This is a genomic window from Desemzia sp. FAM 23988 (assembly GCF_045528365.1).
Classification (GTDB): Bacteria; Bacillota; Bacilli; order Lactobacillales; family Carnobacteriaceae; genus Desemzia.
Genome location: NZ_JBGQQS010000006.1, coordinates 57,672 through 115,342, shown reverse-complemented (window position 1 = coordinate 115,342; position 57,671 = coordinate 57,672). Strand labels below are relative to the sequence as shown.

Below are 57,671 nucleotides of genomic sequence, written 5' to 3'. Positions count from 1 at the left end.
AAAGCAGAAAAGAGGAATTTAAATGTTTGATCAGTTAGAAAGCGTTATTGGTCGCTACGAAGAACTGAATGAATTGTTAAGTGATCCGGAAGTCATTACGGACACCAAACGTTTTATGAAACTGTCTAAAGAAGAAGGTAGTATTCGCGAGACAGTTACGACTTATAAACGATATAAAGAGATTCAAGAAGAGATCAAAGAAACAGAAGAAATTCTTGGAGAAAAAATCGATGCTGAAATGGCAGAGATGGCTAAAGAAGAATTGTCCAGCTTAAAAGCAGAAAAAGAAGAGTATGAAGAAAAAATCAAAATCCTGATGTTGCCAAAAGATGAAAATGATGACAAGAATATTATCATGGAAATTCGTGGAGCAGCTGGAGGAGATGAAGCTCAATTATTTGCCGGAGACTTGTTTAACATGTATCAACGTTATGCTGAAGCACAAGGTTGGAAAACAGAAGTATTGAATGCCAACATTACAGGTATTGGCGGGTACAAAGAGATTACGTTTATGATCACAGGGACCAACGTATATTCAAAATTGAAATTTGAAAATGGAGCGCACCGTGTGCAACGTGTACCACAAACAGAATCTCAAGGACGAATCCACACGTCTACGGCTACTGTAGTTGTTATGCCGGAAGCGGAAGAAGTAGAGTTAGACATTGCTGATAACGATATTCGAACAGATATTTATCATGCCAGTGGTGCTGGTGGACAGCATGTTAATAAAACGGCCTCTGCAGTTCGGTTAACTCATATTCCAACTGGTATTGCTGTTGCGATGCAAGATGAACGTTCTCAAATCAAAAATAGAGAAAAAGCGATGAAAGTATTGCGAGCACGTGTTTACGATCAAGTACAAAGCGAAGCTCAAAGTGAGTATGATGCTGAACGTAAATTGGCTGTAGGAACAGGTGACCGTTCAGAACGAATCAGAACATACAATTTTCCGCAAAACCGCATCACTGATCACAGAATTGGGTTAACGATCCAAAAATTAGATCAAATTCTATCTGGTAAGTTAGATGAAGTAGTCGATGCTTTAGTTCTGTTCGACCAAACTTCAAAAATGGAGCAGATGAAGAATAATGAATACTAATTCAACGTATAGAGAAGTCCTGAAATGGGCTTCTTCTTTTTTAGAGAGCAGTGGAAAAGAAGGGATTGCGGCAGAACGTTTATTGATGGAGCGTCAGAATTGGACACGAACAAATTTTGTATTGCATTTGCACGAAGAGATGCCTTCTGATGTTAAACGTCAATTATTAGCAGATATTGCAGAGTATGGCGGAGGAAGACCTCTTCAACATATACTAGGTTATGAATGGTTTTATGGGTTAAAGTTTAAAGTTACGCACAATACGCTCATTCCTCGCCCTGAAACAGAAGAAATCGTTGACCGTTTTCTTCAGCAGACCAAGCAGAAAAGCTCTTTAAAAGTATTGGATATCGGAACAGGCACTGGAGCTATCGCCATAACGATAAAAAAAGAACGTCCTCAATATGAAGTCACAGCAACAGATCTATCAGCGAAAGCTCTAGCTGTAGCGAAAGAAAATGCAGAGACCAATAAAGTATCCGTTCGATTTAGAGAAGGGGATCTCACTCATCCTGTAGAATCTGAAAAGTTTGATGTTATTCTTTCAAATCCTCCTTATATTGGTGAGGATGAAAAAGACGTTATGGATCAAAGTGTGTTGGATTATGAGCCTCCGATGGCGTTATTTGCTGAGAATAAAGGTCTATTGATTTATCAGCGCTTAGCAACAGAATTGCCGCAACTGTTATTGCCAAATGGACAAATTTACTTAGAGATTGGTTACAAGCAAGGACAGAAAGTAAAAGAACTCTTTGAACAAGCTTTTCCGAATAGCCTTGTTCGAGTAGAAAAGGATTTGAGCGGACATGACCGTCTGTTGTTTGTACAAACTTAAAATTGGGTGATCGTTCAATAGAAAGAAGGAAATAATTGTGGAAACAAAACTTTTTCATCTATCAGAAATAAAGGAAGCAGCTGCATGGATTAAAAAAGGCGAATTGATTTCTTTTCCTACTGAGACAGTATATGGATTAGGAGCAGATGCTAAAAATGAACAAGCGGTACAAAAAGTGTATCAGGCAAAAGGACGTCCTAGTGATAATCCTTTAATCGTTCATATAGCTTCAAAAGAAGATGTCCAGAATTACGTGAAAGAAATCCCGGCAGTAGCAGAAACGTTAATGGATCAATTTTGGCCCGGACCATTGACACTTATCTTTAAAGTCAAAGAAAGTGTTTTTGCCAATACAGTTACTGCAGGTTTAGACAGTGTAGCGATCCGTATGCCAAATAATGAAGCAACGTTGGAGCTTATAAAAGAAGCGGACACACCCTTAGTGGGTCCCAGTGCAAACACATCTGGAAAACCGAGTCCAACAACTGCTATGCATGTGTATCATGATTTAAAGGGGAAAATTGCGGGGATTCTAGATGATGGAGAGACTGGTGTGGGCCTGGAATCAACCGTTTTAGACATTACAGATCCTGAAAATCCTACCATTCTTCGACCAGGCGGCATTTCAAAAACTGAATTAGAAGAAGTGATCGGTTTCGTCAGTGTAGATCAACATTTAGTTTCTAGTGAGGAAACGCCTAAAGCGCCAGGAATGAAATACAAACATTACTCTCCTAATGAGCCCGTCATAATTGTCGATGGCAGCCAACAACTATGGGAAAGTGCGATCAAGCACTACCAATCTCTTGGAGAAAAAGTTGGCTTAATGGCAAATGAGAGTATTGTAGCTGCTTTTTCAGACCCGACAATAGAAAGCTTTTCATTGGGGGAAGAAGGCAATATCCAAACCGCTTCACACAGAATGTATGCGGGGTTAAGACACTTTGAGAAGACAGAAGCTAGTATTATATTAGCTGAGCCTTATCCTGAAACAGGACTTGGAATAGCGTACATGAATCGGCTGAAAAAAGCAGCAGCTAATCAGTATTATAAGAATCATGTGTAAAAAACTTCTTTTCTATTGTAAGGATTCTCTGTTAATGAGCTTTTCTCATTCAAGCAGAGAGCACAAAAAAATAAAAACACTGCATTTATAGTATGCGGAAGCAGGAGTAAGAACACCTGCTTCCGTCTCATTTGAAGACGTTTACTAGCTTTTTTTATGTTTATTTTGTTTGGTTCTGCTTGACAGACAGGAGACAAAAATAGAAAATATGTAGAAGCAGAAAGCCGTTTAATAAAATCGGGTAGACGACTGTTGTGAAAATCAAAAAAAGATTGGTATAGAAATAAAGGATGTGGCTGATAATGGAAAATCATCAATGGGATAAAGAAATATTTGACGCAATTGAACAAGAAAAGCAGCGCCAAGAACAGAATATTGAATTGATTGCATCAGAAAATTTTGTTTCGCAAGCAGTATTGTCTGCACAAGGAAGCATTTTGACGAATAAGTATGCTGAAGGATATCCTGGTAAAAGGTATTATGGCGGCTGTGAGTACATAGATGTTATTGAAAATCTAGCAATCGAACGAGCAAAAAAATTATTTAATGCAGAGTATGCAAATGTTCAACCACATTCTGGTTCTAGTGCAAATATGGCTGCGTATAATGCTTTGTTGGAACCTGGAGATATTGTTTTAGGAATGGATTTGACCCATGGAGGTCACTTGACACATGGATCGCCTGTAAATTTCAGTGGAAAAACGTATCATTTTGTGCCATATGGCGTAGATCAAGAATCTGAACAAATTGATTATGATAAGGTAAGGGAATTAGCTGTTCAACACAAACCGAAATTAATTATTGCAGGAGCAAGTGCTTATCCACGAGCCATTGATTTTAAGAAATTCCGCGAAATAGCTGATGAAGTAGGCGCTTATTTTATGGTAGACATGGCTCATATTGCTGGCTTAGTCGCGACAGGAGTGCATCAGAATCCAGTTCCTTATGCGGATGTAGTTACGACGACTACCCATAAAACATTGCGTGGTCCACGTGGCGGAATGATATTAGCAAAAGAAAAATTTGCGAAGAAATTGAATAGTGCTATTTTTCCAGGAATTCAAGGTGGGCCATTAGAACACATCATTGCCGGTAAAGCTGTAGCTTTGAAAGAAGCTATGCAACCTGATTTTACAACATACGCACAACAAATAGTAGAAAATGCCCAAGCCATGGTGGAAGTGTTCAACCAATCAAAAGCACGTTTGATCAGTGGTGGGACAGATAATCATTTATTGTTGTTGGATGTGCGAGGCTTTGAGTTGAATGGCAAGAAAGCTGAAAAATTATTAGATGAAGTAGGGATAACCGTAAATAAAAACACTATTCCTTTTGAAGAACTGAGCCCTATGAAAACTAGTGGTATCAGAATTGGTACTCCGGCCATCACAACTCGTCATTTTGACGCAGCAGATTCTAAAAAAGTGGCAATATTAATTGTGGCAACATTGGAAGCTAAAGATGATAATGAAAAGCTGGATGAAATCAAGCTGGAAGTCAGACGTTTAACAACCGACAGACCCTTGTATGCGATAGATTGAGAATCCTTTTTTACTACTGATTTTACTCAGCAAGAAAAGAATAAGGGCTGTTTCTTTTTGATAAGGGCTTCTGGTTGTAATAAAAAAACACAACGAGTAAAATAATAGATGAGAATTTATTTATTTTTCTGATAAAAGATGAATATTCCAGTATAATCAATATGTTTGAATGAAAATTTCCAAGGGGGCAAAAAAATGGCAAAACTTGAAGTAATGGATCACCCATTAATCCAACATAAGTTAACTATTATTAGAGACAAAAATACAGGAACAAAGGTTTTTAGAGAAGTGGTTAACGAAATCGCCCGCTTAATGGCATATGAAGTATCAAGAGATATGCCGTTACAAGATGTTGAAATAGAAACACCTTTAGTTAAAAGTGTTCAAAAAGAAATTGCAGGAAAAAAAGTGGCCATTATTCCTATTTTACGTGCTGGTTTAGGCATGGTAGACGGCATGTTGGATTTAATCCCGGCAGCTAAAGTAGGTCACGTGGGAATGTATCGTGATCATGAAACTTTTGAACCCGTTGAGTATTTTGTGAAATTGCCTTCTGATATCAAAGAACGTCAATTATTTGTTGTAGACCCCATGTTAGCTACAGGTGGATCAGCTATTGCAGCTATTGATTCATTGAAAAAACGTGGCGGCTCGTCTATAAAATTTGTTTGTTTAGTTGCGGCACCAGAAGGGGTAAAAGCATTACAAGAAGCTCATCCTGATGTCGATATTTATACGGCTTCTTTAGATGAAAAATTAAACGAAGACGGATATATTTTACCAGGTCTGGGAGATGCAGGCGATCGGTTATTCGGCACTCTATAGGGTGTAAAAACCAAAAATTGATATTTATCAGTTTTTGGTTTTTCTTTATTTAAAAGTGTAAACGGTTCAAAAGTTTGTGAAAAGCAAGTGGTTGGTTGTTTAAAAACGTTTTTATACCAGTAGTTAAAACTATTTATTCTAATTTCACATAATTTCTTTGAAATTAATTTCGCTTGGTGGTATGATGTCAATTGTCTGATAAGAGAGACAAAAAACAGGTTTTTTTGTCCTGCATCAGAAAAAGTTTCTATTATAAAGATTGATTCTTGAGAAAGAAGGTGAAAGTATTGGAACATGAAACATTGACTAGTGAATTTCTGGGGTTAAGCTTTGATCTCACTACCACACTAGTAACAGTCGCAACATGCGTGATCGTTTTTTTGATTGTTTTTATTTGTACGCGCAACTTGCAACTTAAACCAACAGGTAAACAAAATTTTATAGAATGGGTCATCGATTTTGTAAGCAATATTGTGTCAACGTCGATTCCGGGAAAACGTGGAGACCGTTTTAAATTACTTGGATTTACATTGTTCTTATTTGTATTTGTCTCTAACATGTTAGGGTTGCCTTTAGTGTTAGTGATAGATGATATCCAGTGGTGGAAGAGTCCTACTGCCGACCCGATCGTAACGTTATCTTTGGCAATGATGGTGATTTTGTTGTCACATTTCTTCGGGGTTCAAGAACAAGGATTTAAAAACTATTTCTTAAATAGTTATATACGTCCGGTACCGTTCCTGTTGCCTATAAAACTCTTTGAAGAGTTTACAAATACATTGACCTTAGCTTTGCGTTTATATGGGAATATATTTGCTGGAGAAATTTTGATTGGTCTGATAGCTGGTTTAGCCAATAGTTTTGGAGCAGTAACTTGGATCGTAGGAGTGCCTCTTCAAATAGCATGGCAAGCCTTTTCTGTATTTATAGGAAGTATTCAAGCATTTGTCTTTACTACTTTAAGTATGGTGTACATTTCTCATAAAATAGGTCATGAAGAAACTGTCAAGCACGAAGAATATATAGAAGCAAAATAGTGTACGAAATATAAAAAATGAGTTATTACAAACAAGGAGGAAATTATAATGGGTTTAATCGGAGCAGCAATTGCAGTAGCAGGAGCAGCAATAGGAGCGGCACTTGGATCAAGTCGTGTCATTTCAAAAACAGTAGAGTCTATCGCACGTCAACCAGAAATGAAGGGTGAACTACAAACATTAATGTATATCGGTGTTGGTTTAGTAGAGGCGATTCCAATCATGGGCGTTGTTATTGCGTTTATCCTTGTATTTCAATAATAAGTGTATAGAAAAAAGTAACCATCTAAATAACTTTGATTGTCGAAGGAAGAGACGAAGCTTATGTAAATATTTGGGTAAAATGGGAGGAGCAACAAGGAATGTTCAACCAATTAGCTTTAGGCGCTGCTACTAGTGCGGGTAACACACTGGTAGTACTTATTTCTTTCTTAATTTTATTACTATTATTGAAGAAATTCGCATGGAAACCAGTTACTGAAATGATGGAAAAGCGTTCAGAAACGATAGCCAATGATTTGGATAATGCAAAAAATGCCAAAGATGAAGCTAGCCGCCTAGCAACGGAACAACAAAATAAATTAGCAGATATGCAAAAAGAATCAGCAATCATTATTGAACAAGCACAAACGAATGCAGCCAAAATCGAAAAAGACTTACTTGAAGAAACGAAACAGTCTATTGCTCAAATGAAAAAGCAAGCTAAAATGGACGTCGAGTTTGAGAGACAAAGAGCACTTGATGAAGCAAAAAGTGAAATTAGTCAATTATCTCTTCAAATAGCTGAAAAATTGATCGGAAAAGAAATTGATGGCCAAACCCATGCTCAATTAGTCGATGAATTTATCGAAAGGTTGGCTGATTCAAATGAAACTGAATAGGAATATGGATGATGGACAATTAGCACGAGCTTTTTATGAGGATGCTCGAGAAAAAGGACAATTGAATGTTGTTTTTGACAATATGATGGATGTTCGTCAGATTTTGCAGAATAACCCTGATTTAGGAGCGTTTTTTGATAATAAAGCTATTGAAAAAGCAAATAAAGAGCAGGTGATGCACGATCTTTTGCAGAACTTTACTGAATTAACAAAAAGTTTTGTCCACACTATCTATGATTATCAGATGATGAGTGGATTAAATCATATTGTGAATGAATTTGAAAAAGTTTATGACTACCATAATCGAACAGTAGTCGCAAAAGTAACCACTGCGATTCCTTTAACAGAAGAACAAAAACAACGTTTAACGGATGCTTTTGCTAAAAAAATGAGAGCAAAAAAAGTTATTTTCAATGAATTTGTGAAGCCTGAAATTTTGGGCGGCGTTATTATCGAAACGGAAGATCAAGTTATTGATGGCAGTGTGCGCTTCAATTTTGAAAAATTAAAAAAACAAATTCTTTGATCTAGAATGACTTTAAAGAGGTGAGAAGTAAATGGGCAAGAAAGCTGAAGAAATTAGTATGCTGATAAAAAATCAAATTGAAGGTTACAGCAATGAGTTGGTTATTGATGAAGTCGGAACAGTTAGTTATGTCGGAGACGGAATTGCTCGTGCGTTTGGGTTGAAAAACGTGATGTCAGGTGAACTTGTAGAATTTGCAAATGGTGTTTACGGAATGGCTCAAAACTTAGAAGTAGATGACGTAGGGATTATTATACTAGGTGCGTTTGACGGAATTCGTGAAGGCGATAAAGTAAAACGTACTGGCCGTATCATGGAAGTTCCAGTAGGGGAAGAACTTATTGGCCGTGTTGTCAATCCGCTAGGACAACCTGTTGACGGCCTTGGGGATATTCAAACTTCTCAAACCCGTGAAGTTGAAACAGAAGCTCCTGGAGTAATGCAGCGTCAATCCGTTAAAGAACCTTTACAAACAGGTATCAAAGCTATTGATGCCCTTGTTCCTATTGGAAGAGGCCAACGTGAATTGGTTATCGGTGACCGTAAAACAGGTAAAACCAGTTTAGCTATCGATACTATCTTAAATCAAAAAGGTAAAGACACTATTTGTATTTATGTAGCTATCGGTCAAAAAGAATCTACTGTACGGTCTCAAGTAGAAACGTTGAAACGTTATGGTGCTTTAGAATACACAATTATCGTAACAGCTAGTGCTTCGCAACCTGCACCTTTACTTTACATTGCGCCTTACTCAGGTTTAGCAATGGGTGAAGAGTTTATGTACAATGGAAAACACGTTTTGATCGTATTTGATGATTTAAGTAAACAAGCAGCGGCCTATCGAGAACTTTCTTTGCTGTTGCGTCGTCCGCCAGGTCGTGAAGCTTATCCTGGAGATGTCTTTTACTTGCACTCTCGTCTATTAGAAAGAGCAGCAAAACTAAGCGACGCTTTGGGTGGCGGTTCTATGACAGCTATTCCTTTCGTAGAAACACAAGCAGGAGATATTTCAGCTTATATTCCAACCAACGTAATCTCGATTACAGATGGACAGATTTTCTTGGAAAATGAATTGTTCTATTCTGGAGTAAGACCTGCTATAGCAGCTGGCTTATCGGTATCTCGTGTTGGGGGATCGGCTCAAATCAAAGCGATGAAAAAAGTCTCTGGTACTTTGCGTCTGGATTTAGCGAGCTATAGAGAATTAGAGTCTTTTACTCAATTCGGATCTGATTTAGATGCAGCTACGCAAGCAAAATTAAATCGTGGACAAAGAACAGTAGAAGTATTAAAACAAGATTTGCATAATCCAATTCCAGTTGAAAAACAAGTCATTATTTTTTATGCTTTGACACATGGATTCCTTGATTCAATTCCTGTACGTTCACTAAGAAGCTATGAAAAGCAATTGTATGTATTTTTGGATAATCAGCACAACGAAATCCTAACAGAAATACAAGAAACAAAAGATCTCCCTGCTGAAGAGGAATTAGATGCGGTCCTTTCAGAATTCAATACAGCGTTTAACGCAACTTATACTGACATCAATCGCTAAAAGAGGATCCTAAGTTAAGGCGGTGAATAAAAGTGGCAGAATCCTTACAAGATATTAAAAAACGTATTCAATCAACGAAGAAAACAAGCAATATCACCAAGGCTATGCAAATGGTCTCAGCAGCAAAGTTGGGTAAACAAGAACAGCTCAATAAGGGGTTTCAAGTTTATTCTTCTAAAGTTAGAGAAATGGTCGTTCACCTAGCACAAACGCAATTAGCGTTATTGGAGGATTCCGACCTTATTGGTACGAATTCTCCTTCGAACATTAATTTTCATGATATGTTGATTGAACGACCAGTTAAAAAAACAGGCTACATCATCATCAGCTCGGATACTGGTTTAGCTGGAGCTTACAACAGTTCAGTAATTAAAACGACGATCGATATGATCCAACGAGACCATCAGTCTCCCGATGAGTATATTTTTATGGCTATTGGTCGAACAGCTGCTGAATTCTTTAAAAATCGGGGCATGAATGTTGTTTATGAGTTAGACAACTTGAGTGATCAGCCCGCATTTGATGAAATACGAGCAGTGGCTCGTCAAATTGTAGAAATGTATAAAAATGAAGTCTTTGATGAGTTGTATCTTTGCTACAATCATCATGTAAATACGATTACATTCCAATACAGAGCCGAAAAAATATTGCCCTTAACAGACTTAGATGTTTCAGAAGCTGATAAATTAGAATTTGAACAAGATTATATTTATGAGCCTTCCAAGGAAGAAATATTAGATTTACTGTTGCCGCAATATGCTGAAAGTTTACTTTATGGGGCTATTTTAGATGCTAAAACAGCTGAGCATGCCGCGCGTATGACGGCCATGAAAGGTGCAACAGACAACGCGAAAAAAATTATCGATGACTTATCGATTAAATACAATCGTGCTAGACAAGCCGCTATAACTGAAGAAATTACCGAAATTATAGGCGGAACTGAAGGATTAAAATAAAAAATGAATTACACGGTAAGTGAATGGGAGGAAGAGGAATGAGTACTGGTCATATTGTGCAAGTAATTGGTCCGGTTGTCGATGTAGAATTCCCATTAAACGGAACTCTTCCTGAAATCAACTATGCTTTAGTAGTTGAAGCAGGAACCGATGAACAGTCAAGCAACAATTCGGGCTCTTCTCAAGAAGAAACAGTTATTCTAGAAGTTTCTTTGCAACTTGGGAATGGAGTAGTACGTACTATCGCAATGGAATCTACTGACGGATTACAAAGAGGAATGCGGGTGAAAAGTACTGGCAGCCCAATTTCTGTACCTGTTGGGGAAGAGACATTGGGCCGTATGTTCAATGTTCTAGGAGAACCAATTGATCAAAAAGAACCTTTTAGTGAAGATACTAGACGAGATCCAATTCACCGGACAGCTCCTTCTTTTAATGAATTAGAAGCCAGCACATCTATTTTGGAAACGGGGATCAAAGTTATTGATTTACTTGCGCCTTATTTAAAAGGTGGGAAAATTGGATTATTCGGTGGAGCTGGTGTTGGGAAAACAGTGTTGATCCAAGAATTGATTCACAATATCTCCGAAGAACACGGCGGAATTTCTGTTTTTGCTGGAGTAGGAGAACGAACACGTGAAGGAAATGATCTTTATTTTGAAATGATCGATTCTGGGGTTATCAAACGTACAGCTATGGTGTTTGGTCAAATGAATGAGCCGCCTGGTGCACGGATGCGGGTAGCTTTAACAGGTTTGACAATGGCAGAGTACTTTAGAGATGAAGCTGGTCAAGATGTTTTGCTCTTTATTGATAATATTTATCGATTTACACAAGCTGGTTCGGAAGTTTCTGCTTTGCTTGGCCGTATGCCTTCAGCTGTTGGTTATCAACCAACATTGGCAACTGAGATGGGACAATTGCAAGAACGGATCACTTCTACAACAAGAGGGTCGATTACTTCTATTCAAGCTATTTATGTGCCTGCGGATGATTATACTGACCCCGCCCCAGCAACAACTTTTGCCCACTTGGATGCTACAACAAACTTAGAACGTCGATTAACTGAACAAGGAATCTATCCGGCAGTTGATCCATTAGCGTCTTCATCAAGTGCTCTTTCTCCAGAAATTGTAGGGGAGGAACATTATGAGGTCGCCACAGAAGTCCAACATACGCTGCAACGCTACCAAGAATTGCAAGATATTATTGCTATTTTAGGTATGGATGAATTATCGGATCACGAAAAAATCGTTGTATCCAGAGCACGAAGAGTTCAATTGTTCTTGTCTCAAAACTTTCATGTAGCTGAAGCTTTTACAGGGTTACCTGGTTCTTATGTACCTGTAGCTGAAACAGTTAAAGGGTTTAAAGAAATTTTAGATGGACGTTATGATGATCTTCCAGAAGATGCTTTCCGAAATGTGGGAAGAATCGAAGAAGCAGTTAAAAAAGCAGAAAAAATGAAATACTAATCCACTAAAGCAAAAGCACTGATTGAGGGATTACTCTTAAATAAGTGCTTTTCAAGAGGAGGAATGACGAATGGCGGAATTACGTGTGCAAATAGTCGCGCCATCAGGAGTTATATATGATCACAGAGCTTCTATGGTAAGTGCTAGAGCAGTAGATGGAGACATCAGTATTTTACCTAACCATACTCCTATCATTGTTCCGTTAGCCATTCATGCTGTTCGTATAAAGCGAATATCCATTGATACAGAGGACTGGGTAGCTGTAAATGGCGGAGTACTGGAAGTTAGAAATAATATTTGCTCTATTGTAGCAGATAGTGCTGAAAGAGCCCGTGATATTGATATCGAGAGAGCCTTTGAAGAAAAACACCGTGCTGAAGAAAATATGCAACGTTTATCGGGGATTAAATCCAATCAAGATTATAAACGTGCTTCGATTTCTCTGCACAAAGCACTTAATCGGATCAATGTATCGAAAAATAAAAGATTGTAGCTAATCTCAAAAACGGCCAAAAAGGAAATCCTTTTTGGCCGTTTTTTTGCTTTTATGTAGTAAGATAGTTAGGGAAATGCAAATTACCTATATAGACGGGCAAAAGGAAAGAGAACAGACTAAATTTATTAGAATTTAATGTAAATGGATTAAAAAAATGCTATTGATAACGTTATCACAAACAAGTTTCATGTAAAAAGATTACAATTGTGTTACTATTTGTAAGAAGAGAGAGGTAGATGAGGAATGAACTTTATTGGTATTCAAGCAGCTGGCACATTAATATCCCATATATTTTTTATATTATTGACTTTTTGGGCACTGCAAGCTGTTCGTGTAGAAAAAATCATACGAAAGTATCATGTCAGTCAAGCAAAAGTACTTTATCTATTGGTTTCAATTGCTATTGGCTATTTAGTGAGTACATTTTTTATTGAATTTATTTTATCTTCGCAAAATTTACTCTTTCTTCTTGAATAATCAAGTCGTGATAACTTTATGACAAATGCTGATTTCAATTGTTTTCTACAATTTGCTTATGCTATAATGCACAAAGTTGTATGGATTTGTTTTAGTTCTAGAATTAATTTCTAGAGAAATCCGGAAAGCAACTCATATTCGGAGGGATATAAAAATGGAAAAAATTATTGTTCGAGGAGGCAAACGCCTCGAGGGTACTGTTAAGGTTGAAGGCGCAAAAAACGCTGTATTACCCATTTTAGCTGCTTCTATCTTAGCAAGTGAAGGCCAAACTAAATTAACCAATGTTCCTATCTTATCAGACATATTCACTTTAAACCAAGTATTGAGACACTTAAACTTAGAGGTTGATTTTAACCAAGATAAAAAAGAAATTAGCTTAGATGCTACAAAGGGATTGAATTTTGAAGCTCCTTTTGAGTACATGAGTAAAATGCGCGCTTCTATTGTCGTAATGGGGCCTTTATTAGCTCGTTTAGGGCACGCAAAGGTAGCTTTGCCAGGAGGATGCGCAATTGGAACAAGACCGATTGATCTGCATTTAAAAGGCTTTGAAGCAATGGGGGCTAAAATCAACATTGAGAGCGGCTATATTGAAGCTTTTGCTGATCAATTACATGGAGCTCATATTTACTTAGATTTTCCTAGTGTTGGAGCTACTCAAAATATTATGATGGCAGCTACTTTAGCAGAAGGCGTAACGACTATCGAAAACGTAGCACGTGAGCCTGAAATAGTGGATTTAGCTATTTTCTTAAATCGTATGGGAGCTAAAGTTGTTGGCGCCGGTACCGAAACGATTCGTATCGAGGGGACAAAAGAATTACATTCAGCAACTCACAGTATCATTCCTGATCGTATTGAAGCAGGTACGTTCATGGTAGCGGCTGCTATCACAAATGGAGATGTCTTTATTGAAGATGCGATTCCAGAGCACAACAAACCTTTGATTTCAAAATTAAAAGAAATGGGCGTTGCTTTTGAGATGAAATCAAAAGGAATGCGTGTTATGGGCCCTAAAGTGTTAAAAGCTACGGATGTAAAAACTATGCCTCACCCTGGATTTCCAACAGATATGCAGGCACAAATGTCTGTAGCCCAAGTTCTTGCACAAGGTACAAGTGTCATGAAAGAAACAGTATTCGAAAACCGCTTCATGCACATGGAAGAATTACGTCGTATGGACGCTGACTTCAAAGTAGAAGGACAGACGGTCATTATCTCAGGAAGCGCAGCATTACAAGGAGCAGAGGTTTCTGCTACCGATTTAAGAGCAGCTGCAGCTTTGATCCTTGCTGGGTTAGTCTCTAAAGGATATACAACAGTAACTCACTTGGAACACTTAGATCGCGGCTATTATCAATTCCATCAAAAACTGAAACAATTAAGCGGAGATGTTATCCGTGTAGATGATTCTATTTCGAGTGAAAATACAGAAAAAGAATTATCCGACTTATTCGTATAGAATCAATTCTTGTTTTATATGATTGATTAAATGAAGAAAAAATAAAAACGATAATGTTGAGGTGAATGCCGATCATTGTCGTTTTTACGCTCTTCTCAGGGACAAAAGTGGTACAGTAGTATTACATTTACAATAAATTTCAAAACGTCTTTTCCTATTAAATTGTTTTGTGCTATAATTTGTTAGATGGTTACATTTACTATTGTCACCATGGTTAATAATGGCCTGAGAGGAGAACAAAACAAATGGCTAAAGATATTGGAATAGATTTAGGTACTGCCAATGTATTAATACATGTAAAAGGAAAAGGAATCGTTTTAAACGAGCCTTCAGTTGTTGCTATTGATGTAATGACTAAGAAAGTATTAGCAGTCGGAGAAGAAGCGTACTTAATGGTGGGACGTACACCTGGAAACATAAAAGCTATTCGTCCATTAGAAGGCGGCGTTATAGCTGATTTTGATACTACAGAAGCAATGCTGACTCACTTTATTGATAAATTGAATGTAAAAGGATTTTTATCAAAACCGAATATTTTAATTTGCTGTCCAACAAACATTACTGCGATCGAGCAAAAAGCGATCATTGAAGCAGCTGAAAAAAGCGGCGGTAAAAATGTGTTCTTAGAAGAAGAACCTAAAGTAGCAGCTATTGGTGCTGGAATGGACATTTTCCAACCAAGCGGAAATATGGTAATTGATATCGGTGGCGGTACAAGTGATATAGCGGTATTGTCAATGGGCGGGATTGTTACAAGCCGTTCTATAAAAGTTGCCGGTGATACATTAGATAATGAGATCATTCAATACGTGAAAAAAACTCACAAATTATTGATCGGTGAACGTACTGCTGAAACGATCAAAAAAGAAATCGGAACTGTCTTTAAAGGACGTCGCGAAGATTCAATGGAAGTTCGTGGACGTGACATGGTTTCTGGTTTACCTAGAACGATAACGATCACTTCTAATGAAGTGCAAATAGCGACAGCAGATCCAATGATGCAAATTGTTGAAGTAGCTAAAGTAGTGCTAGAACAAACTCCTCCAGAATTATCTGCAGATATTATTGACCGCGGAATCATTTTAACTGGTGGTGGAGCTTTACTGGATGGTATTGAACAGTTATTTACTGAAGAATTAAAAGTTCCTGTATTTACTGCTGAACATCCGTTGGATTCTGTTGCATTAGGAACAGGAATTCTTTTGGAAAATATGTCTAAAAAGAACCGTAGATTTTAAATTTGTGCTAAAGAGGTGGAACAATGACTAAGAAGAAAATTTTAATCAATACGTTGTCTTTTGTGTTAAAAATCATGCTTGTCATTGTATTAATCGTCCTGGCGTTTGTTATTGGAGCAATGGTTGGATATGGAGTACTCGGAGATGGCGAACCGGCTGGAGTTTTTGATCCGGCTATTTGGGAAAACATTTTTAATTACTTTAAAAGCCCCACTATCCTTAATTAACGTAAAAACCTAAATCTGATCTTAGATATACTTACCTTCCGAGTTAAGTGTGTATAAGGTCTTTTTTTTTTAGATAAATTAACGAATCTGACTTTTTTTGCCTATATTATACTATCTATAAAAAAATAGGAGGGTTCATATGAATCAAGTCAGTGTGATAGGAAGAATAGTGAGAGATATTGAGTTGAAAGAATTAGGAGAGGGAAAACAGGTGGTTAATAATACCATAGCTATCCCCATGGCGTTTAAAAAAGATAGTGGGCAAGATACCGATTTTATTCCGATCGTAGCTTGGAATAAGACAGCTGTTTTACTGCATCAGTATTGTAAAAAAGGAAATCTCATTGGCTTAACAGGGAGGATGCAATCAAGGTCCTATCTGAATAAAGAAAATGAAACTATTTACGTTGTCGAGATGGTAGTGAATACAGTTCAATTTTTATCCAATAAACCAAAAGAAGAAACAAGTCAGCCGGTCCAAGTACCCAATATACCTGTACTTCAAACGACTGAAAATGCAGCAGCTGCAAATGTTGGAAACTAAAAACGGATGCTGAAGTGACTGAAGAGGAGCGAGTGTAAAATCTCGTTCCTCTTTATTTATGAAAGTATAGCTGAGTAGAGTGAGTTTATATCTTTTGTTCTTAAAAAAAGTAGAAAGAATAAAATGCTACTGAAAATAAAATAACTGGATAAACATAGAAGAAGATTTGATTTATCTCACAAGGTAAATGTGCATCTAAAAAACGCAGCAAAGTGCGGTTACACCACTTAAATATTTCATAGACATTCCTACTGAAACGATTTCAAATACTACCATACTATAACAAAAGTTTTTTAAAAAGATATCTTTTATTGAAAAAACTCTTTTAAATCCATTGATTGTTTGTGATATGTTTCTTTAGAAGTCCTTGAAAATAGAGTATAATGGAAAGAAAGCGGGATGGAAGAGGGGATATTTTGAAAATTTTAATGATTGAGGACAACCCATCTGTAGGTGAAATGATGGATATGTTTTTCCAAAAAGAAAACTGGCAAGCTGATTTTATACAAGATGGAAAAGAGGGTCTTGAAAAGTTCATGCAGGAAAAAGACCAATGGGATTTGGTGATTTTAGATTTAAACTTACCTAGCATGGACGGGATGCAGATCTGCCGTGAAATACGCAAAGTGTCTGTGTCTGTGCCTATTATCATGCTGACAGCTAAAGATACTGAAAGCGACCAAGTTATTGGCTTGGAAATGGGAGCAGATGATTACGTTACAAAACCTTTTAGTCCCTTAACACTTATTGCTCGTATAAAAGCTTTGCACAGAAGAGCCGATTTAGGCATGGAAGAAGCTGAAAAAAGTACTTCTTCAGAATTTGAGATCGAAACAACGTATTTAAAAATCAATAAGAAGACAAGAGAAGCTTTTTTATACGACAAACCAATTGATGGGCTGACTCCGAAAGAATTTGAATTGCTTTATACAATGGCAACGAGTCCCAAACAAGTTTTCTCAAGAGAGCAGTTACTAGCAATCGTTTGGGATTACGAATATTTTGGAGACGAAAGAACGGTCGATGCTCATATCAAGAAGTTGCGTCAGAAAATTGATAAAAATGGACCTCAAGTCATTCAAACCGTATGGGGAGTAGGGTATAAATTTGATGATTCAGAAATCAGTGTTTAATTTATTCCGAGTGGCGAAAGACTGTCGAACGAGGAGGTTGGATGATTGATGAAAATAAAATATTTTTACCAACAAATGCTGGCCTTTTTTGTAGTGATGATCACACTATTGATTATTATGACAGTTATTTTTCTGGAATTTACCCGTAACTCTACTTATCATGATACAGAAGAGCTGCTATTCGGTTACGCAGAAGCTCTTGTGGACGGAGATTTACAAGAGGACCAACTGGAAGATGCTCAATTTGTTTTGCAGAATCAAGAGGTCGTTGTCACGGTTTTTAACAGTGAAAACCAAATGGCTTATCCATCAACTGCAGTTTCATATTCCAGTGGAATCTCCGATGAAAACTTTGCACAGTTGAAAAATGGAGAGAGAATCACGTTAACTATTCAGGATAAAGATTTTTTCGGTAACCAAGTCGAAATTGCTTTGGTTTATTTACCGTTCTTTTCTCAAACGAATGGAGACTTTGCTGGTTTTATAGGAATCAGCTCTCCAATTAGCGGGATTGAAGAAAATTTAAGAGAAATGCGCAGCAATCTCTTTACAGCGTTTGTGATCTCTTCTTTAGGTGCGATTGTGATTGCTTTATTGTTTACTCGTTATCAAGTAGGACGTATCAATCGACTAAGAAATGCAACTCACCGTGTAGCAAAAGGGGATTTTGAGGTTCATTTAGAAAGTAGTGGACAAGATGAATTCGATGATTTAGCAAAAGACTTTAATAGCATGGCTCGCTCATTGAAAGAGTCTCAGCAAGAGATTGAGCGTCAAGAAGATCGGAGAAGGCAATTTATGGCCGATGCTGCTCATGAGATGCGAACACCTTTAACAACGATCAATGGCCTGTTGGAAGGGCTGGAACATGACATGATTCCAGAAAATCAAAAGACAAGAAGTTTACAGTTGATGCAAAATGAAACACGTCGCTTGATTCGCTTAGTAAATGAGAATCTGGATTACGAAAAAATCCGTTCCAATCAAATTTATTTAAGAAAGCAATCATTTAATGCATACAATGCTTTAGAAACCATCGTCGAACAGTTAAAAGGCAAAGCGCAGTCGGCTAATAATCAACTTCAATTTAGTTGTTCTGAAGAATTAGAGTTCTATGCAGATTATGACCGATTCGTACAAATCGTAGTCAATTTAGTACAAAATGCTATTCAATTTACAGAGAATGGGTTAATAACCATTACTGCTGAAAAAGATTTAGAGGGCAGTATCATCACTATTACAGATACTGGAATCGGCATGACTGAAGAGGAAGTTCGGAATATATGGGAACGGTACTATAAAGCAGACGCCTCCAGAAAGAGTACTAAATATGGAGAATCTGGTCTAGGATTAGCTATCGTCCATCAATTAGTTCAATTGCATGGAGGAAAAATCTCTGTAAAAAGTGAAGTCGGAAAAGGCAGTACTTTCACGATTATTTTTCCAGCTAAATCTAAGTTGAATACGCCAGAAAAATAATCAGATGTATTTTTACAAAAAAAGTAACTCGGATAAAACATAGTCAACTAAGACAGTTATCCAGTTTCCTACTGGCGTAGTGAAATAGGAAATAGAAAGAGCGGGGAGAAACCACGTTTAAAAAGACTCATTCCCAAATTTTGATGGTTAATTCCTTTAAATTTGGAGAAAGGGTCTTTTTTATGTATGGATTATATCAATATAGCCAGTAGAAGATTGCCTTGAGTTAGCGGATTGAATAAAAAGCGTGCCTCATTAAGGTCTGCTCAAATAAAGTTGCATGAAAATAATGTAAAAAGCAGAAGAGTGAATGAAATAACCATCCAATCTTCTGCTTTTTCGAATCTGCTAGTCAATTTTGAATATAGTTAAAATTGACTCGTTCTTCTTTGACGTAGAGATAATAGTGCATTGGAACAACCATCAGAATCTAAGATACGGATAAAAAAGAGTCTAGGTAAATAGTTTCATCACATTGTTTCATAACCGTATTATTGGATGTATAAATCAAAATCGCACATCCTTGTTGCCGACAAACATGTTTCAAAAACAGCGTCACTTCTTTCATATCCTTTTCTGGTAATTTAGCGATCCAATTATCCAATAAAATAATTTTAGTTTGGCAAAGAAAATGAGTCACCAATTGCACCTTTAAAATCGTTTCAAGCGGAAGATCAGCAAGAGGAATGGAAGATAAATGGTTTAAATCAATACCTGATTTTTCAAAAGTATCTTCAATAATTTGTTCTTTGTGTTTATTCTTTGGATCAGCGATTGAATAAGCCAATAAAATATTTTCTTTTAGACTTAAATATTCTACCGCCACAGGCTTTTGAAGCAATGTTCCAGGATAATCGCCCAGATGCTGTTTAAACAAATTCAAGAGATCTTGAAAAGAGTAATTTACAGACGAAAGGGAGTACAATTGCGGATTTAATTGATAGAGCTTATCTTGCCGGTCACGATTCTTTTTTTGCATAAAAGACACTCCTTATATGATTTAACGAATAGCCATTGGTAAGGCAATAAAAAAAACAACTACAGAGAGTCAGAAGCGTTTTTTAGTTGTTACATAAAAAATAACATAATTTGAAAAATAGATGAGGCAAAAAGAAATAGCATTTAAAAAGAGCGCAATGATAGGGAATTGATGTCGAACAGCTAACGTAAATAAATGTTCATTTTTAGAGCTGACTAAGAAAGGACGTATGTGAAAACGGGTAAATCCATGTCCGTTGATAATTGAATTGGGTTCAGGAGTTGATTGAATGGTCATGACTTCTGTCTGAGTTGCATGATCAAGTAGAATAGAGTTTTCAACTCTGGAAAGGAAATCAAACAACTGAGATTGGAAAAAGATATATAGAATAAATAGACACACCAGCGCTGCATTTAACACCATCAATTGTTCCAACGTGATTTGACAGCATAACTTACTGGATGGTTCATTAAGCAATAAATAAGAGCGGTATTCTTGCTTGCGAAAATGAAATAAGAGGAGCTGAACACAAATGATACTAATCATCCCTATAAAGATGAGCAGGAGGAAAAGTGGCTGGATAGTTAAAAATAAATGAGTTATTTTGCTGATTAGTTCTTCAAAAGGTTTGGCATAGAGAGAAGTATCGTATTCTTTGATAGTCTCTACAGAACTAGCGAGCTGTTCTGTAGAAGTAAGCAAATACAACATAAAACAGCCTAGGAGCAGGAAACAACTTAAGAAAAGGAAGTTGTATATAAATAACATACTGGTAGTTATGTGATGATGCCGCATGCTTTTCATTGCACGTCCTATAAGACTCATACTTTTTAGATACCCCTTTCTATAGCCTACTGTTCATATTGTAAAGAAAGAATATGAAAAAGGTATGAAGAGAGCATGGAGAAAAACAGTTTAACGGCTCTTCATCTTCTAACGTTGGTAAAGAAATTTCTTCCGGCCTATGGGGCTGCTTATGGAACACCATGGGAACGCCTTGAGCCGAAAACCGCGTCTCAAGACTTGCAAGCTTCAAACCCCGAGTAAAAGCTGAAGCTTAACTCGGGGTAATTCTCATTGCATCCTTTTCATGGCTATAAGCAACCCCATATTCCTCCATAAATTTCTAGAACTGAGTTTCTAATAGAGTTAGAGTTAAAAAGAAATGGATTTTCTACTCACCAACGTCAAATGTTGTAGAACCAGTTTAACTAGTATAAAGCAAAAAAAAGAGATAGGACTAATGTCCCATCTCCGTCTAACATTTTATTCAGTTTCTGCTGTATTTTCTTCCATATCGGTTGTACCTGTTGGTTCTGAATCAACAGATTCTTGCGCGTCTGTTGCTAATTCAGGTGCATTGGTTTTATACAACGGAACAGTTGATTGATCTCCGTTTAAGTGATATAAGCTGGTGGAATCTTCACCAAGGTTCTCATTCAGCTGTCTTAAACGATCCGCTTGATTCATGTAATTGTAATCAGAAACATCGTCTTCTAACAATCCTTCAGGAGTGTAGAAACGGAGCAAGTCACTTTCCAAAATACTATCTGACGTACTTAATTGTGCAGTTGCTTGTTCTTTTATTTTTTCCACTTCCGCCAATACTTCCTCAGAAGGCTCAGCGATGACTTCACCAGTTTCTGTATCGTAAATAACTGATCCATCTAAAGTGTATTTAGGAGTGACCACGTCACCATTTCTAAAGGCAACTGTCTCATCATGATCTGCAGAGAGTAAATCATTACCCATCAATACATAGTCAGTTGTATCAATTCCTAATAAGTGAAGGGTAGTTGGCAAGATATCAACTTGTCCACCAAATGTATCGAATACTTCCCCGTTGCCAGTACCAGGAATATGGTAAATGGCAGGAACTCTTTGCATCATAGAATTGTCATAACCTGACCATTCATCAGGATTTTCGCCTAACAATGGGGCTAATGTTTCGTTACGTGCGTTTGAAATACCATAATGATCTCCGTATAAAATGATCATTGAGTTATCATATAATCCTGATTCTTTCAAATAGTTGAAGAACTCTTCAACCGCTTGATCTAAATAATGAGCTGTGACAAAGTAATTATCGATTGTATTGTCACCAGTTGTTGCAGCTGGTATATCAGCATTCGCTTCATCTAAAGGATAAGGGAAGTGATTAGATACAGTGATAAATTTACTGTAAAACGGTTGTGGCAATTGTTCTAGATATTGGATCGATTCTTGGAAGAATATTTTATCTTTCATTCCATATTCCAATGTATTTTCTTCAGTGAACGTATAGTATTCGTCATCGAAGAAATAATCGATTCCCATAGATTTATACGTGTCATCACGGTTCCAGAATGAACCTACATTTCCATGGAACATAGCGGAAGTATAGTCCTCTTCGGAACGCAAGATTTGAGAAGCTGATTGGAAAGTGTTTGTAGAACCATATTGTGTAAATGCTCCACCTTGAGAAGAGCCAAACAATGAATTCTCTAATAACATTTCTGAATCAGCTGTTTTACCTTGTCCTACTTGATGGAAGAAGTTCTCAAAACTGTAACTGTCTTCGTTATCAAAAAGACTGTTGATAAACGGTGTTACTTCATGCATTTCACCATTCTCATCTTCCAATTGGTAATTGATCAAAAATTGTTGGAAACTTTCTAAGTGGATATAGATCACATTTCTATCTTTAGCAATTCCAAACATTTCACTGTTTGGTTCAGCATTGTGCTCATTGACATAAGATAGAACAGATTCCATATCCGATTCATCAGCACTTGCTTTGATTTGATTCGATTGAGCTGTTTGATAACCATCATAAGCGGTAAAGAAGTTGATTCCCAGGTATTTCACAATATAATTCCGGTCGAATGTACGCAAAAGCAATTGTGGACGGTCGCTTTCAGCTAAAGCTAAATTTCCAGCAAATAATGTTACACCTAAAGTAGTCATTGCGACGGCATAGCGTTTCAGTATTGGACGGTTATCCATTTGAATACCGATTTTTTTATTGAACATCACAAAAATCAGGACAACAAAATCTAACCAATAAAGAAGATCTTGAGGGCGGAACAAAGCAAAAGCACTGGCGCCTATCCCGTTGGCTACTTTACCGGCACCCAACATGGTAGAAATCGTTAAGAAATCACTGAATTCACGGTAATAAAGGACGTTTGCATACAATAACATGCTCGTTAAGAAATAAACAACGAATAAGGCAGTATAAGCTTTCTTAGACTTGGAAAAGTAAAGGGCGATAGAAAATAACAAGACTGTGGTCGCGATAGGATTAATGAATAAGATGAATTCCTGCATCAATCCTTCTACACCTAACTCAAATTCGATCTGGTAAACTAAATAAGTTTTTAGCCAGAAGAGAATGACAGCAAAAGTGAAAAAGCCCAGTCGTTTAGAAAGTAATTGTTTTAATTTTGACACGGTGTTGCCTCCTTTTTGAAAATGCCTCAAACATAAATGTACATTTTCAATAAAATCAAGTACTGAACTCCTTGATTTTTCTGTTTTTTTTAGATCTTACATCAACAAATATTTTACAATTAATACACAATATAGTCAATTAAAAGTAGAAAAGTTGAGACTTTAGTAGTATGATAAATCTTTTGGGAACAAGCTTCACAGAAGAATGTTAAAATTTGGTAAACAACCTGTTATAAACGCATAAAAAATGACATTAGAATAGACTTAAACTTGTATCTATAATAAGTTATAATAGTGCTGATAAAAAGGAGGCTTCTGCTTAAAGTGATTTTTTTACAAGAACTATATGATATTACAGAAGTCTTGGCCGGCGATTGGATCAATCATTTCTATTTGATTGAACTGATTTTTTTCAGTTTAGATCGTTCGTTGCTCTACTTCATAGTTTGGTTGATGTGTCGATTTCTTTATTTAAGGTTCCATCAAGATCGTTGGCCAGTTAAAAAAATGCGCCGAGAAGTGATATTAAATGTCTTTGTCTTTTATATTCTCTTATTGATCCATTTAACTGTTTTCCGTGGGGAAACGACCTTATCGTCTGTGTCGATTCATTTGCAGCCTTTGAGCGTGATCAATTGGGTTCCTTTTGTAGAGACGATCAAGTTAACCAATGGTCTGTCAATGTTTTCTTATTATTATAATCTCTATGGAAATATTCTCTGGTTTGTGCCCATGGGATTTGGAGCAGCTTATCTATTAAGTAAAAAGCATTCTTTTTTTCGAACGCTCTCTATTGGATTTTTAGTCTCACTATCTATTGAAGTACTGCAGTTTTTCTTTGATACAGGTATTCCGGATATCGATGATTTGATTTTTAATACTGTTGGAACGCTTATTGGAATTGGTTTATTTCATGCTATCCAGTGGATACGAAAGAAAAGAAAATATGAAAAAAAGAATCGAGTTTAAAAAAGTAACTTGAGGTTTAAATAAGTACTTTAAGTTATACTTTGCATAAGAGAAGAAGTATATTAACTGGAATGAGGTTTATGAGTGAAAACATTACAATTAAAACAAAAAGCTGTTCAACGAGTATTGAAAGGCAACCCATTATTGATCAATGAAGACTTTGTAGAGCCATTGAATGAAAAAGAGGGCACACTTGTCAAGTTAAGCGATCAAAATAATCGCTTTGTGGCAACGGCTTATCTGGCAACACAAAATAAAGGAAATGGCTGGGTGTTAACATTGAATCCTAATGAAGTCATTACTGAAAATTTTTACGCGCGCTTATTTTTACAAGCTGCTGAGGTGAGAGAAGCACTAAAAGCGGATGATACAACGACAGCTTATCGTTTCTTTAATGGAGAAGGGGATGGCTTAGGCGGATTGACCATTGATGTATATGAAGAATACTACGTCTTTTCTTGGTACAGCGAAGGTATCTTTGAACACCAACAAGCAATTTATCGAGCTTTCCAACAAGCAGTTCCTGAAGCAAAAGGGATCTATCAAAAATTCCGTTACAAGCGTCCAGACGGTCTATTATCAGAATTTGTTTCCGGTCAAGAAGCTCCAGAACCATTGATCATTCAAGAAAACGGAATCCATTATGCGACTTATTTAGATGATGGACTGATGACAGGGATTTTTCTTGATCAGCGTCATGTCCGCAACAGTCTGATGGAAAAATATTCTGTTGGCAGAAGGGTGTTAAATACTTTTAGCTACACTGGTGCTTTTTCAGTTGCAGCAGCTCTTGGAGGAGCTGTTGAGACCGTTAGTGTGGATTTAGCGAAGCGCAGTTTACCTAAAACGGAAGAACAGTTTACTGTAAACGAGTTAAGCTTGGAAAACCATAAAATTCGTGTGATGGATGTATTTGATTATTTCAAATATGCTGTCCGTAAAAAACTGGTCTTCGATACTATAGTGGTCGATCCACCCAGCTTTGCCCGTTCGAAAAAAAGAACGTTCAGTGTAGCGAAAAATTATACAGCGTTGTTAGAAGATATCATTGATATTACGAGTGACGGCGGTACAATCATTGCATCTACAAACTCTGCTGCAGTATCTACCAAACGTTTTGAGTCCTTTATCAATGAAGCCTTTAAGAATAAAGAATCACGGTATAGAATTCTGGAAAAGCATACTCTTCCAGAAGATTTTAAAGTCAATCCACATTTTAAAGAAGGCAATTACTTGAAAGTGTACATTATCCAAAAAGGTTGATTCTTTTATAGAAAGAAGTTTTTAGGATGGGAAAGAAAGCAAAAATTCAAAAAACAAATGCAATTCGACTACTTGAAAAGAATGCTGTTTCTTTTCAAGTGCATACTTTTCCGTGGAGTGAAGATCACTTAAGCGCGAAAGATGCGATGGAAAAATTATCAGTCCCTAAAGAACAACTTTTTAAAACACTGGTCACGGTAGGAGATAAGACAGGAGTAGTGATAGCTGTCATTCCAGGAACTAGTGAACTTGATTTAAAAGCGTTGGCTAAAGCAAGCGGGAATAAAAAAATCGTCATGCTTCATATGAATGATTTGCTGGCTACCACGGGCTATATACGAGGCGGTTGTTCGCCAATAGGCATGAAAAAGGATTTTCCTACTTATTTATCTATTCTAGCTGAAGATATGGAGAGCATCATTGTTTCAGCAGGGAAAAGAGGTATGCAAGTAGAATTAACGCCAAGTGATTTAAAGTCTATTACAAATGGAGTGTTTGCTGAAATTGAAGCAGTAAATCCATAAAGAGAACACGCAAAAAAGAACTCTAAAGGAGCGATTGTCCAGCAATCGCTCCTTTAGAGTTCTTTTTAATAATGACTTACATAACGCTTCTTTTTATTCATTTGAACACAGTTGTAAACAAAGGTTGCTGTATGAAGAAAGAAGATAATGGTTGAATACCCTATCAGTAAAAGTATAAAATTATCAGTTGGAATATTTAGTTCGTCATAGAGTATACCTGAAAAGAAGGACACAAAAATCACTGTTACAAAAGTTGTCAGAGAAGGCAGCCATAATAATACACTATTTTTTATGGCAGATTTCCTCTCTTTTCCGACAAAAAAAGAGCCGGCAAATAGCAAAGTTAATGTAAGACTTAGAAAGATAAAAACCGCTTGAAAAGAAGACCAATAAAGACTGTAGATAGGGTGCATCGTCATTATCCTTTCCGAATAGAAGTATTTTATATGTAAATCTTAATGTAAGCGTACACTACGAAAAGCAATAAAGAAATAGCCAAGAGAGAATGTTAAACAAACCTTTAGATTTGGAGGGAAATATGAAACAAATCTAAAGGTTGCTGGACTATTCGTTTGTAAGAGTGACAATAATGAAATGGGGTTTATTATTGATGCGTAAGGGGAAGAGACTATTCCCAATTCCACGGCTGACAACTAATTTTTGGTCAGGATTTTGAGAAGCAGGGTAAATCCCTGATGTGTATGTGGGAAAGAAACCTTGTCCTGGAGCAAATAAGGGACCTATGATCGGCAAACGAATTTGCCCTCCGTGAGCATGACCGCTAAAAATAATATCCGGTTGTATAGCTGGATTATCGGTTAGATAGGATTCAAAATATTCTGGATGGTGTGCCAATACTAAAGTGGGTAATCTGGTAGTGTCGTGCGTCATTGGTAGCTCTGACATCATTTCTCCATCTTTCAAACCAACGATGGCTAAAGATTCTTCGTGAACAGTAACTACGTTTGTTTCATTTTCCAGCAGAACGACGCCATTTTGGACCATAACCTCATTCCATTCTTCCAATTGGCCGCTTGAAGTTTCGTGGTTTCCAGACACCGAGTAAGTAGGGGCTATTTGAGACAACTCAGCTACTAATTCGGCTAACGGAGTAGTGGCTATATCTGCCGATCGATCCATCAAATCACCCGTTAAGAAAATCAAATCAGGCTCAGCTTTTTTCGTTTCTGCAATCAACACAGCAGGATCGATCCGACTTCTCGGAAAATGGATATCTGATAGGTGAACGATCTTTAACTGATCGAGTTCTTTCGGAAGTTCAGGTAATTCAATGAAGAGCTGTTCAACTTCTAGAGTACGATTCTCACGATAACCATGAAGCATTACCAGCAAAAACAGAAAGAAGAAACAAAGTAAACCAATGAGTAGTTTTTTCAAGAAGACACCTCCGTTGGACGAAATGTAAAAAAAGACGGGAAAAATCTCCCGTCCGATTCAGATATTATTGCTGTGATGAGCTAGGTAAAGAAGCGATTTTTTGATCGTCCATAAAATAATCCCTGATATCCATCCAGTTGTATACTCGTTCATAGGAGCAAGGGTCTTGATTGAGAGAGTTGGTGTACAACAGCCCAGTACCAGAAAAACGATCCAATTGACGAATAGAATCGTCAATCAGGTAATCAGCATGGATAATGCTTTTTTCTCCACAAAAAACAAAGTGTTGGGGATTTAGAAAATCAAAGTGTTCTAATAACCATTCATATTTTGCTTTGAATGTATTAGGAACATCCATAGCAGCTGTTGCGATGTATAGGTCGTAATGTTCATTCAACTCGCGTAAAACTTTTTGAGCATCTTTCATTACAGGAATTTTTCTGAAAAAATCATACGTATTGATGAGAGGATAAAGTTCTTTAATGACATTTACAATATCAAAATCAGGGTGCTGAGCAATGTAATCTTCTGTAGACTCAAACGTGACTTGATATTCTTTCTTGTACAATTCTATAAAACTCACTTCCATGTCAGCCAATACTTGGTCCATGTCGATCGCAATACGTTTTTTCATAGTGACAAAATCCTTTCAAATGAAGAGTTATTTTCAGATAGTGTTTTAAAGTTGTATATCGGAGCTAAACCAGGCACTACGTACCCTGTTCTAGTAGAGCTACGGTCGGTAGACACTCGAGAAAAAGATAAAATCAATTGAGGAAAAAAAGCGTCCTTATTTGATTTTCCTATTTTCTTGTCGTGTCTCCCAAGCGACCTACGCATCCTGTAGTTGAGCTTCGGTCGCTTGACTTTCGGGAAAAATCATTCTCTTTTTTGAGGATAAAAAGCATCCTCTAAAAAGAGAATAGATTTTCCCTTCAAGCCAAACCAGCGACTTACGCATCCTGATAGTAGAGCTGCGAGGCCTAGCAATTTTGCAAAAAAGATAAATTATGATTGGGACTGAGAAACGCCCCAATCATAATTTCCTATTTTTGCGTCATTGCTCCCGAGGCCTCTCCGCATCCTGTGCGGCGTGCTTTCCGGCTATTCTTCCGGTTATAAATGCACCTGTGATGTTGTACCCTCCAGTGTATCCGTTGTAATCTAGAAATTCGCCGCTGAAATAAAGTCCTTGGGTTAATTTGCTCTCCATGGTTTTAGGGTTCACTTCTTTTGTATTCACGCCTCCGCCTGTAACAAAAGCTTTTTCAATGGGCAGCGAACCATTGACTTGGAAACGAAAATCTTTTAAAAATTCCACAAAAAGGTCCAGCTGTTGAACCGTTAGTTGTTTTAAAGGTGTATTTTCTTCAACATTCAGTCGTCCTAATCCAAATAACAAGAAACGTTCAGGAACAAAGCCTTTTAAGGCATTTTTAACTGCTTTGTCTCCGTCAGTTTTAATCAATTTTTGCAAGTGTTGTTTTAATTCATGAGCGGTAGTTTGCGGCACTGAATCGATCGTCATTGTCACCGATTCTGTTTTGTCTCGTTTCAATGTTTGGTGAATAAACATTGAGCAGCGCAATACAGCTGGACCAGAAACACCAAAGTGGGTAAAAATCATATCCATTTGATGTGAGACAACGTTTTTCCCTTTTTTATTGAGAACACTTAAATTTATGTCTCGTAAAGAAAGACCTTGTAAAGTGCGGTCTTGGATAAACGGTTCAGCAGAAGTCACGGGTGACTCTGTCGGATACAATTCTTTTATCGTATGCCCAGCTTTTTTAGCCCATTTGTAACCATCTCCGGTTGAACCTGTTCGAGGCATCGCTTTTCCACCGACTGATAAAACGACTGATGAGGCCGTTAACGTCCGTCCATCTTTCAACAAGACACCTTTTACTTTATTGTCTTCATATAAGACTGTTTCCACAGGAGCATCGGTATACACTTGGATATTTAAGCGATCCATGATTTTAATCAATGTCTCTAAAATCGTTCTAGCTTTATCCGTAGTTGGAAACATACGGCCATGATCTTCTTCTTTTAAGGCTACACCGTTAGAGCGGAAAAAATCCATAATGTCATAATTATCGTATTGTGCAAATGCACTATACAAGAAACGTCCGTTACCAGGAATGTGTGCGATAATTTCTTCTTTATCGCGGTTATTGGTAACATTGCAACGTCCATTTCCAGTTACTAACAGTTTTCTTCCTAATGTTTTGTTTTTTTCGACCAATATGACTTTAGCGCCATTTTCAGCAGCAGAGATAGCAGCCATCATACCGCTTGTTCCTCCACCGACTACAATTACAGTTGCATCCATTTGTTTAACTCCTTAATTACTAGTTGCTAGTCTTTTTTAGTAGTTTTATTTTAGCACATTTAAGCCCTGTTCACCTAAATTAGTCCATAATCCGCTTTTATCTGTGAAAATAGATGAAATTCCCTAAAGAAAGTATGAGAAAACAGGAGGAAAGATTTTATTTAAGCTCACTTATTGTTAATATGTAGTGTAATGATTTAATCAAGAATTTAATAGAGAGTGGACGGATGAAGATGAACTATTTTAGAAAGCTCCCTGTAACAATAGGGAAAGAAAGGCAATCAGGATTGCCTAAAGAATTAAAAACGATGGATCTGATTTTATTAGGTTTAGGAGCCATTGTTGGGACGGGGATTTTTGTCATCACCGGAACAGCTAGTGCGGTAACTGCAGGACCGGCTTTAATTATTTCGTTCATTATTGCAGCTTTTTCTTGTGCACTAAGCGCATTGTGTTTTGCTGAATTTGCTTCAAGAATGCCGGTATCTGGAGGAGCCTATTCTTATGGGTACGCTATTTTTGGTGAAATTGTCGGCTGGCTTGTCGGTTGGTTGATGCTGTGTCAATATTTATTGGCGTGTGCTTCTGTAGCTTCAGGGTGGTCCGGGTATTTGAATGGATTTTTAACAGGTCTAGGTATTGGGCTGCCTTCTGCTTTGCGAGCTTCTTACAATGCAGCAAAGGGTACTTATATTGATTTGATCGCTGTTTTAGTAACGCTTATCGTCAGCTATTTAGTTATGCAAGGAGCTAAAAAAGCTCTTCGTTTGAACAGTATGATGGTGTATGTGAAATTTGGATTGATTGCATTATTTTTAGTGGTTGGTGTGTTTTATGTTAAACCGGAAAATTGGACACCGTTTGCACCTTTTGGTTTAGATGGTATTATTGAAGGAGCAGCCATTGTATTTTTTGCTTTTCTGGGATTTGATGCTGTCAGTACGGCTGCAGAAGAAACAAAAGATCCACAAAAAAGTATGCCTCGAGGAATTATTGGTTCTTTAGGAATTGCAACAGTTTTATATATTTTAGTAACCTTGGTATTGACGGGTGTCGTGCCATTTGCGAATCTGGATGTTCGTGATCCTGTATCATTTGCCATGCGTTTTATCGGACAGGATTTTGTGGCTGGAATGATTTCTGTGGGAGCCATCTTAACGCTACTGACGGTTCTTATTTCTATGATGTATGGACTAGGCAGATTGATATTCGCGATTAGCAGAGATGGATTGCTGCCTGAATTTTTAAGTGAAATAGACGAGAAAAACCATACGCCTAAAAAAGCGACCATGGTTGCTGGTGTCATTACAGCTGTTTTATCGGGAGTTGTTCCTCTAGGGAAATTGGCTGAATTGACAAATATTGTAACGTTGATGGTATTTGTGATCATGGCTGCGGGAATCATCAAATTAAGAAAAGAACATGGACAACCTGAAAAAGGGGAGTTTCGAGTCCCACTAGTTCCGGCATTGCCAATACTGTCTATTCTGGTTTGTATTTATTTAATGGTACAGTTGTCGTGGACCGTTTGGGTGTCTTTCCTAGTTTGGTTGATAATTGGGATCGTTATTTACATGGTGTATGGTTATAAACATAGTAAAATGAATACAAAAAAATAATGCTTCTATCAAACAAAGAGAATAGTTAAGCCTTTATAAATATGAAGGTCTAACTATTCTTTAAATGCTTTTTTTTGTTAAACTGTACGGGTATCTATATTAAATAGTAAAAACTGAAAAAACAAATTAGTTAGAAAGTGTGGAGAAAATGGCTTTTGTTAAAATAAAAGATGAGTACAAACGCTATAAAATGGGAGAAACGATTGTTGCTGCGAATGATGGAGTTACCTTTGAGATTGAAGAAGGTGAGTTCGCAGTCATCGTAGGACCAAGTGGTGCTGGAAAAACAACGGTATTGAATATTTTAGGTGGAATGGATACGGCTGATGAAGGTTTGGTTGAAATTGATGGAATAGACATTTCCGATTTTAACGACAAACAGTTGATTCGCTATCGCCGTGAATCAATAGGTTTTGTCTTCCAATCCTATAACTTAGTGCCTAATTTAACGGCAAAAGAAAACGTGGAATTGGCTTCTGAAATTTCTGTCGATGCATTGGATCCTGAAAAAGTACTTCAAGAAGTGGGATTGGGTCATCGAATGAACAATTTCCCAGCACAATTATCTGGTGGAGAACAACAACGTGTAGCGATCGCAAGAGCTCTGGCTAAACAGCCGAAGTTATTGCTTTGTGATGAACCTACTGGTGCTTTAGATTATGAAACAGGGAAACAAGTATTGAAGTTGTTGAAAGACACTTGTGAAAACTATGGTACGACCGTTATTGTGATTACTCATAATCAAGCGATCACACCGATTGCAGATCGTACCATCGAAATCAATAATGCCAAAGTACGCAAAGTTACACTGAATCCTAATCCTAAATCTGTAGCAGAGATAGAATGGTAGAGGTGAGACTTTGAAGAAAAAAACATTATGGAAAGATATTTTTCGTGAAATAGCGAAATCAAAAATGCGATTTTTATCGATTTTTTTGATTATTTTGCTTGGCGTGGCTTTTTACTCAGGAATTAAGGCTACCAGCCCCGATATGATAGACACCGCTGATACTTATTATAAAGAAAATAATTTAATGGATGTAAAAGTCCTTTCAACGTACGGACTGACAGAAGACGATATTGAGTTATTGAAAGATATCGAAGGGGCTTCTGTTGAAGCTGTTTATACGCAAGACGTGATACTGGAAGGGACAGATTTGGTCACAAAAATTGTGAGTACTTCGAATGCTGACCAACCAGATATCAATCAGCCTGTCTTAGTTGATGGCAGACTTCCTGAAAATTCAGGTGAAATAGTTCTGGATGCGAAAAGCGCGTATACAGAAGAGTATTCGATTGGTGATACGATAACGTTTAAAACAGATGATGATTCAATCAACTTAGAAGATTCTTTTACTGGTGTAACGTATGAAGTTGTTGGATTTGCCCATTCCCCTCAATTTATTGAAAATAACGCTAGAGGGAACACTTCTATTGGATCAGGGACTCTTGATGGGTTTGCTTTTATTCCTCAAGATGATTTCAATCTGGAGGTTTACACAGAAGCTTATTTAACTTTTTCAAGTGCTGAAGCTCTTCAATCTTATTCCGATAATTATGAGACGGAAGTTGAAAAAAAACAATCCGCTATTGAAGCTGCATTAAGCAATCGTCCTGAAGAGCGAAGAAAAGAGATTCAAAAACGCATTCAAGACGAGATAGATAAAGGACAAGCTGAAATCGATGATGGACGTACTGAAATTGAAGAAGGTCAGCAAGCTTTAGCAGATGCCGAAACCCAGCTGGCTAATGCCCGTGCTGAACTAGATCAAGGATGGCAAGAATACAATGACGGTGTAGCGACATTTGAAACCGAAATTGCCAATGGTCAAGCAACGATCGATCAAAAGACTCAAGAATTAGAAAATTCACGTATCGAAATTGTGAATGGAAAAGCAGAATTGGAGGCAGCGCAAGAAGAACTAGACAATTCAAAAGCTGCTCTGGAACAAGAAAGAGCATCTGGCGAAACACAGATAGCGAATGGTACGGCAGTTCTTCAAAATGCTCGTGAAACAGTTACAGTTACGATTCCCTCTGATGATCAGAATACCTTGGTAAGTGGGGCTCAAGCCATTAGTCCAGAGATAAGCGGATTAGTGAGTGGTTATTTGGCAGGTACAGTTCCTGCTCAAACAGTTCTTTCAACTATTGAAGAAGTAGAAGCTGGTTTGCCAACGGATGAAGCTGATGAGAACGCTGCTGGTATTCAAGCGTGGATCGAAACGGCTCGCACCGTGATTCAGATACCAGGTATGAATGTGCCTTTAGATCGACAAGTACAAGTAACGGAACAACTGAATGCTATGGAAGTAGAGTTGGGAGAAATGATGACCAATTACTACGATGGTGTGGTTCCGCCTGTAAATGCACTTGAAGCATTGAATACGACAGAATCCAGACTACTTTTAATTCGTGAGCAGTTAGACAATTATCAAGCCGAGTTAACTGCAGGACAGCAACAGATTGATCAACAACGAGCGCAACTTGAGGCAGCAGAAAGTCAAATCGCTGAAGGCAGAGCTGCTTTGGAAGAAGCTCAAAATGAATTGGATCAACAAAAAGAAAACGGCGAAATGGAATTGCAAGAAGCTCAAGCCGAGCTAGAACAAGGCGAAGCTGAATACGAAGATGCAGTTGCAGAATTTCAAACAGAAAAAAGAGATGCTGAAGCTGAAATCGAAGATGCTGAGGCTGAACTAGCTAAAGGGCAAAGAGAACTAGATAAAGCCAAAACAGAATTGGAAGATGTTACGCTGCCTGAATATTATGTGTTGGATCGGAATACAAATCCAGGATATGCAGAGTTTAATGATAATGCAGAACGGATCGCTTCCATTGCACAAATATTCCCAGTATTTTTCTTCCTTATCGCAGCGCTTGTTTCATTGACTACGATGACTAGAATGGTAGATGAACAACGCACACAAATTGGAACGTTAAAAGCTTTAGGGTATACCAACTGGGATATCTCAAAGAAATTCCTCGTTTACGCCTCACTAGCTAGTTTGACAGGTGCGGTGATTGGTTTACTTGTTGGCTTCCATTTGTTCCCGACGGTGATTATCAATGCGTACGGATCTTTGTACAATTTGACGTCTGTTCAAATCGGCTATTACTGGGAAGACGTTATCGTTTCCTTGATCATCGCTTTCCTATGTACCGGCTTAACAGCTTTAATAGCCGTTCGTGTTTCTCTAAAAAGTAATGCCGCCAATTTGATGCGTCCTAAAGCGCCAAAAGTTGGAAAAAGAATCTTGTTAGAACGCATTCCATTTATTTGGAATAGATTTACTTTTACACAAAAAATTACCGCTCGGAATATTTTCCGCTACAAGCGCAGAATGTTGATGACAGTTGCTGGTATTTCTGGATGTACAGCCTTGTTGTTAACTGGATTTGGATTATCGGATTCGATTTCAGATGTTGGTACTCTACAATATGGAAAAATCAACCAATACGATTCGATTGTGGCCTTGAATACGGATGCAACGGACTTTGAAAAAGAAGAATACGCCCAATTGATTGAAAATACTTCTGAATTAGAATCAGGATTGAAAGTGTATCAAGAAATTTACACTGCCGCAGAAGAAGGCGTCAATCCTCAAGATGTGACGATTTTTGTCCCAGAAACAACGGAGAACTTAGATGCATTTGTTACACTGACAAATCGTACTTCAGATGAACATTACGTTTTGTCAGATGATGGAGCTGTTGTCAGTGAAAAGCTTGCTGAGTTGTTTGACTTGCAAATAGGAGACACGTTGACATTGGAAGATGCAGACAATCAGGAAATCAGTGTCACAGTCGAACAGATTACTGAAAATTACTTGCAGCATTTTGTTTATCTTTCACCAGCTTACTATGAGTCAGCGGTAGGAGAAATTCCTGAAGCCAACACTCATTTATTGAGTTTTGATGAGTCGCAAAATTGGGAAGATGAATTTGGCCAACAACTGACACAATTAGATGCGGTCGTTGGGGTAACCTTTACCAGTTTTATTAGCGAAGCTTTCAAAGATACCTTGGAAAGCTTAGTTATTGTAACGATTGTTTTAGTTGTCTCGGCTGCTTTACTGGCATTTGTCGTATTGTATAATTTGACGAATATCAATGTATCTGAACGCATTCGTGAATTGTCCACGATCAAAGTCCTTGGTTTTTATGATAAAGAAGTGACCATGTATGTGTACCGTGAAAACTTCCTCTTAACGTTGATGGGAACAGCAGTCGGATTATTGTTGGGATTGTTATTGCATGGGTTTGTATTGAATACAGCTGAATTAGATATTATGATGTTCAGTCCGGTCATTGCGGTATCCAGTTATATTTATTCCGCGTTATTAACGATTTTATTTTCTACCATCGTTATGCTCTTCATGCATGTCAAATTAAAAAATGTAGATATGCTGGAAGCTTTAAAAACAGTAGAATAGAAGATGATTACAAAAGAGGCAGTTGCTTGATCCATAAGCGGCTGCCTTTTTTGTGGTTTGCCAACTTTTTGAAATTGACAAATAAAAATTAACCGTCTTTTAATTTTGAACCTTGTAGAAATTTATTTAGGAATATGGAGGATTACTTGCATCATCAAAGAGCTATGCTGGATGATGAAATGATGAAGTAACGGAGTCTTAACATCATTGAGCACCGCTGAGTGATGATGAACATTTTTTTGCAAACAGTGAGAAAGGGTACTAATAAGGTGCTCAACTACCATACTGTGCTTTTAAACAGTGAGATAGGGTACTAATAAGGTGCTCAACTACCATACTGTGCTTTTAAACGGTGAGATATGGTACTAATAAAGTGCTCAACTACCATACTGTGTTTGCATACTGCTCATTAAATGAATCATCTGGTATAATGAAAATGAACTTATAGACAACGATATTTTCTCAAGTTAGTTATCTTTACCCTGTAGAAAAGGAAGTGACTGCAGTGTCCCTTTGTTTACGTACATTAAAAATAGCTCTTTCAACCGTAGTCGCAATTTTTATAGCCGATTTTCTTCAATTGGATTCTAGTATATCTGCTGGAATTATTGCCATATTAAGTGTGCTGGACACACGGAAAACTTCATTTGAAATTGCTGTTCAAAGAGTCATATCCACTCTGTTAGCCTTAGGAATAGCTACAGTGCTCTTCCAATTATTTGGTTTTTCAACGCTGGTTTTTGGATTGTATTTGCTTCTTTACGTCCCCAGCGCTTACAAATTAAACGTCCAATCTGGGATTGCTCCTTGTTCAGTATTGGTTACTCATTTATTGATTGCTGAAAGCACGTCGTCAGGTTTATTACTAAATGAATTACTATTGATGTTGATCGGTGCTGGAATGGCCTTATTGGTCAATTTATACATGCCTTCTAAAGCAGATAAAATCACTGATATTCGAAATAAAGTAGAAGAACAAATGCAAAAGATCTTATATCAAATTGATGGCTGTTTACAAAACGGAATCCAAACAGATATTTCAGATACTGAATTGAGAACATTGGATCAATTATTGGAAGAAGGGATCCTATTAGCTCACAATGAAGCAGATAATCGCTTCATCAATCAATCGTATTACAGTATCCGCTATTTTGAGATGCGCAAAACACAAGCTAGGATATTAGAACAGATGCAGCACAATTTGAAACAAATCTCTATTCCTCTGCTGCAAAGTAAAATACTGGCTGGAATGTATTATTTAACGGCTGAAACATTGCATGAGTACAATCCTGGAATCAACCTATTGGAAGAGATCGATGAGCTGACACGTTACTTTAGAGAAAGCGATTTGCCGCAAACGAGAGAAGAATTTGAAAAAAGAGCGATATTATTTCAATTACTCAATGATTTTGAACGATTCCTTCTAATCAAGAAAGACTTTTTCGACGAATACCGCAATGAATTATTTACTCAAAACAGTAGTCTTTAGGTGCTGTGCGTATACAGTTCAAGTATAATATTATGTAAGAAGAGGAGTACAAAAAGGAGGAGTTTTTATGGAACGATTCCAAAAAATCCGTATGACATTTCTAGTAGCAGCAGTATTAGGCGTAACAGCTTGTGGGAGTCAATCAGGAGACCCAGAGGAGTCGAGTACTAACGAAAGCTCACAAAGTTCTTCTTCCGAAGCGGAAGAAAGCAGTGTATCTGAATCCAGCACACAGGAGCCAACAGAATCTATTTATACGACAAAAGACTTTTTTCCAAATACCGATAATCTTCATTATGAATACACAGGTGAAGGAATTGAGTATGCGGGTTTTTCTGAATCTACTGTTTACTCGACTGAAAACCGAAAACAATTTTCTCGCAATAATGGAGGAACTGAAGTTGCGGAGGTAATTGCTTTACAAGAGGATCAACTTGTTGTTCTTTATCATAAAGGAGAAGTTTATTATCGCGAAAATGCATTGGAAAAATCCAATGAGCCTATCGAAATACTGTTGCAAAGTCCATTTCAAGTAGGAGCCAGCTGGGAAATACCAGATGGACGCACTAAAACAATCACTGGACTTGAAGTACCTGTGACTACAGAGCTGGCTGAATATGAAACGTTGGAAGTGACGACTGAATGGGATAATGAATCAGCTGTAGTCGTGGACTATTATGCACCTGAAATTGGCTTAGTAAAAAGTGTCTTTACAGATGATGAAGGAAATGAAGTCATTACTGAAATTCAATCCATTACGGAAACTCCTTTTGAACAAACAATTCGCTTTTATTACCCTAACTTTGAATCAGAGCAAGTCGAATACGTCAATAAAACTGTTCAAATGAATACCAATGATAGTACGAAAGATGCAATAGAATCTGCTTACAAAGAAATTCCAGAAGGGTTAACACCTGTGTTATCTGAAAATGTTGACATCAATACACTATATTTGAACGATGATGGCAGAGTTTATGTAGATTTTTCACAAGAATTGATGGATGAAATGAATGCTGGGTCTTTAGTCGAACAGTTAATTGTAGAAAGTTTAGTAAATACCATTGGAAATTATTACGACGTAACGGAAGTGTATCTGACAGTAGCCGGAAAGCCGTATCAAACAGGACATATCGAGCAACAAGAAGGAGACTTTTTCCAAGTCGATGTAGAAGGGATACCAGAATTTCAATTAACGGAATAACGTCTAAATAATCATGAAAACAGTTGAACAGCTGCTCACCATAGTTCCCCTATCGTAAAAACTGTTCAATCAGAACACAAACTTCCAAAAACAATGAATCACTTATCGAGTGAATGAAAATTACTTTGCCAATAGGAATGATCCTCATTCTGATATTTCACAATTGATCCCTGCCATAGACCATAATTAAATCTGAAAGCGGTTGACCCAGAAAATGGTGTCAGCTGCTTTTTGAATATCCTAAATAATCAACAGACCAGACGAATTGAATAGTAAATATTTTCCGTTACAGTGCTGGAATTTCTCCAAAAAAGTTAGTAAAGCGCATTCTTTTGTGTAGCTGGAAAATATCTTTCGTTATCCTAAAAAAACTATTGATTAAATATTCTGAATATTCTATACTAAGGAGCATCAACAGTTTTCTTATTTGATTTTAATGTTTCTAATAAATTCTGAATAGATTGAAAACTAGTAGAAATACGGATAAAACGGGGGAGTTTCATAAATGAAAAAGAAATTATTGTTAGGACTTGCAGCTTTGTCTGTATTTGCAACAGCTTGTGGTGCTGGGGGCAGCACTGCGGATGGGGATACCATTAAATTAGGAGCAATGTTTGAAAAAACAGGTCCAGTTTCTGCTTATGGTTCAGCGGAATCGAACGGTGTAAAGTTAGCTGTTAAAGAAATCAATGAAGCTGGCGGTGTTTTAGGCAAACAACTTGAAATAGTTGAATACGATACTAAATCAGATAATACGGAAGCAACCAGTATTGCAACAAGACTGGCTACAGAAGATGGAGTAGTAGCTATTGTAGGACCGGCTACATCAGGAGCCGTTCAAGCAGCCACTCAACCTATCACCAGAGCTGAGGTCCCATTAATTACACCTTCGGGAACAGCGGATAACTTGACGGTGACAGAATCAGGAGATGTGCAGCCTTTTGTTTTCCGTACGTCTTTCCAAGACTCATTCCAAGGTGTGGCATTAGCCAACTTTGCAACAGAACAATTGCAATCCAAGAAAGCAGTGATCATTGGAGATAGTTCAAGTGATTATGCAGTAGGTTTGACGAATGCTTTTAAGGATACCTATAAAGGCGATATCGTTGCTGAAGAATACTTTACACAAGATGATACAGATTTTAGTGCGATCTTAACGAAAATCCAAAATCAAGATTTTGATGTCATCTATTTGCCAGCCTATTATGAACAAGCTGGGCTGATCTTGAAACAAGCTCGCGAAATGGGTATCGAACAACCTATTCTGGGTGGAGACGGCTTCAGCAACCAAGCTTTACTGGACTTGGCTGGCATAGAAAACGTGACAGATGTTTACTATTCAGCTCATTTCTCATTAGAAAATGAAGATGAACAAGTGCAAACTTTCATTGACAACTATACAGCCGAATACGATACGGCTCCAGACGCTTTCTCTGCTTTAGCCTATGATGCGGTATACCTAGTAGCTCAAGCACTAGAAGATGGTGGGGAAGCTACTCCAGAAGCTGTGACTGCTGCATTAGAAAGTATCGCTGATTTTGACGGAGTCACTGGAACCTTCTCAATAGATGAAAACCATAACCCTGTCAAATCAACTCTGATTATTGAAGTGCAACAAGGAAAAGAAGCAAGTACTGAAGAAATCCAACCATAAAAATAGGACATGTGAAAGGTGCGAAGCCACATACAAGCTTTGCACTTTTCCTTTTTTATCACCAAAACTATAGATTTAAAGAGAGGTGCCGAATGGATACATTTATTCAACAAATGATAAATGGCTTATCACTGGGAAGCATTTATGCGTTGATTGCGTTAGGTTACACGATGGTTTATGGAATTATTAAATTGATTAATTTTGCTCACGGCGATATATACATGGTAGGAGCGTTTGTTGGCTACACGATGATCAATTCATTTGGGATGGGATTTTTCCCAGCTCTTGTAACGGCGATGGCGTTAAGTGCGTTGTTAGGAGTATTGATTGAACGAATCGCCTATAAACCGCTTCGGAACGCTACCCGAATAGCAGTGCTGATCACAGCTATCGGAGTTTCTTATTTATTGCAAAATGGGATGCTGTATTTTTATGGTGCAGAAGTTCGAGCCTTTCCTCAAGTACTTGACAATACATTGTACAGCTTTGGAGGAATTCAGGTCAGTCAGATCCAATTGATGATTTTTGGAACGACGTTTATTTTGATGATTTTATTGCAGTTTATCGTTCAAAAAACAAAAATGGGAAAAGCGATGCGAGCAGTAAGTACAGATGCTTCAGCCGCTCAATTAATGGGAATCAATGTAGACAATACGATTTCATTTACCTTTTTCCTTGGCTCATCTTTAGCAGGAGCGGCAGGAGTGTTGGTTGGTTTGTACTACAATACTATTGATCCCATGATGGGTGTAGCTCCTGGTTTGAAAGCTTTCGTAGCAGCTGTTCTTGGAGGAATTGGAATTATCCCGGGAGCGATGATCGGCGGATTGACTATCGGAATCATTGAAACCATGGTCAGTGCATATGGGAATTCAATGATCCGAGATGCAGTGGTCTATGGAATTTTGATTCTGATTTTGATTATACGTCCTTCAGGTATCTTAGGGAAACATGTTAAAGAGAAAGTGTAGGTGGCAAAAATGAAATTAGTGAATAAAACAAATATCGGTTGGCTGATTTTAGCTGTTGCTGCCTTTTTGCTGCTGCAATTAGCTGTTTCAACTGGAATCATCAGTGCTTACTATGAAATTACGTTGGTCACTATTTTGATCAATGTGATATTAGCCGTTGGATTAAACTTGATCATCGGTTTTTCAGGACAGTTCTCGTTAGGTCATGCCGGGTTTATGGCGATTGGAGCCTACACTGCTGGAATCATCTCTAAATATTTCCCTCATTATGGAGGATTATTTCTAGGTATTATAGCAGGGATCATATTAACCAGTGTGGTTGCTTTGATCGTTGGGATTCCAACATTGCGATTAAAAGGAGATTATTTAGCGATTGCTACCTTGGGAGTAGCTGAAATCATTCGGATTGCGATCGTAAACATGCAAGGGATCACAAATGGGGCGGCTGGATTAAGTGGGATACCTTATTTAGCTAAATGGCCTTTGATATATGTATTTGCCGTATTAACGATTTTGATTGTTGTCAATTATACGCGAAGCAGTCCTGGACGAGCTACGATCTCGATTCGTGAAGATGAGATTGCTGCTGAATCGATGGGGATCAACACAACAAAATACAAGACGATCGCTTTTGTTTTAGGAGCTGCAACTGCTGCTATCGGTGGAGCATTACATGCATCTTATTTCAGTGTTATCCGACCGGGAGATTTTACATTCAATAAATCCATTGATATTTTAATCATTGTGGTTTTTGGCGGTATTGGAAGTGTGACTGGATCAGTTATTGCAGCAATTATTCTAGGTATTTTAAATGTATTTTTACAACCATTCGGTTCACTGCGTATGATTATCTACGCACTAGCTTTGATCATTATCATGATTTTCAAACCCTCTGGATTACTAGGAAATCAAGAATTTACAGTATCAGGAATACTCCGCCTCTTTGGCCGTAAATCCACTACACAAGAGGAGGGCAAATAATGAGTTTATTAGAAGTGAAAAAATTAACCAAAAATTTTGGCGGGCTTTCTGCCGTATCGAATGTCAATTTGGAACTGAACAGCAATGAATTAGTTGGCTTGATCGGTCCTAATGGCGCTGGGAAAACGACCCTTTTTAATTTGTTAACGGGTGTTTATGAGCCTTCAGAGGGGACGATCGATATTGAAACAGATGGTCAAAAGAAATCCGTCATTGGGGAAAAAACGTTTACCATCACAGATATGGGTTTTGGAAGAACTTTCCAAAACATTCGCCTGTTTAAAGATTTAACGGTACTGGATAATGTATTGATCGCGATGCACTCAAAAAGTAAAGTGGGAACGATAAAAAGTATATTGCGTTTCCCAAGCTATTATGCTTCAGAAAAAAAGATGAAACAAGAAGCGATTGAATTGTTAAAAATCTTTAGTTTGGAAAATAAAGTAACTGAATTCGCTAAAAACCTGCCTTATGGGGAACAAAGAAGGCTGGAAATTGTGCGAGCACTGGCTACCCGACCTAAAGTATTGTTTTTAGACGAACCGGCTGCAGGGATGAATCCTCAAGAAACGGCAGATCTTACAGCTTTGATTCGTCAGATTCAAAAAGATTTCGAGATTACAATTTTACTGATTGAACACGATATGTCTTTGGTCATGAATGTTTGCGAACGTATTTATGTATTGGAATACGGTCGTATGATTGCCCATGGGACACCGGAAGAGATCAAAGCAAATGACCAAGTGATTAAAGCTTATTTAGGTGGTGAGTAAATGCTGGAAGTAAAAGATTTAACAGTCCATTATGGAGTTATCGAAGCTATTCGAAATGTAACGTTTAGTGTGAATGAAGGCGAGATCGTATCTTTGATTGGGGCAAACGGGGCAGGGAAATCAACGATTCTAAAAGCTATTTCTGGATTGCACCAACCTAGTCATGGAGAAATTCTCTACGAAGGAACAGCTATTACGAAAGAAACACCTAAAAAAATCGTAGAAAAAGGCATCTCTCAAGTACCAGAGGGGCGACACATTTTTAGCGGGATGACCGTTATGGAAAATTTGGAAATGGGAGCTTTTCTCAGAAAAGATAGAGCAGAAGTACAAAATGATTTAGACAATGTCTTCAGTCGTTTCCCTATATTGAAAGAACGGATGAAGCAAGATGCAGCTACTTTGTCTGGAGGAGAACAACAAATGGTGGCAATGGGACGAGCTTTAATGAGCCGACCAAGGTTATTGCTCCTAGATGAACCTTCTATGGGATTGGCACCCATATTGATCAAAGAAATTTTTCATATCATTGAAGAGATCAACCAAACGGGTACGACTGTACTCTTGATCGAACAAAATGCTAAAATGGCTTTAAAGATAGCAAATAGAGGTTACGTATTAGAGACCGGCAATGTGGTTCAAACAGGGACAGGAAAAGAATTGCTAGAAAGTGATGTTATTCAAAAAGCTTACTTGGGAGGTTAAAAGATGTTAGTGAAAGATTACATGACAACCGAAGTTATTACTGCTGCAGAAGATACTAAAGTATTAGAAGCGTTGGATTTAATGAAGGAGAATGATTTTCACCGGTTGCCGATCGTCAAAAATGGCCGTATGATAGGATTGATCACTGAAGAGATCATTAGTGATAATTCCCCCTCAACAGCCACTTCTTTAAGTATCCATGAGTTGAATTACCTACTGACGAAAACGACTGTTGGAGATATCATGTGCAGTAAAGTACCGACTATTGGTCCAGAAGATTTACTGGAAGAAGCTGCCAGCAGAATGAGGGATTTAAAAGTCGGCGTATTGCCGGTAGTCCAAAATGAAAATCAACTTGTTGGAATCATCACAGACAAAGATATTTTTAGAGCATTTATTGATCTTTTAGGATACAACAATAAAGGCAGTCGTGTAGTGATCGATATACCAGAGGACCATCCCGGTATCTTAGAAGACATCACGAATATTTTAGCGGAAGCTAATGTAAGCATCAATCAAATTGCAGTATATCGAAAAGATTCATTCACTCAAGTCGTTATCCAAATGGATAGCGAGAACACGAATGACATCCAAGAAATACTAACGACTAGTGGATATACAGTCAGTTCAGCTGTCTACAAAGAAGGCAATTGAGCCGCAACGAAAAAGACTTTCCTTATGACTCACTAAGAGTCGAATAAGGAAAGTCTTTTTCGCTGTAAAGAGTTTTTTCTATTCAAAGTCGTATGTTAAGTCCCATTGTTCACGTAAATTATCCATAATTTCCATTACACCATGCGTCAGGGGCATATTTACATTAGGCGTTTTATGCAAAACATTTTGAGTCATTAAGTCTATCTCATAATTTAGGGCTTCAGCTGAATCCCCAGCATCGATTTCTTCTGAAGTACCATCCGGATAAGTGATTGTAGCTTTACTTGCCCGAGGGTAGTCTTGAACCGTGATATAGCCGTTTTCAAAAGCGACTATACCTACTTTAGGCATCTTAGCACGAAAAGTTAAACTCACAACGGCGATTTCATTGTCTTTATTCTTTAAGATGATCGCAGATTGTTCATCTACACCTGTTTCATATGGATTCATGGTAGTCAGAACTTCTGTTGGTTGACTGGATAAAAAGAAACGAGTGAACGCTAAAGCATAAACGCCAATATCCAGTAAAGCACCACCGGCAATATCTTTGTTGAAGAAACGATTTGTTGGATCAGCTTCTTTTAAACTCCCGAAAGAGGCTTGAATCATTTTTAATTTGCCCAGTTTTCCAGTAGCGATGATGTCTTTTAATTTGTGGAAAAGAGGCATGTGGTAGATGGTCATGGCTTCAGTTAAAACCAACTCTTTTTCTTTTGCTAAAGCAAGTGCCTCGTCTAATTCTTTATTGCTCATGGTGATAGCTTTTTCGCACAAGACATGTTTTCCGGCTTTTAGACTTTTTAAAATATACTGAGCGTGGTGGCTGTGCGGCGTAGCGATATAAATTACATCAATATCTGGATCAAACAGCATCTCCTCGTAATTGCCGTAAGCTTTTGGAATAGAATGTTTTTCAGCAAACGCATTAGCTTTATCTAAATTTCGAGAAGCAGCAGCTAATAATGTTGCATTTTCTACATTAAAAGCAGCAGCAAAACTGGATGCTATATCTCCTAATCCGATGATTCCCCAATTAATTGTTGTCATATTTTTTAGAAACTCCCTTCAATGATAAAATCGTTCCGCTTCCATTATTGCTTATTCGACAAAAGAAGTACAGTCTAAATATGCTGCGAAAAAATCCTTTAGGGCGTCGCACGTCTATCTTGAAACTGTTTAGTGAAAAATAAAGCTAGAATCAAGATGAGTTCAAATGCGTTAGTCAAAGCCGCACTGGGTACTGAAAGAGGAAAGGCATTCCCAAGGAACATGATTCCTATTCCTATGAAGAACCATATCCATCCTTGTTTACGCCAGACAAAGATAGAAGAGATAATCAAAACAATAGAAACAATCAGCACCATTACTGGAACGCCGCTTGCAGCCTCAGCATTACTGTAACTTAAACCACCGTATTGCCAATTAGATATGAGCGCTAGTCCTCGCACTTCAACTATTAATTCGTACAGCATCAAACACAATGTAATCAAATAAAACGCCATGCCAATGGATTTTTTAAACGCCCACTGTACGCCGGACCTTTTTAATGTACTCAAAGAAAAGAGGACAAGCAGTGGCGTGAAAAAGGCGTGCATGTAGAATCGAGGGTAACTTAGATTCTCCAGTAAGTTTCCTTCACCAATAAAACTTCCCAAAGCCAGTATCAAATTGTCATAGACTAACCCTACGATAACCAGAATCAGTAAATTTGATAAGCTTTTCCATCCGTATTGGACCGCTAATTTGATTGTCCAAATCAGCAGTACCGAATAAGCAGCAAAGTAACCAAAAAATAAAATAGTATCGATCATAGACATCATTCCCCTTTTTGAATTGTCTTACTAATTTAACCATATAGAGTTGCCGTTTTCAGGTCAACTAGTTGACTTATCAGTAAGTAAAACTTTAGAAAGTAACGTAATAGGTGTATTATGTAAATATAAATGAAACAGCAAACATTATTCATCAGGAGGAATGATTTTTATGCATGAAGCACTAGTAGAAATCGTTTTAGGAGCAGTGAAAGAACAATATGTAACTGAAAAAGCTTTTTATTCTTCTCAATTAGGAATCTCTCCTCAAAGTTGGGATCGCTGGAAAAAAGGGAACCAAGGATTAAAAGCAGAAAATATGAGTAAAATCGCTCAATTATTTACAGATTATGAATGGATGCTGGTCCAAAAAGTTTGTCGCAATGCCATCCTTATTTCTGAAGTAGCTGAAAGCCCTGTCGCTGAATACATGACTATGAAATATCATGTGGCAAAAAAGTGGATAAAAAGCGGGTTAGCAACAATTGAAATCCGTGACAATCAAGGTGAGACAAAAGAACCTGTCCATCGCAAAATAAATCAGACGATCGTTCGAATTGAAATCGGTTACGATTTCTGGAGTTACAAAGATCGTATTGAACTGCATTTGCCTGGAATCGTTCAACAGCAAATAAAGACAGAAAAACAAGATCTTTTGGAGTGGTTTAATCAAAATGTCGCTCCTCCAGTTATCAATCAAACAGAGTAATGGATGGTTTTCAATTAAAAAAATAGGGCCCAAGTAGGTTGAAAAGAAGAAATTTTACTATAAAATAGAGTGAGTACAAACAATGATCATAAAATGAACGGAGTCCTATAAGCAATGAAATTGAAAATATTGATGACAACAGTTGCAGCATTATTGTTGGCGGGTTGTCAATCTGAATTCACTACTTCACAGAATGAATCATCCAGCTCGGCGAATAGTGAAGTGAGCAGCACAATAGAAGAATCACAAGCAAGATCGGAATCAACTTTGTCGCCTGAAGAAGAGAAAGAAAAAGCGATGATGGCAGAATTACCAGATGTTTCCACAAAAGACTGGAATCTTATTTTAGTGAACAATTGGAATCCGATCGATGAAACGCTGGAAATTCCATTGGAGGAAGCGGCGGATCAAAAAGAAATCGATGCGCGCATCATGGAGCCTTATGAGAATTGGATGAACGCGGCTTCTGAAGCTGGATACAATATCTTTTTGGCCTCTTCTTACCGTTCTGTAGACCGACAAAGAGCAAACTACAACAATAGTATCCAACAGTATATCAATGAAGGCTATTCAGAAGAAGAAGCTACTAAAATGACAGAAGATTACATTGCTGTTCCAGGAGGTAGTGAACATCACACTGGATTAGCTTTAGATATGATAGACAGCGAATGGTTAAATGCTGGAAAAGGATTAGTTCCAGAATATGATACACAGGAATCTCAACATTGGTTAGCGGATACCGCTGCAGATTATGGCTTTATCTTGCGTTTTCCAAAAGACAAAGAAGAAGCTACGGGAATAGAGTATGAGTCTTGGCATTTCCGTTATGTGGGGGTAGAAAATGCTCAATTTATCCAAAAATATGATTTAGCTTTAGAAGAGTATATTGAGCTGCTTGAAAAAGCTGGGAAAACAGAAGTGAGGTAATTATTTGAGGGTACAAGTAATCAGGAAGGAGAAACTGCGTTGGTGCAACAAAAAAAGAAACAAACTGCATACCGAAAAAAGAAGAGTAGACAAAGACGTTTTTTCCCTAGTCGCATTTTAATTGCGCTGTTTCTATTATTTTTTGTTTTCTTCGGCGCGTTAGCTGTTTTAGGCAAGTCCGTCATTGAGCCGCTGAATTCGAGCCGAGAAAAAGAAGAATTTATTGTTCAAATATCCGGTCATGCTAAAACGCTGCAAAAAGAATATAAACTGCTGCCTAGTATCAGTATAGGACAAGCTATTCTAGAATCGGACTGGGGCACCAGTGAATTAGCAACCGAAAGTAAAAATCTTTATGGGATAAAAGGCAGTGATCCAGATAATACAGAAATGATGCAGACGAAAGAATTTGTTGATGGTGAATGGATCGAAATAAAAGCGCCGTTTAGAAAATATGAAAGCTGGCAGCAATCGATGGATGATCATGCCTTATTGTTCGTAAATGGAACAGATTGGAATGCGGAACAATATACGACCGTCCTGGCAGCTGATAATTATAAAGAAGCAGCACAAGCCTTGCAGGATAATGGATACGCAACCGATCCGACGTATGCCCAAAAACTTATCGATCTGATCGAACAATACCAACTCCATCAATACGATGATTGACAGGAAGCTAAAAGGTCTCGACAGCAATGATGCAAAAAGGGAGAATGATTAACGGCGCTTTACGCCAATGGTCATGTATCTTTTTTTGCCAAATGACTTGGCCTTTCAGTTAAACTGGTCTAGGTTGCGGAAGTCATTATACTGTCTTGTTTGAAGATCTAAAAGAACCAACTTAATTTAAAGATGTGAAGAAATGAGGAAATAGACTAAAGGAGATTAGAGATCTATGTCAGCAAACAAACCAAAAAAGAAGTTGAAATTAAGTTTGGCATTATGGGGAATTATTGTAGTCGTTATAGCAGCTGTGATCGGCGGGATCAGTTGGATGGCATGGTCTTACTTCAATGGCAAAGGCTCAGACACAGCAGCTGCAGAAGAGAAATCACAAGAATTTATCGGGTACTTAGAAGCACAGGATTTTGCTGCTTTAGCCAATAGTACAACGGAATCTACTTTAGTAGATGCGGGCTATACCCGAGAACAACTGACTGAATTATACCAATCGACATTTAATGAAATGCAGATCAGTAACGTTGAGGCAACAAATGTTGTCTTTGATGAAAATGAGACGGATGACACTTATGATTTTTCTTATCAATTAAATTTGACGTCTCCAATAGGAGCTATAGAAGAACTGGTCTACTCAGCTTCTTTGACAAAGAATGAAGAAGGAGATTTTACAGTCGATTGGAATCCAAACTTGATTGTACCAGGTATGGAACCAGGAGATACGGTCGATGCGCAATTTTCAAAAGGCGAACGTGGGAATATTTTGGACAAGGATGGAGATCCTTTAGCTATAGCGGGCACATGGTTACAAGCTGGATTGCATCCATCGCTTTTAGGTGAAGGGGAAGCAAGGACAGAAAATCTAACTCAAATCAGTGAAACTTTTGAAGTTCCATTGGAGCACTTGGAAGAACTTTTAGGACAAAGTTGGGTCACTGGGGATTCATTTGTGCCGTTTAAAGTAATGGCTACGGAAGATTCTGTTCAGGCTACAGGCGTTGTCTATCAAGAATTATCTATGCGCACGTATCCTTTGAATGAAGCAGCAGCTCATTTGATTGGTTATGTAGGAGAAGTATCGGCTGAAGATGTGGAAAATAATCCTGCTTTAGCAGCTGGGGATATGATTGGAAAATCAGGACTAGAAGCCGCATTTGATGCACAGTTGAGAGGTAAGATAGGCGGAAAAATCGTTTTGAACGATGTCCAAGGAGAAACAAAGACTGCTTTAAAAGAAGCTGAAATTACCAATGGAGAAGATGTTCAATTAACGATCGATGCTGATGTTCAACAAAAAGCCTATGAGGAACTTGAAGGAGTCAATGGATCTGTAGTAGTGATGAATCCTGAAGACGGAAGTTTATTGGCTCTTGCCAGTACACCATCTTATGACGCTGGTTTAATGACTCGCGGAATCACAAATGAAGCTTATCAAGCTTATCTGGATGATGAAAATTCTCCTTTCTTAGCGCGATACGCAGCTCGATTTGCTCCCGGTTCAACATTTAAGATGATCACAGCAGGGATAGGGCTAGATTCGGGGATCACAACTCCAGAAGAAGTCCATGAGATAGAAGGAGATACTTGGCAAGCCAATGCATCTTGGGGAAATTACTCTGTTCACCGTGTGACTGTAGTACCTGAAGTTACTTTGAAAGATGCGCTAGTTTACTCAGACAATATTTTCTTTGCTCAAGAAGCTTTGGAGATGGGACAAGAAACTGTTGAAAACGGAATGGCGAAATTCATTTTTGGCGAAAGTTTAAATCTGCCATTTTCAATGGAACCTGCTCAATTGTCTAATTCAGGTACACTAGATACAGAACTTTTATTGGCGGATACAGCCTATGGACAAGGAGAATTGTTGATGAGTCCGGTTCAGCAAGTGGTATCGTACAGCCCATTTGTCAACGGTGGAAATTTGATTTATCCAAAGCTAACCAGTGACCAGGAAACAAACGAAACGAAGCAAGTTGTAACGGCTGAATCTGCTGAATTGATTCGTTCTTATTTATTGGAAGTAGTGGATAATCAAAATGGGACAGCACATCAGTTAGCTGATCTTCCATATACTGTTGGTGCCAAAACAGGAACGGCTGAATTCCAGGGTCTGGAAGAGAACGAGGACAATGGATTTATTATGGCTTTTGATGCAGATGAAAACTCTTATGTCATGATTGGTTTAGTTGAAGGAAGAACGAGTGGAGAAGTGATTACCATTTTGAAACCTCTGTTGCAGGAAATGCCTACACTACTGCAATAAATTATAATCGGACGAATGTTTGATTAAAAAATGATGAGAATCAAATGTTGAAATAATTTATAAAAAATGGTACATTAATGATGTTTTAAGTGATATAAAAATTTGTATCTATATATTTAAAGGAGAAGATGTTAAATGACCCCAGACTCGGGAAGTGATTCGTCACTGAGTGTCCAGATAATTTTAATTGTAGTATTAACCGCAATCAATGCGTTGTTCGCAGCAGCAGAAATGGCCTTTGTTTCTTTAGACAAAGGGAAAATAAACGAAAAAGCTATCGATGGAGATAAGAAAGCGAAGAATGTGCTGAAATTGTTAGCCAATTCAGACAACTTTTTATCTACCATACAAGTAGCCATTACGTTAGCAGGTTTCTTAAACAGTGCCTCTGCGGCTACCTCTTTAGCTATTCGTTTTACACCGTTATTAGGAAATATTCCTGGTGCTCAAACCATTGCCGTTGTGATTGTGACAATTATTATTTCGTATATCACGCTTGTATTTGGAGAACTGTTCCCAAAGACCGTTGCGTTACAGCGTTCAGAAAGTGTTGCTCTTGGTACTGCTGGTATTATATTAGGGGTACAAAAGTTTATGATGCCTTTTGTAAAACTTTTATCTTTATCAACAAACCTGCTGAAGAAAATTACACCAATCGAATTTTCTGAAGAAGAAGAGAAGATGACGCGTGACGAATTCCGTTCTTATTTGGATCAAAGTCAAAAAGACGAAGCGATTGATATAGCTGAATTTTCAATGTTGAAAGGTGTGTTATCTCTAGATACCAAAATGGCTAAAGAAGTCATGGTTCCTAGAACAGACACTTTTATGATTGATTATGATGATGGGAACGAGGAAAACATCCCTAAACTTTTAGATATACCTTATTCACGTATTCCTGTTTATTTTGAAGATAAAGACAATATTATCGGGATCATTCATGTCAAAAACTTGTTAAGAGAAAGCCGAAACCGTAATATTGATGAAATTGATTTAAAAGATGTATTAAATGAACCTTTATTTGTTCCAGAAACCATCTATATCGATGATTTGATTTATGAACTAAGAAGAACACGAAATCAAATGGCTATATTGAACGATGAATATGGTGGAGTAGTTGGTATCGTTACATTAGAAGATGTTGTAGAAGAAATTGTGGGAGATATTGACGATGAGTATGACGAGGTCTATGCCTTGATCGAAAAAATCAATGATAACCGCTACTTAGTAGATGGATCTACTCAATTGTCAAAATTCAATGAGTTTTTTGACACCAATATCGAGTCTTCTGATGTGGATACTATTGCCGGTTTCTTTATTATTGAATATGGAAACATACCACGAGATGGAGATGACGCATTTGTAGAGTATGGGAACTTCTTACTTAAAGCAAATGAAATAGAATCTTCACGTATCAGTAATATAATCGTTGAAATTATAGATGAAAAAAAAGAAATTGATGAGCCTTCGCAAGACGAAGAAGAATAAACGCATAAAGGGTTAAACCAGCCACTGGTTTAACCTTTTATTCTATTACTATTTGTATACAAATTTAGACTTTGAAGCGATTTTGGTATCTGGTATCCAATTCTTGCTTCACGGACTTGTCTTAAACGTGTTGCGCAAGATAGACTCTCTATGATTTCAATTGGAAAAAGAGAACTCTACGAGAGTCTAAACGCCTTGCTCCACGCTCTAAAAAGGATTCTGCACTATTTGACGTTGGTAAGTAAAAAATCATTTCTTTTAACGTTAGAAGATGAAGAGCTCTAAAAAATTGTAGGGGGAAAATAGAAAAATGAAATTACTTGAGGAAAAAATAGTTCAAGATGGTCGTGTATTAAGTGAAGGGGTTTTGAAAGTAGATAGTTTTATCAACCATCAAATCGATCCTCAACTAATGAAAGCCATTGGCGAAGAGTTTGGCAATTACTTTAAACACAAAGGCATCACAAAAATCATTACAATTGAAGCTTCTGGAATTGCTCCAGCTGTTTTTGCGGGTATCTCTTTAAATGTCCCAGTAATCGTAGCGAAAAAGAATGTAGGAATCACAATGACTGATGAATTGGCGATAGCTGACGTCTATTCATTTACAAAGCAAACAAATTACAGCATTTCGATTTCAAAAACATTTTTAAGTGAGCAAGATACTGTTTTGATCATCGATGATTTTTTAGCCAATGGACAAGCTGCATTGGGTTTAATGGAAATTTGTCAACAATTGGACGTATCAGTTGCAGGTATCGGAATCGTTATTGAAAAATCCTTTCAAACCGGCCGTGCGTTACTGGAAGAAAAAGGAATGGAAATTTATTCCTTAGCCAGAATCCAATCGCTGACAAATGGTGAAGTTAGGTTTGCTGATTAATCGTGTGACAGAATACTTTGCGTTTGATTTATGAAGCGATATAGCCTAATGTTATCATTATAGGAAACTGTATGAGTTAACTTGCAGTAGGAGATTTTCAGAAGAGGAGAGTACACTATTAAATGGAAATAGATTTAGGATTATTACTGGTGATTTTTGTGATCAATGTCAGTTATGTAACGTTGATGACAATTCGAATGATGCTGACGATGAAAGGTTATCGATTAGCTGCACCTTTGCTGTCTATGCTGGAAGTGACTATCTACATCGTTGGTTTAGGACTCGTATTGGATCGTTTAGACAATTTCGTGAACATATTTGTATATGCTTTAGGATATGGTGTCGGTATTCTTGCAGGAATGAAAATCGAAGAATACTTAGCATTGGGTTACATCATGGTAACAGCTATTATTCCTTCGATTGAGAACGATATACCTAGTAAGTTGCGCGAACTCGGATATGGAGTAACAACCAGTTTTGCATTGGGCAAAGAAGGCGACCGGATGGTGTTAGAAATTCTTACACTTCGGAAGACGGAACGGAAATTGTATCAGCAAATTGAAGAATTGGCTCCTAAAGCATTTGTTATTTCTTATGAACCGAAATACATCAGCGGTGGATTTTGGACAAAACGCGTGAAGAAAAGAAGAAAAGAAATCAAAATGGAACAAAAAGAGTAAGATTAAGAAGGTAGGGATGAATCGTGGCAAATGTGATAACTCCTGATAAAACAATAGGAATCATTGGTGGAGGAGTTTTAGGGAGAATGCTGGCGTTAGCTGCAAAAAAAATGGGCTATCGAGTAGGCATTCTTGATCCGATGCCTGAATGTTCAGCAGCACAAGCAGCTGATTGGCAATTGGTCGGAGATATCAATGATCCTAATCTTCTAACCGAGATGGCGTTTAAGTGTGACGTGGTAACGATGGAGGCTGAGCATGTATTTCCTGAATCAGCACGAAGAGTTTCTAGAACAGTAGCTTTTCCTCAAGGAACAGAGTTATTGGATATTGCTCAAGATAGAATATTGGAAAAAGCTTATTTAGAAGCAGCCAATTTTAATATTGCACCGTATGCGACGATTGTATCAGCTGAAGATATAGAATCAGCGAGCAGAGAACTAGGATTTCCTTGTGCGTTAAAGACCCTGCATCGAGATAAAAGCAAGAAACAAAAAGTGATTTTGTATAGCGAAGAAGATTTTGAGCGCAGTAAATCATTGCTTGTTCATGGAACGTGCATTTTAGAAGCGTTAATTCCATTTGAAAGACAATTGTCGGTGTCTGTGGTCAGAAACGCTAAAGGAGAAATGCGTATTTTTCCCGTTTCTGAGAACTTGTACCGTAACGACTTACTGTATGAAACTATTTTTCCTTCACATATCACTGAAGAAGTAGATGAAGAAGTGAAACGGATTGGACAGTTGATCGCTGAAAGAAGCAATTTAGTCGGTACACTTACTGTTGAACTGCTATTAACGTCAAGTGGGGCTCTCTATGTGGATGATATTACTCCAACTATTCATGACAGTGGCTTGAGTACATTAGATGCTTGCTCTACTTCTCTTTTTGACAGTCATATCCGTGCGATTTGTGGATGGCCTTTGCCAGAGATAAAGTTGCTTTCTCGAGCAATCACTGTAAAAACATTGAATGAGAATCAAACAGAGGTAGAAAATCAGCTTCAACTTAAACCCAATTGGCACTTTTATTATTATGGTGTCAAAGAATCTACTGAGCATCAAGCTATTGGACACATCACTGTTTTAACGGAGGATATTGAGTCTGCGCTTAATTTGCTAAGGGATACGGGAATTCTGCTTTAAAAGGATTAATGGATAGACCAATGCAGGTAATCTGCACTGGTCTTTTTGTAAAAAAGTTAGATAATTCATGACAGATGATGTCCATACTGCTAAACTAATACTGTCAGAAAAAATGGATTGAAAATTCATTTGATAGATGAATGAGGCAAAACTCAGAATTGAGGAGATTACAAAATGATTGAACGTTATACGAGACCTGAAATGGGAGCTATTTGGACTGATGAGAATCGTTACAAAGCTTGGCTGGAAGTTGAGATTTTGGCAGATGAAGCATGGGCGGAATTAGGAGAAATTCCAAAAGAGGATGCAGAACAAATACGAAAAAATGCCTCTTTTGATGTGGAACGTATTCTTGAGATTGAACTGGAGACACGTCATGATGTGGTGGCATTTACACGAGCTGTTTCTGAAACTTTAGGTGAAGAACGCAAATGGGTTCATTACGGATTGACAAGCACTGATGTGGTGGATACGGCGTATGGGTATTTACTCAAACAAGCAAATGATATTTTACGCCAAGATTTGCAAAACTTTTTAGTTATTGTTGGAGAAAAAGCCAAAGAACATAAGTACACTGTTATGATGGGAAGAACGCACGGTGTACATGCGGAGCCTACTACATTTGGTTTGAAACTAGGAACTTGGTATTCTGAAATGAAACGTCATATTGAGCGTTTTGAACATGCTGCTAAAGGTGTTGAAGCTGGAAAAATCAGTGGTGCAGTGGGAACATTTGCGAATACGCCGTTGGAAGTAGAAGAATATGTCTGCACACATCTAGGCATTCGCGCTCAAGAAATTTCTACGCAGGTCTTGCCTCGTGATTTGCACGCAGAATACGTCGCTTCTATTTCTTTGATCGCAACCAGTATTGAACGATTTGCAACGGAAATTCGCGGATTGCAAAAGTCAGAAACACGTGAAGTGGAAGAATTTTTTGCAAAAGGACAAAAAGGGTCCTCTGCAATGCCTCATAAACGAAACCCTATTGGCTCCGAAAATGTGACTGGATTAGCGCGTGTAATTAGAGGTCATATGATCACAGCTTATGAAAATGTCAGCTTATGGCATGAAAGAGATATTTCACATTCTTCAGCAGAGCGTATCATTATCCCAGATTCTACGATTCTATTGAATTATATGTTGAATCGTTTTGGAAATATTGTGAAAAAACTCACCGTTCTTCCGGAAAATATGTTGCGGAATATGGAGGCTACATTTGGCCTGATTTACAGCCAACGCGTATTGTTGAAGTTGATTGATAAAGGGATGAGCCGTGAAGCAGCCTATGATCTAGTGCAGCCGAAAACCGCTATTGCATGGGATGAACAAACTCAGTTCAGACCTTTGTTGGAGCAAGATGAGCGTATCACAGAAGTTTTGTCTAAAGAAGAACTGGATGATGCTTTTGACTATCATTACCATTTAAAAAATGTCGACAAGGTATTTGAACGTTTAGGACTGGGTGATTAAGCTCGTGAGGGGCATACTTTCATGATGAAATAAGAAACAATGAGAACAACAAGTGAATTCTTTTAAAAACAGGAGCCAATAATTGAGTTGGGCTTCTGTTTGTCTGCGCAAACATAAAAAAAAGAAGCTGGTGCGGCTGTGAAAAAAGCAAAATACAATGTAATGACTGCAATGTTCATTTTTGGCTCTATGGGGTTATTTGTTAAACGGATTCAACTGTCTTCTAGTGAGATCGCTCTTTCTAGAGGACTGCTTGGTTGCTTGTTTATAGGAATAGTATTGGTTGTAAAACGGGAGAAAATTTCTTGGCGGCTCGTTAAAAAAAATAGCCTGGCATTGCTTTTTTCGGGTGGTGCAATTGGAGTAAACTGGCTGTTATTGTTTGAGTCGTATCGTTACACAACTATTTCCAATGCAACATTGAGTTATTACTTTGCTCCTGTTTTTGTGGTGTTGGTTTCTGCAGTATTGTTGAAAGAAAAATTAACAGTGAAAAAGGTGAGCTGCATTGGAATAGCTATGTCGGGAATGTTTATGATCGTCAATAGTGGAGGTATATCCAGCGTGGGGAACTCTGATCCTCTTAAAGGAATTGCTTTTGGTTTAGCTGCAGCAGTGTTTTATGCCGGTATGATGATCAGCAATAAGTTTTTGAAAGGATTTTCAGGATTGCAGAGTACATTCTTTCAATTATTGATTGCTACCGGAATATTGATCCCTTACGTCTTTTTTACGGAAGGGTTTGATCTGTTGAGGATGCCTATTGCATCGTTGCCTTATTTAGTTATCTTAGGGATCGTTCATACCGGCATCACGTATGTCATGTTTTTTTCTTCTATTCCTTATTTAAAAGGGCAGACAACTGCTATGTTAAGTTACATCGATCCTGTATCGGCTATTCTGTTTTCAACTATTTTCTTAAATGAACACCTGAGTTTGGTCCAGTTTATTGGCGGAGTATTTGTATTAGGAGCTGCATTTATCAGTGAATGGCAAGGGATACCTAAATCAAAACCTACTATGGGATAGAGTGGATCAGCAAGAGACAAAAAGGGAACTGTTTGTGGGCACAAACAGTTCCTAAAGGGGTAAGTCCTATCCAAAAAAACTAGATAGAACAATTAGTAATAGTCAACACTAGTTAAAAGTTACCATAGGATTATAAAAAAGAGGTTAGGGAAAGGTTTTCTTTTTGTAAATTTTGTGAAGTTATGCTTTTAACTGATGAGCTGAGGATCCTAGTTAGTGATTTATGATGAAGTTGTTAACGTCAGTTAGGGAGATTTTCTATATTAGTGACTAATGGTTTAAACATAGCAGCAAAAAATTGTTGAAATGCGTTCAAAATTTCTCCATGTAGAGAATAGTAGTGA

52 protein-coding genes are annotated in these 57,671 nt (G+C 37.7%); 44 read left to right on the top strand and 8 right to left on the bottom strand.

Going from position 1 to position 57,671, the window contains the following annotated elements; genetic code table 11:
* The first annotated feature begins 22 nt into the window (after positions 1–22).
* From prfA to ACEN4L_RS05220, 20 genes are all read left to right on the top strand, one after another.
* Entirely contained in the window at positions 23–1,102 is a 1,080-nt protein-coding gene (gene prfA, locus ACEN4L_RS05315; RefSeq protein WP_407096526.1) for a peptide chain release factor 1, read from the top strand.
* A complete protein-coding gene (gene prmC, locus ACEN4L_RS05310) occupies positions 1,092–1,937 on the top strand; it encodes a peptide chain release factor N(5)-glutamine methyltransferase (RefSeq protein WP_407096525.1) in 846 nt (281 codons plus the stop codon). The genes prfA and prmC overlap by 11 nt, the downstream gene beginning before the upstream one ends.
* Before the next feature lie 37 nt (positions 1,938–1,974).
* Positions 1,975–3,003 (top strand): L-threonylcarbamoyladenylate synthase, encoded by a 1,029-nt coding sequence (locus tag ACEN4L_RS05305; RefSeq protein WP_407096524.1) that lies wholly within the window; start codon positions 1,975–1,977, stop codon positions 3,001–3,003.
* Positions 3,004–3,305: 302 nt separating this feature from the next.
* Positions 3,306–4,544: a serine hydroxymethyltransferase gene (gene glyA, locus ACEN4L_RS05300; protein WP_407096523.1), complete on the top strand. Its 1,239-nt coding sequence runs from the start codon at positions 3,306–3,308 to the stop codon at positions 4,542–4,544.
* A 195-nt stretch (positions 4,545–4,739) separates the two neighbouring features.
* Positions 4,740–5,369: a uracil phosphoribosyltransferase gene (gene upp, locus ACEN4L_RS05295; protein ID WP_407096522.1), complete on the top strand. Its 630-nt coding sequence runs from the start codon at positions 4,740–4,742 to the stop codon at positions 5,367–5,369.
* A gap of 287 nt (positions 5,370–5,656) precedes the next feature.
* Entirely contained in the window at positions 5,657–6,406 is a 750-nt protein-coding gene (gene atpB / locus ACEN4L_RS05290) for a F0F1 ATP synthase subunit A (RefSeq protein ID WP_407096521.1), read from the top strand.
* 48 nt (positions 6,407–6,454) lie between these two features.
* Positions 6,455–6,667 (top strand): F0F1 ATP synthase subunit C, encoded by a 213-nt coding sequence (gene atpE / locus ACEN4L_RS05285; RefSeq protein ID WP_407096520.1) that lies wholly within the window; start codon positions 6,455–6,457, stop codon positions 6,665–6,667.
* Positions 6,668–6,768: 101 nt separating this feature from the next.
* A complete protein-coding gene (gene atpF, locus ACEN4L_RS05280) occupies positions 6,769–7,287 on the top strand; it encodes a F0F1 ATP synthase subunit B (protein WP_407096519.1) in 519 nt (172 codons plus the stop codon).
* Positions 7,274–7,813 (top strand): ATP synthase F1 subunit delta, encoded by a 540-nt coding sequence (gene atpH, locus ACEN4L_RS05275; RefSeq protein ID WP_407096518.1) that lies wholly within the window; start codon positions 7,274–7,276, stop codon positions 7,811–7,813. The genes atpF and atpH overlap by 14 nt, the downstream gene beginning before the upstream one ends.
* A gap of 31 nt (positions 7,814–7,844) precedes the next feature.
* The gene (gene atpA / locus ACEN4L_RS05270; RefSeq protein ID WP_407096517.1) at positions 7,845–9,368 is read left to right on the top strand and encodes a F0F1 ATP synthase subunit alpha; all 1,524 of its coding nucleotides are present in this window, start codon (positions 7,845–7,847) and stop codon (positions 9,366–9,368) included.
* 32 nt (positions 9,369–9,400) lie between these two features.
* Positions 9,401–10,324, top strand: coding sequence for a F0F1 ATP synthase subunit gamma (locus tag ACEN4L_RS05265; RefSeq protein ID WP_407096516.1), 924 nt, complete (start codon positions 9,401–9,403; stop codon positions 10,322–10,324).
* A 38-nt stretch (positions 10,325–10,362) separates the two neighbouring features.
* Positions 10,363–11,799 (top strand): F0F1 ATP synthase subunit beta, encoded by a 1,437-nt coding sequence (gene atpD / locus ACEN4L_RS05260; RefSeq protein WP_407096515.1) that lies wholly within the window; start codon positions 10,363–10,365, stop codon positions 11,797–11,799.
* A 70-nt stretch (positions 11,800–11,869) separates the two neighbouring features.
* Positions 11,870–12,292, top strand: a complete 423-nt coding sequence (locus ACEN4L_RS05255; RefSeq protein WP_407096514.1) for a F0F1 ATP synthase subunit epsilon — start codon at positions 11,870–11,872, stop codon at positions 12,290–12,292.
* A gap of 246 nt (positions 12,293–12,538) precedes the next feature.
* Positions 12,539–12,772, top strand: a complete 234-nt coding sequence (locus tag ACEN4L_RS05250) for a DUF1146 family protein (RefSeq protein ID WP_407096513.1) — start codon at positions 12,539–12,541, stop codon at positions 12,770–12,772.
* Between the two features lie 154 nt (positions 12,773–12,926).
* Positions 12,927–14,237 (top strand): UDP-N-acetylglucosamine 1-carboxyvinyltransferase, encoded by a 1,311-nt coding sequence (murA, locus tag ACEN4L_RS05245; protein ID WP_407096512.1) that lies wholly within the window; start codon positions 12,927–12,929, stop codon positions 14,235–14,237.
* A 245-nt stretch (positions 14,238–14,482) separates the two neighbouring features.
* Complete coding sequence (locus tag ACEN4L_RS05240) at positions 14,483–15,475, top strand: rod shape-determining protein (protein WP_407096511.1); 993 nt, start codon at positions 14,483–14,485, stop codon at positions 15,473–15,475.
* 23 nt (positions 15,476–15,498) lie between these two features.
* A complete protein-coding gene (locus ACEN4L_RS05235) occupies positions 15,499–15,702 on the top strand; it encodes a DNA-directed RNA polymerase subunit beta (protein ID WP_407096510.1) in 204 nt (67 codons plus the stop codon).
* A 139-nt stretch (positions 15,703–15,841) separates the two neighbouring features.
* Entirely contained in the window at positions 15,842–16,246 is a 405-nt protein-coding gene (locus tag ACEN4L_RS05230; protein WP_407096509.1) for a single-stranded DNA-binding protein, read from the top strand.
* Positions 16,247–16,662: 416 nt separating this feature from the next.
* Entirely contained in the window at positions 16,663–17,379 is a 717-nt protein-coding gene (locus ACEN4L_RS05225; protein ID WP_407096508.1) for a response regulator, read from the top strand.
* Positions 17,380–17,427: 48 nt separating this feature from the next.
* Positions 17,428–18,858 carry an ATP-binding protein gene (locus ACEN4L_RS05220; RefSeq protein ID WP_407096537.1) on the top strand — a complete coding sequence of 477 codons (1,431 nt, stop codon included), beginning with the start codon at positions 17,428–17,430 and terminating at the stop codon, positions 18,856–18,858.
* 430 nt (positions 18,859–19,288) lie between these two features.
* On the opposite strand, the gene ACEN4L_RS05215 is transcribed toward ACEN4L_RS05220, so the two are convergent.
* The 3 genes from ACEN4L_RS05215 to ACEN4L_RS05205 all read right to left on the bottom strand — a co-directional run bounded on the left by ACEN4L_RS05215 (position 19,289) and on the right by ACEN4L_RS05205 (position 23,269).
* Positions 19,289–19,837, bottom strand: a complete 549-nt coding sequence (locus ACEN4L_RS05215; protein ID WP_407096507.1) for a hypothetical protein — start codon at positions 19,835–19,837, stop codon at positions 19,289–19,291.
* Positions 19,838–19,906: 69 nt separating this feature from the next.
* Complete coding sequence (locus tag ACEN4L_RS05210) at positions 19,907–20,548, bottom strand: hypothetical protein (RefSeq protein WP_407096506.1); 642 nt, start codon at positions 20,546–20,548, stop codon at positions 19,907–19,909.
* Between the two features lie 555 nt (positions 20,549–21,103).
* Positions 21,104–23,269, bottom strand: a complete 2,166-nt coding sequence (locus tag ACEN4L_RS05205; protein ID WP_407096505.1) for an LTA synthase family protein — start codon at positions 23,267–23,269, stop codon at positions 21,104–21,106.
* A gap of 324 nt (positions 23,270–23,593) precedes the next feature.
* On the opposite strand from ACEN4L_RS05205, the gene ACEN4L_RS05200 reads away from it, so the two are divergent.
* The 3 genes from ACEN4L_RS05200 (at position 23,594) to ybaK (ending at position 26,025) form a co-directional block, all read left to right on the top strand.
* Positions 23,594–24,238 carry a VanZ family protein gene (locus ACEN4L_RS05200; protein WP_407096504.1) on the top strand — a complete coding sequence of 215 codons (645 nt, stop codon included), beginning with the start codon at positions 23,594–23,596 and terminating at the stop codon, positions 24,236–24,238.
* A gap of 84 nt (positions 24,239–24,322) precedes the next feature.
* A complete protein-coding gene (locus ACEN4L_RS05195; protein WP_407096502.1) occupies positions 24,323–25,501 on the top strand; it encodes a class I SAM-dependent rRNA methyltransferase in 1,179 nt (392 codons plus the stop codon).
* A 26-nt stretch (positions 25,502–25,527) separates the two neighbouring features.
* Entirely contained in the window at positions 25,528–26,025 is a 498-nt protein-coding gene (gene ybaK, locus ACEN4L_RS05190) for a Cys-tRNA(Pro) deacylase (RefSeq protein WP_407096501.1), read from the top strand.
* Between the two features lie 564 nt (positions 26,026–26,589).
* Here the strand turns inward: ybaK and ACEN4L_RS05185 are convergent.
* From ACEN4L_RS05185 to ACEN4L_RS05175, 3 genes are all read right to left on the bottom strand, one after another.
* Positions 26,590–27,423: a metallophosphoesterase gene (locus tag ACEN4L_RS05185; protein ID WP_407096500.1), complete on the bottom strand. Its 834-nt coding sequence runs from the start codon at positions 27,421–27,423 to the stop codon at positions 26,590–26,592.
* Positions 27,424–27,487: 64 nt separating this feature from the next.
* Positions 27,488–28,057: a 5' nucleotidase, NT5C type gene (locus ACEN4L_RS05180; protein ID WP_407096499.1), complete on the bottom strand. Its 570-nt coding sequence runs from the start codon at positions 28,055–28,057 to the stop codon at positions 27,488–27,490.
* Positions 28,058–28,480: 423 nt separating this feature from the next.
* The gene (locus tag ACEN4L_RS05175; protein ID WP_407096498.1) at positions 28,481–29,758 is read right to left on the bottom strand and encodes an NAD(P)/FAD-dependent oxidoreductase; all 1,278 of its coding nucleotides are present in this window, start codon (positions 29,756–29,758) and stop codon (positions 28,481–28,483) included.
* Between the two features lie 233 nt (positions 29,759–29,991).
* Here ACEN4L_RS05175 and ACEN4L_RS05170 point away from each other — a divergent pair, with 233 nt between their 5' ends.
* The 11 genes from ACEN4L_RS05170 (at position 29,992) to ACEN4L_RS05120 (ending at position 44,241) form a co-directional block, all read left to right on the top strand.
* A complete protein-coding gene (locus ACEN4L_RS05170) occupies positions 29,992–31,377 on the top strand; it encodes an APC family permease (protein ID WP_407096497.1) in 1,386 nt (461 codons plus the stop codon).
* Between the two features lie 148 nt (positions 31,378–31,525).
* Entirely contained in the window at positions 31,526–32,227 is a 702-nt protein-coding gene (locus tag ACEN4L_RS05165) for an ABC transporter ATP-binding protein (RefSeq protein WP_407096496.1), read from the top strand.
* A 10-nt stretch (positions 32,228–32,237) separates the two neighbouring features.
* Positions 32,238–35,813: an FtsX-like permease family protein gene (locus tag ACEN4L_RS05160; RefSeq protein ID WP_407096495.1), complete on the top strand. Its 3,576-nt coding sequence runs from the start codon at positions 32,238–32,240 to the stop codon at positions 35,811–35,813.
* A gap of 505 nt (positions 35,814–36,318) precedes the next feature.
* The gene (locus ACEN4L_RS05155) at positions 36,319–37,302 is read left to right on the top strand and encodes an aromatic acid exporter family protein (protein WP_407096494.1); all 984 of its coding nucleotides are present in this window, start codon (positions 36,319–36,321) and stop codon (positions 37,300–37,302) included.
* Positions 37,303–37,369: 67 nt separating this feature from the next.
* The gene (locus ACEN4L_RS05150; RefSeq protein WP_407096493.1) at positions 37,370–38,503 is read left to right on the top strand and encodes a GerMN domain-containing protein; all 1,134 of its coding nucleotides are present in this window, start codon (positions 37,370–37,372) and stop codon (positions 38,501–38,503) included.
* 505 nt (positions 38,504–39,008) lie between these two features.
* The gene (locus ACEN4L_RS05145) at positions 39,009–40,157 is read left to right on the top strand and encodes an ABC transporter substrate-binding protein (protein WP_407096491.1); all 1,149 of its coding nucleotides are present in this window, start codon (positions 39,009–39,011) and stop codon (positions 40,155–40,157) included.
* 92 nt (positions 40,158–40,249) lie between these two features.
* Positions 40,250–41,128 (top strand): branched-chain amino acid ABC transporter permease, encoded by an 879-nt coding sequence (locus ACEN4L_RS05140; protein WP_407096490.1) that lies wholly within the window; start codon positions 40,250–40,252, stop codon positions 41,126–41,128.
* A gap of 9 nt (positions 41,129–41,137) precedes the next feature.
* On the top strand, positions 41,138–42,109 hold the full coding sequence (locus ACEN4L_RS05135; RefSeq protein WP_407096489.1) for a branched-chain amino acid ABC transporter permease: 972 nt from the start codon (positions 41,138–41,140) through the stop codon (positions 42,107–42,109).
* Positions 42,109–42,882, top strand: coding sequence for an ABC transporter ATP-binding protein (locus tag ACEN4L_RS05130; RefSeq protein ID WP_407096488.1), 774 nt, complete (start codon positions 42,109–42,111; stop codon positions 42,880–42,882). The genes ACEN4L_RS05135 and ACEN4L_RS05130 overlap by 1 nt, the downstream gene beginning before the upstream one ends.
* The gene (locus ACEN4L_RS05125) at positions 42,883–43,587 is read left to right on the top strand and encodes an ABC transporter ATP-binding protein (RefSeq protein WP_407096487.1); all 705 of its coding nucleotides are present in this window, start codon (positions 42,883–42,885) and stop codon (positions 43,585–43,587) included.
* A gap of 3 nt (positions 43,588–43,590) precedes the next feature.
* Positions 43,591–44,241 (top strand): CBS domain-containing protein, encoded by a 651-nt coding sequence (locus tag ACEN4L_RS05120; RefSeq protein ID WP_407096486.1) that lies wholly within the window; start codon positions 43,591–43,593, stop codon positions 44,239–44,241.
* A 78-nt stretch (positions 44,242–44,319) separates the two neighbouring features.
* Here the strand turns inward: ACEN4L_RS05120 and ACEN4L_RS05115 are convergent, their stop codons facing one another.
* Both ACEN4L_RS05115 and ACEN4L_RS05110 read right to left on the bottom strand, forming a co-directional pair.
* Positions 44,320–45,288, bottom strand: a complete 969-nt coding sequence (locus tag ACEN4L_RS05115; protein WP_407096485.1) for a Gfo/Idh/MocA family protein — start codon at positions 45,286–45,288, stop codon at positions 44,320–44,322.
* A 98-nt stretch (positions 45,289–45,386) separates the two neighbouring features.
* Positions 45,387–46,052, bottom strand: a complete 666-nt coding sequence (locus ACEN4L_RS05110) for a hypothetical protein (protein ID WP_407096484.1) — start codon at positions 46,050–46,052, stop codon at positions 45,387–45,389.
* Positions 46,053–46,224: 172 nt separating this feature from the next.
* Here ACEN4L_RS05110 and ACEN4L_RS05105 point away from each other — a divergent pair, with 172 nt between their 5' ends.
* From ACEN4L_RS05105 to ACEN4L_RS05060, 10 genes are all read left to right on the top strand, one after another.
* Positions 46,225–46,761 (top strand): hypothetical protein, encoded by a 537-nt coding sequence (locus ACEN4L_RS05105; protein ID WP_407096483.1) that lies wholly within the window; start codon positions 46,225–46,227, stop codon positions 46,759–46,761.
* A gap of 114 nt (positions 46,762–46,875) precedes the next feature.
* Positions 46,876–47,688 (top strand): D-alanyl-D-alanine carboxypeptidase family protein, encoded by an 813-nt coding sequence (locus ACEN4L_RS05100; RefSeq protein WP_407096482.1) that lies wholly within the window; start codon positions 46,876–46,878, stop codon positions 47,686–47,688.
* Positions 47,689–47,727: 39 nt separating this feature from the next.
* Positions 47,728–48,357, top strand: a complete 630-nt coding sequence (locus ACEN4L_RS05095) for a glycoside hydrolase family 73 protein (RefSeq protein WP_407096481.1) — start codon at positions 47,728–47,730, stop codon at positions 48,355–48,357.
* A 226-nt stretch (positions 48,358–48,583) separates the two neighbouring features.
* Positions 48,584–50,629, top strand: a complete 2,046-nt coding sequence (locus tag ACEN4L_RS05090; protein ID WP_407096480.1) for a penicillin-binding transpeptidase domain-containing protein — start codon at positions 48,584–48,586, stop codon at positions 50,627–50,629.
* Positions 50,630–50,764: 135 nt separating this feature from the next.
* Complete coding sequence (locus ACEN4L_RS05085) at positions 50,765–52,117, top strand: hemolysin family protein (protein WP_407096479.1); 1,353 nt, start codon at positions 50,765–50,767, stop codon at positions 52,115–52,117.
* Between the two features lie 310 nt (positions 52,118–52,427).
* The gene (locus ACEN4L_RS05080) at positions 52,428–53,000 is read left to right on the top strand and encodes a xanthine phosphoribosyltransferase (RefSeq protein WP_407096478.1); all 573 of its coding nucleotides are present in this window, start codon (positions 52,428–52,430) and stop codon (positions 52,998–53,000) included.
* 122 nt (positions 53,001–53,122) lie between these two features.
* The gene (locus ACEN4L_RS05075) at positions 53,123–53,680 is read left to right on the top strand and encodes a DUF2179 domain-containing protein (protein ID WP_407096477.1); all 558 of its coding nucleotides are present in this window, start codon (positions 53,123–53,125) and stop codon (positions 53,678–53,680) included.
* A 23-nt stretch (positions 53,681–53,703) separates the two neighbouring features.
* Positions 53,704–54,825, top strand: coding sequence for a 5-(carboxyamino)imidazole ribonucleotide synthase (locus tag ACEN4L_RS05070; protein ID WP_407096476.1), 1,122 nt, complete (start codon positions 53,704–53,706; stop codon positions 54,823–54,825).
* 174 nt (positions 54,826–54,999) lie between these two features.
* Complete coding sequence (gene purB, locus ACEN4L_RS05065) at positions 55,000–56,298, top strand: adenylosuccinate lyase (protein ID WP_407096475.1); 1,299 nt, start codon at positions 55,000–55,002, stop codon at positions 56,296–56,298.
* Positions 56,299–56,436: 138 nt separating this feature from the next.
* Positions 56,437–57,327, top strand: coding sequence for a DMT family transporter (locus ACEN4L_RS05060; protein WP_407096474.1), 891 nt, complete (start codon positions 56,437–56,439; stop codon positions 57,325–57,327).
* Positions 57,328–57,671 lie beyond the last annotated feature (344 nt).

Bases quoted from the DNA above. Each gene is read 5' to 3' on its own strand.
- ACEN4L_RS05125 (WP_407096487.1), top strand. From the start codon at position 42,883: ATGCTGGAAGTAAAAGATTTAACAGTCCATTATGGAGTTATCGAAGCT.
- ACEN4L_RS05140 (WP_407096490.1), top strand. From the start codon at position 40,250: ATGGATACATTTATTCAACAAATGATAAATGGCTTATCACTGGGAAGC.
- prfA (WP_407096526.1), top strand. From the start codon at position 23: ATGTTTGATCAGTTAGAAAGCGTTATTGGTCGCTACGAAGAACTGAAT.
- ACEN4L_RS05080 (WP_407096478.1), top strand. From the start codon at position 52,428: ATGAAATTACTTGAGGAAAAAATAGTTCAAGATGGTCGTGTATTAAGT.
- ACEN4L_RS05170 (WP_407096497.1), top strand. From the start codon at position 29,992: ATGAACTATTTTAGAAAGCTCCCTGTAACAATAGGGAAAGAAAGGCAA.
- ACEN4L_RS05145 (WP_407096491.1), top strand. From the start codon at position 39,009: ATGAAAAAGAAATTATTGTTAGGACTTGCAGCTTTGTCTGTATTTGCA.
- ACEN4L_RS05180 (WP_407096499.1), bottom strand. From the start codon at position 28,057: ATGAAAAAACGTATTGCGATCGACATGGACCAAGTATTGGCTGACATG.
- murA (WP_407096512.1), top strand. From the start codon at position 12,927: ATGGAAAAAATTATTGTTCGAGGAGGCAAACGCCTCGAGGGTACTGTT.
- ACEN4L_RS05090 (WP_407096480.1), top strand. From the start codon at position 48,584: ATGTCAGCAAACAAACCAAAAAAGAAGTTGAAATTAAGTTTGGCATTA.
- atpE (WP_407096520.1), top strand. From the start codon at position 6,455: ATGGGTTTAATCGGAGCAGCAATTGCAGTAGCAGGAGCAGCAATAGGA.
- ACEN4L_RS05175 (WP_407096498.1), bottom strand. From the start codon at position 29,758: ATGGATGCAACTGTAATTGTAGTCGGTGGAGGAACAAGCGGTATGATG.
- ACEN4L_RS05130 (WP_407096488.1), top strand. From the start codon at position 42,109: ATGAGTTTATTAGAAGTGAAAAAATTAACCAAAAATTTTGGCGGGCTT.
- upp (WP_407096522.1), top strand. From the start codon at position 4,740: ATGGCAAAACTTGAAGTAATGGATCACCCATTAATCCAACATAAGTTA.
- ACEN4L_RS05110 (WP_407096484.1), bottom strand. From the start codon at position 46,052: ATGATCGATACTATTTTATTTTTTGGTTACTTTGCTGCTTATTCGGTA.
- ACEN4L_RS05255 (WP_407096514.1), top strand. From the start codon at position 11,870: ATGGCGGAATTACGTGTGCAAATAGTCGCGCCATCAGGAGTTATATAT.
- atpH (WP_407096518.1), top strand. From the start codon at position 7,274: ATGAAACTGAATAGGAATATGGATGATGGACAATTAGCACGAGCTTTT.
- ACEN4L_RS05120 (WP_407096486.1), top strand. From the start codon at position 43,591: ATGTTAGTGAAAGATTACATGACAACCGAAGTTATTACTGCTGCAGAA.
- ACEN4L_RS05230 (WP_407096509.1), top strand. From the start codon at position 15,842: ATGAATCAAGTCAGTGTGATAGGAAGAATAGTGAGAGATATTGAGTTG.
- prmC (WP_407096525.1), top strand. From the start codon at position 1,092: ATGAATACTAATTCAACGTATAGAGAAGTCCTGAAATGGGCTTCTTCT.
- ACEN4L_RS05250 (WP_407096513.1), top strand. From the start codon at position 12,539: ATGAACTTTATTGGTATTCAAGCAGCTGGCACATTAATATCCCATATA.
- ACEN4L_RS05085 (WP_407096479.1), top strand. From the start codon at position 50,765: ATGACCCCAGACTCGGGAAGTGATTCGTCACTGAGTGTCCAGATAATT.
- ACEN4L_RS05210 (WP_407096506.1), bottom strand. From the start codon at position 20,548: ATGTTGTATTTGCTTACTTCTACAGAACAGCTCGCTAGTTCTGTAGAG.
- ACEN4L_RS05235 (WP_407096510.1), top strand. From the start codon at position 15,499: ATGACTAAGAAGAAAATTTTAATCAATACGTTGTCTTTTGTGTTAAAA.
- ACEN4L_RS05220 (WP_407096537.1), top strand. From the start codon at position 17,428: ATGAAAATAAAATATTTTTACCAACAAATGCTGGCCTTTTTTGTAGTG.
- ACEN4L_RS05165 (WP_407096496.1), top strand. From the start codon at position 31,526: ATGGCTTTTGTTAAAATAAAAGATGAGTACAAACGCTATAAAATGGGA.
- atpA (WP_407096517.1), top strand. From the start codon at position 7,845: ATGGGCAAGAAAGCTGAAGAAATTAGTATGCTGATAAAAAATCAAATT.
- ACEN4L_RS05115 (WP_407096485.1), bottom strand. From the start codon at position 45,288: ATGACAACAATTAATTGGGGAATCATCGGATTAGGAGATATAGCATCC.
- ACEN4L_RS05075 (WP_407096477.1), top strand. From the start codon at position 53,123: ATGGAAATAGATTTAGGATTATTACTGGTGATTTTTGTGATCAATGTC.
- glyA (WP_407096523.1), top strand. From the start codon at position 3,306: ATGGAAAATCATCAATGGGATAAAGAAATATTTGACGCAATTGAACAA.
- ybaK (WP_407096501.1), top strand. From the start codon at position 25,528: ATGGGAAAGAAAGCAAAAATTCAAAAAACAAATGCAATTCGACTACTT.
- ACEN4L_RS05215 (WP_407096507.1), bottom strand. From the start codon at position 19,837: ATGCAAAAAAAGAATCGTGACCGGCAAGATAAGCTCTATCAATTAAAT.
- ACEN4L_RS05150 (WP_407096493.1), top strand. From the start codon at position 37,370: ATGGAACGATTCCAAAAAATCCGTATGACATTTCTAGTAGCAGCAGTA.
- ACEN4L_RS05105 (WP_407096483.1), top strand. From the start codon at position 46,225: ATGCATGAAGCACTAGTAGAAATCGTTTTAGGAGCAGTGAAAGAACAA.
- purB (WP_407096475.1), top strand. From the start codon at position 55,000: ATGATTGAACGTTATACGAGACCTGAAATGGGAGCTATTTGGACTGAT.
- atpD (WP_407096515.1), top strand. From the start codon at position 10,363: ATGAGTACTGGTCATATTGTGCAAGTAATTGGTCCGGTTGTCGATGTA.
- ACEN4L_RS05100 (WP_407096482.1), top strand. From the start codon at position 46,876: ATGAAATTGAAAATATTGATGACAACAGTTGCAGCATTATTGTTGGCG.
- ACEN4L_RS05240 (WP_407096511.1), top strand. From the start codon at position 14,483: ATGGCTAAAGATATTGGAATAGATTTAGGTACTGCCAATGTATTAATA.
- ACEN4L_RS05135 (WP_407096489.1), top strand. From the start codon at position 41,138: ATGAAATTAGTGAATAAAACAAATATCGGTTGGCTGATTTTAGCTGTT.
- atpF (WP_407096519.1), top strand. From the start codon at position 6,769: ATGTTCAACCAATTAGCTTTAGGCGCTGCTACTAGTGCGGGTAACACA.